General features: G+C 63.5%; 52 protein-coding genes (2 of these 52 running past the window's edge). 28 read left to right on the top strand and 24 right to left on the bottom strand.

The window, feature by feature from the left end; all coding sequences use genetic code 11:
• On the bottom strand, positions 1-88 hold the 5' portion of the coding sequence (thrS, locus tag IFT44_RS15240) for a threonine--tRNA ligase (RefSeq protein ID WP_122478723.1). 1,835 nt of this gene lie to the left of the window's left edge; the window shows 88 of its 1,923 coding nt (coding positions 1-88); the start codon lies at positions 86-88; the stop codon falls past the left edge of the window.
• Between the two features lie 342 nt (positions 89-430).
• On the opposite strand from thrS, the gene IFT44_RS15235 reads away from it, so the two are divergent.
• Entirely contained in the window at positions 431-733 is a 303-nt protein-coding gene (locus IFT44_RS15235; RefSeq protein ID WP_122478725.1) for a hypothetical protein, read from the top strand.
• Between the two features lie 303 nt (positions 734-1,036).
• Positions 1,037-1,249, top strand: coding sequence for a cold-shock protein (locus IFT44_RS15230; RefSeq protein WP_122478726.1), 213 nt, complete (start codon positions 1,037-1,039; stop codon positions 1,247-1,249).
• A gap of 76 nt (positions 1,250-1,325) precedes the next feature.
• Here IFT44_RS15230 and IFT44_RS15225 read toward each other — a convergent pair whose 3' ends face one another.
• Together IFT44_RS15225 and IFT44_RS15220 are read right to left on the bottom strand one after the other, a co-directional pair.
• Positions 1,326-1,643, bottom strand: a complete 318-nt coding sequence (locus tag IFT44_RS15225) for an I78 family peptidase inhibitor (RefSeq protein ID WP_122478728.1) — start codon at positions 1,641-1,643, stop codon at positions 1,326-1,328.
• Positions 1,644-1,787: 144 nt separating this feature from the next.
• Complete coding sequence (locus tag IFT44_RS15220; RefSeq protein ID WP_192054203.1) at positions 1,788-2,093, bottom strand: hypothetical protein; 306 nt, start codon at positions 2,091-2,093, stop codon at positions 1,788-1,790.
• A 144-nt stretch (positions 2,094-2,237) separates the two neighbouring features.
• Between IFT44_RS15220 and IFT44_RS15215 the strand changes: the two genes are divergently transcribed.
• Complete coding sequence (locus IFT44_RS15215; RefSeq protein WP_122479686.1) at positions 2,238-2,477, top strand: hypothetical protein; 240 nt, start codon at positions 2,238-2,240, stop codon at positions 2,475-2,477.
• Positions 2,478-2,504: 27 nt separating this feature from the next.
• On the opposite strand, the gene IFT44_RS15210 is transcribed toward IFT44_RS15215, so the two are convergent.
• From IFT44_RS15210 to IFT44_RS15180, 7 genes are all read right to left on the bottom strand, one after another.
• On the bottom strand, positions 2,505-3,524 hold the full coding sequence (locus IFT44_RS15210) for a nucleoside hydrolase (RefSeq protein ID WP_122478732.1): 1,020 nt from the start codon (positions 3,522-3,524) through the stop codon (positions 2,505-2,507).
• A gap of 28 nt (positions 3,525-3,552) precedes the next feature.
• The gene (gene rbsD, locus IFT44_RS15205) at positions 3,553-3,957 is read right to left on the bottom strand and encodes a D-ribose pyranase (RefSeq protein ID WP_192054199.1); all 405 of its coding nucleotides are present in this window, start codon (positions 3,955-3,957) and stop codon (positions 3,553-3,555) included.
• Positions 3,954-4,871, bottom strand: coding sequence for a ribokinase (gene rbsK / locus IFT44_RS15200; protein WP_192176183.1), 918 nt, complete (start codon positions 4,869-4,871; stop codon positions 3,954-3,956). The genes rbsD and rbsK overlap by 4 nt, the downstream gene beginning before the upstream one ends.
• A gap of 12 nt (positions 4,872-4,883) precedes the next feature.
• Positions 4,884-5,906, bottom strand: coding sequence for a LacI family DNA-binding transcriptional regulator (locus tag IFT44_RS15195; RefSeq protein WP_122478736.1), 1,023 nt, complete (start codon positions 5,904-5,906; stop codon positions 4,884-4,886).
• Position 5,907: 1 nt separating this feature from the next.
• The gene (locus tag IFT44_RS15190) at positions 5,908-6,900 is read right to left on the bottom strand and encodes an ABC transporter permease (protein ID WP_122478738.1); all 993 of its coding nucleotides are present in this window, start codon (positions 6,898-6,900) and stop codon (positions 5,908-5,910) included.
• Positions 6,897-8,441 (bottom strand): sugar ABC transporter ATP-binding protein, encoded by a 1,545-nt coding sequence (locus IFT44_RS15185; RefSeq protein ID WP_192054195.1) that lies wholly within the window; start codon positions 8,439-8,441, stop codon positions 6,897-6,899. The genes IFT44_RS15190 and IFT44_RS15185 overlap by 4 nt, the downstream gene beginning before the upstream one ends.
• 68 nt (positions 8,442-8,509) lie before the next feature.
• A complete protein-coding gene (locus IFT44_RS15180) occupies positions 8,510-9,466 on the bottom strand; it encodes a sugar ABC transporter substrate-binding protein (protein ID WP_192176164.1) in 957 nt (318 codons plus the stop codon).
• A 214-nt stretch (positions 9,467-9,680) separates the two neighbouring features.
• Here IFT44_RS15180 and IFT44_RS15175 point away from each other — a divergent pair, with 214 nt between their 5' ends.
• The 4 genes from IFT44_RS15175 (at position 9,681) to IFT44_RS15160 (ending at position 16,005) form a co-directional block, all read left to right on the top strand.
• Positions 9,681-12,467, top strand: coding sequence for an RHS repeat domain-containing protein (locus IFT44_RS15175; protein WP_192176163.1), 2,787 nt, complete (start codon positions 9,681-9,683; stop codon positions 12,465-12,467).
• A gap of 133 nt (positions 12,468-12,600) precedes the next feature.
• Positions 12,601-13,941 (top strand): cation:proton antiporter, encoded by a 1,341-nt coding sequence (locus IFT44_RS15170; RefSeq protein ID WP_185793694.1) that lies wholly within the window; start codon positions 12,601-12,603, stop codon positions 13,939-13,941.
• Positions 13,942-14,169: 228 nt separating this feature from the next.
• On the top strand, positions 14,170-15,615 hold the full coding sequence (locus IFT44_RS15165; protein WP_192176182.1) for an ATPase domain-containing protein: 1,446 nt from the start codon (positions 14,170-14,172) through the stop codon (positions 15,613-15,615).
• A gap of 21 nt (positions 15,616-15,636) precedes the next feature.
• The gene (locus IFT44_RS15160; RefSeq protein WP_192176162.1) at positions 15,637-16,005 is read left to right on the top strand and encodes a response regulator transcription factor; all 369 of its coding nucleotides are present in this window, start codon (positions 15,637-15,639) and stop codon (positions 16,003-16,005) included.
• A 23-nt stretch (positions 16,006-16,028) separates the two neighbouring features.
• On the opposite strand, the gene map is transcribed toward IFT44_RS15160, so the two are convergent.
• Complete coding sequence (map, locus tag IFT44_RS15155; protein WP_192057383.1) at positions 16,029-16,787, bottom strand: type I methionyl aminopeptidase; 759 nt, start codon at positions 16,785-16,787, stop codon at positions 16,029-16,031.
• Between the two features lie 392 nt (positions 16,788-17,179).
• Here map and IFT44_RS15150 point away from each other — a divergent pair, with 392 nt between their 5' ends.
• The 7 genes from IFT44_RS15150 to tcuC all read left to right on the top strand — a co-directional run bounded on the left by IFT44_RS15150 (position 17,180) and on the right by tcuC (position 23,746).
• On the top strand, positions 17,180-18,640 hold the full coding sequence (locus IFT44_RS15150) for a sugar porter family MFS transporter (protein WP_274598223.1): 1,461 nt from the start codon (positions 17,180-17,182) through the stop codon (positions 18,638-18,640).
• 100 nt (positions 18,641-18,740) lie between these two features.
• On the top strand, positions 18,741-19,016 hold the full coding sequence (locus IFT44_RS15145; RefSeq protein ID WP_122478754.1) for a DUF3253 domain-containing protein: 276 nt from the start codon (positions 18,741-18,743) through the stop codon (positions 19,014-19,016).
• Positions 19,017-19,104: 88 nt separating this feature from the next.
• A complete protein-coding gene (locus IFT44_RS15140; RefSeq protein WP_192176161.1) occupies positions 19,105-20,337 on the top strand; it encodes an MFS transporter in 1,233 nt (410 codons plus the stop codon).
• 47 nt (positions 20,338-20,384) lie between these two features.
• Positions 20,385-20,534: a hypothetical protein gene (locus IFT44_RS15135; protein WP_192176160.1), complete on the top strand. Its 150-nt coding sequence runs from the start codon at positions 20,385-20,387 to the stop codon at positions 20,532-20,534.
• A gap of 106 nt (positions 20,535-20,640) precedes the next feature.
• A complete protein-coding gene (locus IFT44_RS15130) occupies positions 20,641-21,891 on the top strand; it encodes a D-mannose isomerase (protein ID WP_192176159.1) in 1,251 nt (416 codons plus the stop codon).
• 145 nt (positions 21,892-22,036) lie between these two features.
• Positions 22,037-22,261 (top strand): DUF6555 family protein, encoded by a 225-nt coding sequence (locus IFT44_RS15125; RefSeq protein WP_185793697.1) that lies wholly within the window; start codon positions 22,037-22,039, stop codon positions 22,259-22,261.
• A gap of 195 nt (positions 22,262-22,456) precedes the next feature.
• The gene (tcuC, locus tag IFT44_RS15120; RefSeq protein WP_185793698.1) at positions 22,457-23,746 is read left to right on the top strand and encodes an MFS transporter; all 1,290 of its coding nucleotides are present in this window, start codon (positions 22,457-22,459) and stop codon (positions 23,744-23,746) included.
• 137 nt (positions 23,747-23,883) lie between these two features.
• On the opposite strand, the gene IFT44_RS15115 is transcribed toward tcuC, so the two are convergent.
• Positions 23,884-25,347: a glyceraldehyde-3-phosphate dehydrogenase gene (locus IFT44_RS15115; protein ID WP_192103611.1), complete on the bottom strand. Its 1,464-nt coding sequence runs from the start codon at positions 25,345-25,347 to the stop codon at positions 23,884-23,886.
• 336 nt (positions 25,348-25,683) lie between these two features.
• On the opposite strand from IFT44_RS15115, the gene mfd reads away from it, so the two are divergent.
• The gene (mfd, locus tag IFT44_RS15110) at positions 25,684-29,133 is read left to right on the top strand and encodes a transcription-repair coupling factor (RefSeq protein ID WP_192176158.1); all 3,450 of its coding nucleotides are present in this window, start codon (positions 25,684-25,686) and stop codon (positions 29,131-29,133) included.
• A 1-nt stretch (position 29,134) separates the two neighbouring features.
• A complete protein-coding gene (locus tag IFT44_RS15105; RefSeq protein WP_192176157.1) occupies positions 29,135-31,459 on the top strand; it encodes a DEAD/DEAH box helicase in 2,325 nt (774 codons plus the stop codon).
• Between the two features lie 8 nt (positions 31,460-31,467).
• Here IFT44_RS15105 and IFT44_RS15100 read toward each other — a convergent pair whose 3' ends face one another.
• Complete coding sequence (locus IFT44_RS15100) at positions 31,468-32,394, bottom strand: Gfo/Idh/MocA family protein (RefSeq protein WP_192054179.1); 927 nt, start codon at positions 32,392-32,394, stop codon at positions 31,468-31,470.
• A gap of 176 nt (positions 32,395-32,570) precedes the next feature.
• Between IFT44_RS15100 and IFT44_RS15095 the strand changes: the two genes are divergently transcribed.
• The 6 genes from IFT44_RS15095 (at position 32,571) to IFT44_RS15070 (ending at position 39,751) form a co-directional block, all read left to right on the top strand.
• Complete coding sequence (locus tag IFT44_RS15095) at positions 32,571-33,827, top strand: nitrate regulatory protein (RefSeq protein WP_185793701.1); 1,257 nt, start codon at positions 32,571-32,573, stop codon at positions 33,825-33,827.
• A gap of 274 nt (positions 33,828-34,101) precedes the next feature.
• Positions 34,102-35,436: a CmpA/NrtA family ABC transporter substrate-binding protein gene (locus tag IFT44_RS15090; RefSeq protein ID WP_192176156.1), complete on the top strand. Its 1,335-nt coding sequence runs from the start codon at positions 34,102-34,104 to the stop codon at positions 35,434-35,436.
• A gap of 27 nt (positions 35,437-35,463) precedes the next feature.
• Complete coding sequence (gene ntrB / locus IFT44_RS15085; RefSeq protein WP_122478773.1) at positions 35,464-36,339, top strand: nitrate ABC transporter permease; 876 nt, start codon at positions 35,464-35,466, stop codon at positions 36,337-36,339.
• Between the two features lie 9 nt (positions 36,340-36,348).
• Positions 36,349-37,149 carry an ABC transporter ATP-binding protein gene (locus IFT44_RS15080; protein WP_122712958.1) on the top strand — a complete coding sequence of 267 codons (801 nt, stop codon included), beginning with the start codon at positions 36,349-36,351 and terminating at the stop codon, positions 37,147-37,149.
• Between the two features lie 344 nt (positions 37,150-37,493).
• Entirely contained in the window at positions 37,494-38,585 is a 1,092-nt protein-coding gene (locus IFT44_RS15075; protein WP_192176155.1) for an enoyl-CoA hydratase/isomerase family protein, read from the top strand.
• A gap of 14 nt (positions 38,586-38,599) precedes the next feature.
• On the top strand, positions 38,600-39,751 hold the full coding sequence (locus tag IFT44_RS15070) for an acyl-CoA dehydrogenase family protein (RefSeq protein WP_192176154.1): 1,152 nt from the start codon (positions 38,600-38,602) through the stop codon (positions 39,749-39,751).
• Positions 39,752-39,810: 59 nt separating this feature from the next.
• On the opposite strand, the gene IFT44_RS15065 is transcribed toward IFT44_RS15070, so the two are convergent.
• Positions 39,811-40,584, bottom strand: coding sequence for an enoyl-CoA hydratase (locus IFT44_RS15065; protein WP_122712961.1), 774 nt, complete (start codon positions 40,582-40,584; stop codon positions 39,811-39,813).
• A 243-nt stretch (positions 40,585-40,827) separates the two neighbouring features.
• Here IFT44_RS15065 and IFT44_RS15060 point away from each other — a divergent pair, with 243 nt between their 5' ends.
• Positions 40,828-41,844 (top strand): alpha/beta fold hydrolase, encoded by a 1,017-nt coding sequence (locus tag IFT44_RS15060; protein WP_192176153.1) that lies wholly within the window; start codon positions 40,828-40,830, stop codon positions 41,842-41,844.
• A gap of 16 nt (positions 41,845-41,860) precedes the next feature.
• Positions 41,861-42,811: a D-2-hydroxyacid dehydrogenase family protein gene (locus IFT44_RS15055; RefSeq protein WP_192176152.1), complete on the top strand. Its 951-nt coding sequence runs from the start codon at positions 41,861-41,863 to the stop codon at positions 42,809-42,811.
• A gap of 9 nt (positions 42,812-42,820) precedes the next feature.
• Here IFT44_RS15055 and nagZ read toward each other — a convergent pair whose 3' ends face one another.
• Positions 42,821-43,831, bottom strand: coding sequence for a beta-N-acetylhexosaminidase (gene nagZ / locus IFT44_RS15050; RefSeq protein ID WP_192176151.1), 1,011 nt, complete (start codon positions 43,829-43,831; stop codon positions 42,821-42,823).
• A 45-nt stretch (positions 43,832-43,876) separates the two neighbouring features.
• The gene (locus IFT44_RS15045) at positions 43,877-44,584 is read right to left on the bottom strand and encodes a TetR/AcrR family transcriptional regulator (RefSeq protein WP_122478788.1); all 708 of its coding nucleotides are present in this window, start codon (positions 44,582-44,584) and stop codon (positions 43,877-43,879) included.
• A 229-nt stretch (positions 44,585-44,813) separates the two neighbouring features.
• Between IFT44_RS15045 and lexA the strand changes: the two genes are divergently transcribed.
• Both lexA and sulA read left to right on the top strand, forming a co-directional pair.
• Complete coding sequence (gene lexA, locus IFT44_RS15040) at positions 44,814-45,422, top strand: transcriptional repressor LexA (RefSeq protein WP_043188277.1); 609 nt, start codon at positions 44,814-44,816, stop codon at positions 45,420-45,422.
• A gap of 9 nt (positions 45,423-45,431) precedes the next feature.
• Positions 45,432-45,908: an SOS-induced cell division inhibitor SulA gene (gene sulA / locus IFT44_RS15035; protein WP_122478790.1), complete on the top strand. Its 477-nt coding sequence runs from the start codon at positions 45,432-45,434 to the stop codon at positions 45,906-45,908.
• A gap of 62 nt (positions 45,909-45,970) precedes the next feature.
• On the opposite strand, the gene IFT44_RS15030 is transcribed toward sulA, so the two are convergent.
• The 7 genes from IFT44_RS15030 to IFT44_RS15000 all read right to left on the bottom strand — a co-directional run bounded on the left by IFT44_RS15030 (position 45,971) and on the right by IFT44_RS15000 (position 54,069).
• Positions 45,971-46,204, bottom strand: coding sequence for a hypothetical protein (locus IFT44_RS15030; protein ID WP_163007598.1), 234 nt, complete (start codon positions 46,202-46,204; stop codon positions 45,971-45,973).
• Positions 46,205-46,254: 50 nt separating this feature from the next.
• The gene (locus IFT44_RS15025; protein ID WP_185793708.1) at positions 46,255-46,776 is read right to left on the bottom strand and encodes a DUF6586 family protein; all 522 of its coding nucleotides are present in this window, start codon (positions 46,774-46,776) and stop codon (positions 46,255-46,257) included.
• Positions 46,777-46,900: 124 nt separating this feature from the next.
• Entirely contained in the window at positions 46,901-49,513 is a 2,613-nt protein-coding gene (gene topA / locus IFT44_RS15020) for a type I DNA topoisomerase (RefSeq protein WP_192176150.1), read from the bottom strand.
• Between the two features lie 99 nt (positions 49,514-49,612).
• Positions 49,613-49,864: a DUF1653 domain-containing protein gene (locus IFT44_RS15015; protein WP_122478796.1), complete on the bottom strand. Its 252-nt coding sequence runs from the start codon at positions 49,862-49,864 to the stop codon at positions 49,613-49,615.
• Positions 49,865-49,956: 92 nt separating this feature from the next.
• A complete protein-coding gene (fadA, locus tag IFT44_RS15010; protein ID WP_043188265.1) occupies positions 49,957-51,132 on the bottom strand; it encodes an acetyl-CoA C-acyltransferase FadA in 1,176 nt (391 codons plus the stop codon).
• Between the two features lie 3 nt (positions 51,133-51,135).
• Positions 51,136-53,313 carry a fatty acid oxidation complex subunit alpha FadB gene (gene fadB / locus IFT44_RS15005; protein ID WP_122478798.1) on the bottom strand — a complete coding sequence of 726 codons (2,178 nt, stop codon included), beginning with the start codon at positions 53,311-53,313 and terminating at the stop codon, positions 51,136-51,138.
• 318 nt (positions 53,314-53,631) lie between these two features.
• Positions 53,632-54,069, bottom strand: a complete 438-nt coding sequence (locus IFT44_RS15000; protein WP_192176149.1) for a hypothetical protein — start codon at positions 54,067-54,069, stop codon at positions 53,632-53,634.
• 109 nt (positions 54,070-54,178) lie between these two features.
• Between IFT44_RS15000 and IFT44_RS14995 the strand changes: the two genes are divergently transcribed.
• Positions 54,179-54,622: a universal stress protein gene (locus IFT44_RS14995; protein WP_043188257.1), complete on the top strand. Its 444-nt coding sequence runs from the start codon at positions 54,179-54,181 to the stop codon at positions 54,620-54,622.
• Positions 54,623-54,682: 60 nt separating this feature from the next.
• Here IFT44_RS14995 and IFT44_RS14990 read toward each other — a convergent pair whose 3' ends face one another.
• Positions 54,683-56,596 carry an ATP-binding cassette domain-containing protein gene (locus IFT44_RS14990; protein ID WP_122478802.1) on the bottom strand — a complete coding sequence of 638 codons (1,914 nt, stop codon included), beginning with the start codon at positions 56,594-56,596 and terminating at the stop codon, positions 54,683-54,685.
• Between the two features lie 180 nt (positions 56,597-56,776).
• On the opposite strand from IFT44_RS14990, the gene IFT44_RS14985 reads away from it, so the two are divergent.
• Positions 56,777-56,994: the beginning of a transglycosylase SLT domain-containing protein gene (locus IFT44_RS14985; protein ID WP_192176148.1), read on the top strand. It continues 1,714 nt past the right edge of the window; only the first 218 of its 1,932 coding nucleotides appear in the window; its start codon is at positions 56,777-56,779; the stop codon falls past the right edge of the window.

The following is a 56,994-nucleotide window of genomic DNA, read 5'->3' as shown; positions in this document are numbered from 1 at the left end:
CGGCGCCGATGGACGCGGCGACCTCGGCGACGGAAACCGGGTGATCGAACGAACGCTGACTGCCGTCGGGAAGAGTAATGGTGGGCATGGCGCCTCCTCTCCTAGTGGTGACCCCTACCAAAGGTCACATGGGTTGGGATGAGCCAGTACGCGATTCGCCCGGTATGCCCGCCTTACGTTGGCAGGAGCCTTGCGGCCGACCGGAACACGAACCAGAGTGACTGGAGCAATCGAAAAAGGTGAATCCCGCGCCTCGGCGCCGACTCAAGGCAGCGCCGAACGCAGGGCCGAACATCCTAGCACAGAAGATGCGTCGACTTGCTGCGTCATATGCACGATACGGCAACTGGGCCCGTGGCTGAACTTGCTGCCCTCTTCACCCCTCAGATGACATGAGTCAAAACCGCCTGAGAACAAGGAGCTATTCATTATGGGTCTCAAACGACTTCTTCCCCTGAGTGCCTGCCTGGCCCTGGTGCTTCCATTCGCGGCCCAGGCTGCCGCGCTGTCCGCCGATGCCAAGGCCGAATATACCGCGCAGTGCCAGGCCGCAGCCGTGCAGCAAGGCGTGGACGCCGCCAAGGCGCAGGCACACTGCAGCTGTGGCGCGAAAGTGATCGAGGAGAAATTCAGCAAGGCCGAGATCGACCAGCTCACCAACAAGCAGGTCGAACCGCCAATGGCGCTGCGCCAGAAGCTGATGAAGGAAGTGCTGGTTTGCAATAACCAGTAGCGCTTTCAGCAGCACCGCAGGACGGCCCCGAGAGACGCCAACGGCGCTACTGGGGGTCGACGGCTGCGGTCAATCGAATCAAGTGCGACTTGATGCGGTTTTTTTTTAAAACATTTTTCAGCTGCAAACCTCAATGAAATAAGGGGCTTAGCAGTTTTGGACAGGCCAATTTGCGACAACTTTGGTTCTTGCGCCAATCAAAGGGGGTTCACAGTCCAGCTTTTGGACTATGATAGGCCCCGTGTGCCCAGTTGGCCTGAGCAGCACAGCACTACTGAATATTATGTTTCTTGGAGATTCACCATGTCTAATCGCCAGACCGGCACCGTAAAATGGTTCAACGATGAGAAAGGCTTCGGCTTCATCACTCCTTCAGGTGGCGGTGACGACCTGTTCGTACACTTCAAAGCTATCGAATCCGACGGTTTCAAAAGCCTGAAAGAAGGCCAGACCGTTTCGTTCGTGGCTGAGAAAGGCCAAAAGGGCATGCAAGCTGCTCAAGTTCGCCCAGAGTAATCTCGGCAACTGAAAAAAACCCGTCCATGTGACGGGTTTTTTTTCGCCTGCGATTCGTGTCGAGTGCGACGATTACTCAGCCACAGTTGACACGGGTGATCTGGCCGCTGTCATCGGCGTTGAGGTTGAGACGGTCGGAACGGTATTCCAGGGTCACCATGTCGTGCGGGCGCAGGACGCGGGCGACCTGTGCGCCTGCCTTGACCCTCGCCTGCTCGAGCAGGTCTGCGGAAACCGGCTTGCCAACGGTGTAGCGTGCGCCGTCGGCGTTGCAGCGCCCATCGAATGCAGGGGCGGCAGCGGCAGACTGTCCGGTCGAGGTTCCGGATGTAGAACAGCCAGTTACAGCCAGGGCTGCCATCAGGATCAACAAGGTCTTGCGCGGGAAAGGCATGCAGCCTCCTCTTTTGAGTGGGTTTTTCTGGTAGGTAAGGTTGTGCGACCGCCTCTGGCCGATTTGGTTGCACATTGGCCTAGTCTGCCCGAGCGCATCGTTACGCGGTGTCAGAGAAATCGTCACTGGATGTGTGTCTGCGGATCAGTACAAGTCAATGTAGTCGGATAGGGGCATGGGCCAGTGTGTCTGCAGGGCCGTGTGGATCTGCTTCACCCAGGTGGCGTCGGATGCCGCAGCAGCGCCAACGTAACCGGATCCGGCGGCCCAGGTTTCCAGACGGAAGCACAGGCCCTGGATATCCGTGCCGCCGACCGCCTCGGTGGAGAGGAAGGCGATGCCGTCGCGGGTCACGCGCAGCTGGGTGTGGATGGCCGGATTGCCCGAGGCGATCAGCGCACGGACCGCATCCAGGGTGAGTGAGTCGCTTTGCTTGAGGTCGATGTGCACATGAGCCTCCATGCCGAAGATTTGACCGAAGTTTGACACGCGCCCTGCCATCTGCCCAAGGGCCGGTGTAAAGCGTTGGCGAAAATGCTTTACTTGGCCACGTGGAGCGAACGTCGTTCGCTCGTGACCGTTGGCGAGAGCAACATGGCAAACGTATCAATCAAGGCGGACATCAAGGTCCAGTGGCCTCAGGGCCAGAGCTCCTTCAGCCCCGGTACGCCCGAGGAGCTGGCGATCATCGGCGTCGACGTGCTGGTCAAGGCACTGGGCACCGATGCCGCGCGCAGCTTCGTCATGCAGGTGTTCGAGCGTTACGCCCACGAACACGTGGCAGCGACGGGCAATACCGTGGCGCATCCCTTGAAGAACGTGCCCACGCCATAGCCCGTGACGCACCGGCGCTTCGGCCGGTCAGGGCAGACGCTGCAGGCGTTGGGTCAGCAGATCGAAAAAGCCCTGTGCATTCCCCTCGTTCACCCAGAACACGTTGGCCGGCTGCTCGAGCGTACCGTACCAGTCGGCCACGGTCTGGCCGAAGCTCGGGCCTTCCCGGCTGTCGATGGTCAGGTTGACCTTGCGCCCGCTGAACAGCTCCGGCGCCAGCAGATAGGCAATCACGCTGGCATCGTGAACCGGGCCACCGGGCAGTCCGTAGTGCTCCATGTCGGCCTTGACGTACGCCTGCAGGATATCCACCACCCGCGGCCCGGCCTTGTTCTGCAAGGCAGCCAACTGCTGCAGGCGCGCCGGGCTGGTCAGAACCTTGTGAGTGACATCCAGTGGCACGTAGGTGAGCTTGACGCCGCTGGCCAGTACCACCTGGGCGGCGTGAGGGTCTGCGAACAGGTTGAACTCGGCCACCGGGGTGATATTGCCGCCATTGAAATGCGCGCCCCCCATGACGATCACTTCCTTGATGCCCTGGGTGATGCCGGGCGCCTGGATCAGTGCCAGCGCCAGGTTGGTCTGTGGCCCCAACATTGCCAGGGTGATGCTGTGGGGTTCGGCATTGCTCAGGGTGTCGATCAAATACTGCACCGCGTTGCCCTGGGCCAGCCCTTTGCTCGGCTCATGCACGGCGATACCAGGCACGCCCTCCTCGCCATGCACGTTGGCGGCATAGATCGGCTCGCGGACCAGCGGCTTGGGGGCACCGGCATAGACCGGCACATCTTCGCGACCCGCCCACTCACGGGCCAGGCGTGCGTTTCGCGAGGTCTTGTCGAGGCGCACGTTGCCGGCCACGGTCGTGAGGGCGCGGACGTTGATCTCCTCGGGCGAAGCCAGGGCCAGCAGCAAGGCGACGACATCGTCGGCGCCGGGGTCGGTGTCGATGATCAGATCGATCTTGTCGGCCGCCGTGGCGGCAGCGCTGGTCAGCAGGGCCATCAATGAAAATCCTCGAAGCAGGGTCAGCAGGGAACGTTGCATGTTGCACTCCTTGTGCTCAGTGGTAAGTCTAGAAAGTGACGCCCGCCAACAGGGCGATATTGCTGTAGGGCTGGCATTCGCCAGTGCGCACGATGGCGCGAGCGTTCCGCGACAGCTCCTTGAACCGCGCATGGCTGACCGACTGGCGCACACCGAGGGCGCCCTGCTCGTGCAACTGCTGGATTCGCGCCGACGCCGGCGGCAGCACCTGCAGCATCTCCTCGGCGATCACGTGGCTTTCCACCTGCATTTCGCTGAGCAGCACGTCCAGCGTGCTGATGAAGCTGGGAATGCCTGGCGTCAAGGCCAGATCGATCAAGGGCACGCCCGGGGGTACCGGCAAACCGGCATCGCCGATCACGACGATATCGCCATGGCCAAGGGACGCAACCAGTTGCGAAAGCGATATGTTCAACAATGCGGTCTTTTTCACGATGCAACCTGCTCCACTTGCGCCAGGGTCGGGATGGAAGGCTGGGCGCCGGCGCGGGTGACCGACAGTGCAGCGGCGGCCTGGCCGAACGCAATGGCCTGTGACTCGTCCAGGCCTCTGGCCAGCGCCGCGGCAAAGCCACCGACGAACGTATCGCCAGCCGCCGTGGTATCCACCGCCTGCACCTTGCGTCCAGGATAATGCCGGGGCTGCGCGCCGTCGGCAAACAGCAGGCCCTGCTCACCCAGGGTGATGAGCACCTTGCCGGCGCCGGCCTGGCGCAGAAGACTGGCCGCCTGCTCGGCCTCGGCCACCGAGCTGACGCTCAGGCCGGTGAGCGCCTGAGTTTCGGTTTCGTTGGGGATCAAATAATCGACCCAGCCCAGCCATTGCTGCGGTAACGGCCCGCTGACCGGCGCCGGATTGAGAATGACCGTCTTGCCAGCCTGGTGAGCGCGCTGTAAGGCGAAAGCCACTACCGCATGAGGAGTTTCCAACTGGCACACCACCACATCGGCGGCCAGCAGCAGGCGGTCGAAACGCTCGATGTCGGCGCATTCGAGCTGGCCATTGCCGCCCGCCACGATGACGATCGCATTCTGGCTGTTGGCATCGACCACGATCATCGCGATCCCGGTCGCTACCGCTTCAGCCACCCGTACGCCCTGGCAGTCGATGCCTTCATCGGCCAACGCCTGGCGCAGCGCCTGGCCATAGGCGTCGGCGCCGACGCAGCCGATCATCGCCACTTGCCCGCCCAGCCGCGCGGCAGCGACCGCCTGGTTGGCGCCCTTGCCGCCCGGCACGGTCGCGAAGGACTGGCCCAGCAGGGTTTCTCCCGCCTGCGGCAAACGCTCGGCCTGTGCCACCAGGTCCATGTTCAGACTGCCTATTACCAATACGTTTGCTTGCATCATCTACCACTCTCAGCGCAATTCATGGGAAAGACCGGCGTATCGCGCCGTGGACTCGCGCACCACGATCTGTGGCGCGATGACGTGTTGCGTCGCAGCCGCACCGGCCGCTCCGGCGATGCGCGCCAGAAGCCGCTCGGCAGCCACTTCACCCAATTCGCCGATGCGCTGGCCGACGGTGGTCAGGGCCGGGTACACATAGCGACTGAGCTGGATATCGTCGAAACCGATGACCGACAGCTGTTCGGGCACGCGGACGCCGCGCTCGGCGGCCGCGCGCAGCACGCCCAGGCCGATCATGTCGTTGGCCGCAAAGATCGCCGTGGGCACCGGCCCCGCGAGCAGCTCGACTGCCGCACGGTAGCCACCCGGACTGGTGAAATCGCTGTGCAGGACATGCTCGGGCGCGGGCTGCACGGCGTACTCGGCGAGCGCACGACGATAGCCGTCCAGGCGCAGCTGCGCCACGTGGGTATGTTGCGGGCCACTGATGCAGGCGATGGCGCGATGGCCCAGTTCGAGCAGATGCCGGGTAGCCAGGTAGCCACCTTGTTCGTGATCGATGCACACCAGGTCGGCTGCCACCTGCTGCAGGCCGCGGTCGACGATGACCATGGGCGTGCGCACCGCCGCGAGCATGTCGGTCAGCGCGGCATCGCCACCCACCGAGGCGAATACGATACCGTCGACGCGCTTCTCCAGCAGCACGCGCAGGTAGTTGCGCTGCTTCTGCGGGTCGTCGTCGCAGTTGCAGAGGATCACGCAGTAGCCGTTGCGCTCGCAGCAGTCTTCGATACCACGCGCCAGCTCGGCGAAATACGGGTTGACGCTGTTGGGCACCAACAAGCCGATGGTCGCTGTGCTGCGCGCTTTCAAGGAGCGCGCCACCGCACTGGGAACGTAGTTGAGCTCGGCGATCGCCGACTCGACCTTGCGCCGCACGTGCGCGCTGACCGGCCGGCTGTTGTTCACGACGTGCGAGACAGTGGTGTAGGAGATACCGGCTCGCGCCGCCACGTCCTTGATGGTCGCCATGCTAGCCCCGCTTGCGTGCGCGTTGGCTGCGGTAGGTGTCGAGCACCACGGCGATGACGATCACCGCGCCGGTGATGATGCGCTTGGTCGGCTCGGTCGCGCCGATCTGCGCCAGGCCGGCCGCCAGCACGGAAATGATCAGCACGCCAAAGAAGGTGCTGATGACCGAGCCGCGCCCGCCCATCAGGCTGGTGCCGCCGATCACCACGGCGGCGATCACCTGCAGTTCCAGGCCAGCACCGGCATTCGGGTCGGCCGCCTCCAGCCGGGATATCTGGAACAGCGCGGCCACGCCCGCCAGCAGGCCCATGAGGGAGAACACCAGCACCTTGTAGGGCTTGGGGTTGATGCCGGCCAGGCGCACGGCTTCTTCGTTGGTACCGATGCCGATCAGGTAGCGGCCAAACACGGTGCGAGTCAGGGTCAGGTGGGCAATGGCGATGACGCCGAGGGCGATCAGGAACGAGGGCGCTATGCCGAACGCTACCGGGTCGGACAGCCAGGCGAAGGCATCGCCGATATAGGCGGTGCGCGAATCGGTCATCTGGTAGGCAACCCCGCGGGCCATTTCCAGCACACCCAGGGAGACGATGAACGAAGGAATCCGCCAGGCCACGGTGATCGAGCCGGTGATGGTGCCGGCGAGCGCTGCGCAACCCATGCCGAGCAGGGCTGCGGGCAATACGCTCCAGCCCCAGCCGAGGATCGCCACACTGACCGCCGAGGCAGCCAGCGCCAGCACCGAACCCACCGACAGGTCGATGCCGCCGATGATCAGCACGAAGGTCATGCCGACGGCCAGCACCATGAGGTCGGGGATCTGGTTGGCGATGGTGCTGAACGTGCTGTACGAAAGGAAATGGCTGCTGAGCAGGGAGAACAGGACGATCATGGCCAGCAATGCGCCAGCCAGACCCAGATAGGTGCCGAGGCCCAGGTAAGTGCCGCCGGCTTTTGCGCCGGCAGTGTCTTTGGGCAGTGTCGAAGTTTTCATGCAGGGGTCCTTGCTGCAGGCTCGGCCAGCAGCGCATCGCGTTTTTGATAACCGGCGAACGCGGCTGCCAGCAGTTCATCCTGGCTCCAGTGTTCGCGCTCGAAGGTGTCGATCAGGCGGCCGGCCGAGAGCACCGCGATGCGATCGCAGATCAGCATCAGCTCGCGCAGGTCGCTGGACACCACCACCAGTGCCTTGCCCTGACGGGTGAGCTCGCCCAGCAGGGCATAGATGTCGAATTTGGCGCCCACGTCGATGCCACGGGTGGGCTCGTCGAACAGCAGCACGTTGCAGTCACGCTCCAGCCAGCGGCCGATCACCACCTTCTGCTGATTGCCGCCGGAAAGCTCGGCCACCGTCTGCGCCGGGCTGGAACTGCGGATGCGCATGGCCTCGATCTGGCGCTGGGCCAGGCCTCGCTCGGCCTTGTTGTCGACGATACCGGCCGCGGAAATGGCCGGCATGTTGCCCAGGGCGATATTGGCGCTGATCGACTGCGACAGCAGCAGGCCTTCGCCCTTGCGGTCTTCGGTGATCAGGGCGATACCATGAGCAACGGCGTCGGCCGGGCTGCGAATGCTCACCGGTTTGGGTGGTTGGCCTATCGCAACGGTACCGGCATCGCTGGCATCGGCGCCGAAGATCAGCCGCAGCAGCTCGGTACGCCCAGCCCCGATCAATCCGGAAATACCGAAGATTTCACCCTGGCGCACCTCGAAGGACACGTCCTTGACCTTGTCGCCACGGGTCATGCCCTGCACCTTGAACATCGGCGCGCCGATGCGTCGCTCGCCCAGGTCGATACGCTCGCCCAGTTCGCGCCCGACCATGAGGTTCACCAGTTGCTCGCTGTCGTAGCGCGCCATCGGTTCGACGCACACCAGGCGTCCGTCGCGCAGCACGGCGATGCGTTGCGCGACCTGCGCCAGTTCTTCCAGCCGGTGGGAAATGTAGATGATCGACACCCCGCGTTCGCGCAGCCGCAGGATCTGCGCGAACAGCATGTCGACCTCGCGTGCGGTGAGCATGGCGGTAGGTTCGTCGAGCACCAGCACCTGACAGTCGCCGATCAGGTTGCGGGCGATTTCGACCATCTGCTGATGGCCGATGCCAAGGTCGCTGACCAGGGTGTCCGGGTCGATGGCATCCAGGCCCACCTGCGCCATGGCCTGGCGGGCCTGTTCGCGCAGGCGGCGACGGTCGATCCAGCCAGCACGGCTGGGCAGATCATGGAGGAACAGGTTTTCCGCGACGGTCAGGGTAGGCAACAGGTTTAGTTCCTGCATGACCATGCGCACCCCGCCGCGCTCGGCTGCGGTGCGACTGCCCGGCAGCCATGGCTGGCCCTGGAACTGCATCTGGCCGGTGGTGGGTGCTTCCAGGCCACCGATTATCTTCGACAGCGTGCTTTTGCCCGCGCCGTTCTCGCCGGTCAAGGCCAGCACTTCGCCGCGGTGCAGCTCAAGGTCGATGTCCCACAGCACCGGCTGGGCATAGGTCTTGCCGATGCCACTTACCGACAGCACAACGTTGGATGTCATAGGTTTCTCCAGGCACACCTGCAGGCGACAGGCCGGCACTGGCCAGACCTGCCGCGAGGTGCACTGCATCAAGGCTTGGTGACGAGCTCGACCGGGGTCTGGATGACACCGTTGGCGTCGACGTCGAGCTTGTCGCCCTTGACCAGGGCCAAGGCGTTCTGGATGCCGAACACTGCCTGGCGGGCGGCGAACTGGTCGGCCGTGGCCAGTATGCGGCCGTCTTTCAGCATCGGCTTGATGGCATTGATGTTGTCGTAGCCGACCACCTGGACCTTGCCCGCCTTGCCGGCGGCGCGCACTGCAGACACTGCGCCCAGCGCCATGCTGTCGTTGCCGGCCAGCAGCGCCTTGAGGTCCGGGTACTCGTTGAGCATGGCCGAAGCGACGGCATTGCCCTTGTCGATTTCCCAGTTACCCGACTGCACCGAGACGATGTTCATCTGCGGCGCTTGCATGGCGTCCTTGAAACCGGCGGTGCGCATCTGCGCGTTGGTGGTGGTCGGTACGCCTTCGATGATGCCGACCTGGTCGCCGGCGCTCAGGCGCGTAGCCAGGTAGTCACCCACCAGCTTGGCGCCCTTGCGGTTGTCGGGGCCCACGAACGGCACCTGGATGCCTTTGCTCTTAAGCACCCCGGCATCGAGCTGGTTGTCGATATTGACGACCTTGATGCCTGCATCCATGGCTTTCTTGATGATGGGTACCAGTGCCTTGGAGTCCGCCGGAGCAATGACCAGCGCGTCGACCTTGGCGACGATCATCTGCTCGACGATACGGATCTGGTTGGCAGTGTCGGACTCGTCCTTGATGCCGTTGGATACCAGTTCGAAATCGGCAGCGTGCTCTTTCTGGTAACTTTTGGCGCCGTCTTCCATGGTCAGGAAGAATTCGTTGGCCAGGGACTTCATGACCAGCGCGACCTTGGGCTTCTGGGTATCGGCGAAAGAGGATTGCAACGGGGCGATGGCGCCGATGGCAGCCATCAGGGAGACAGCGAGCAGGCGTCCGGCGAAGGGCAGCTTCATGGGTTTACTCCGATCTTATGATTGTTATCGAGCGCAGCTTGCGGAAACCCGCAAACGTTTGCGTGACAGGAACTATGGTCAGGGATCGGAGAATTGTCAATCGGTGCCGAGGGCTGTAGCACGGGTCATCACAGCGCCCACTCGAGGCGGGCCGAAACACGGCAGGTTACAACAGCGGGAAACCTATCCCTGATTCCTGTTTATCGGTACTGCCATGACTGACGCTGCTGCTCACACCATCCATGCTGCAACCCCTGCCCTGCGCTGCTTCGACGGCCGGGCGCGGGTGCTGCGCGAGATTGCCTACCACCGCGACCAATCGGGTCCTGCGCAGGCCCGCATCACCCGCTACGGCCATGACGCCAGCGGGCAATTGATCAGCAGTATCGATCCGCGCCTTCACGCCGCCCAGGCCGAGCGTCCCGAAGTGGCCGCCAACCTGGTACAGGTGCGCAGCTTGAGCGGTCGATGCCTGTACACCCGCAGTGTCGATGCCGGCAACACGCGAACGCTGTACGACGCCTGTGGCCGCGAGGCGATGACATGGCTGGCGAACGGTGTCGAGCAGACGCGCTGCTACGAACCTGCGGCGCTGCCCGGCCGGCTGCTGTCGATCCGGGAACGCTCTGCCCAACGTGCCTTTCGCACCGCCGAGCGCTGGCAATGGGCGGGCGTTGACGCAGAGGCCAAGGCGTTCAACCTGGCCGGCCATTGCCAGACACGTTTCGACAGCGCCGGCAGACACGTCGTGCAAGCGCGCAGCCTGCTCGGTGCAATCGCAGGCGAGACCCTGCAACTGCTAGCTGGCCACACCGAATGCGACTGGGCGCAGGACGATGCCCAAGGCGAGGCGCGGTGCCTGGAACCGCAAAGCCTGACCAGTACGGTGAGCTTCGATGCCTGCGGCGCAATCATCGCCAGCGAGGATGCCAGGGGCCATCGGCAACGCCACGGCCATGACCGTTGCGGGCAGTACCGGGCCAGTTGGGTCACTCGCAATGGCGGCTTGGAGACGCCGGTGGTGCTGGACGTGACCTACACAGCCGGGGGGCAGAAAGAAGTCGAGCGGCATGCCAACGGTGTCGTCATCACCCATACCTATGCAGCCGACACCCAACGCCTGGTCGGCATGCGTACCCAGCGCGCCAGCGACCGCCAGACCTTGCAGGACCTGCGCTACCGCTATGACCCCACCGGCCGGGTGACCCAGGTGCGCAACCAAGCGGAGCAGACACGCTTCTGGCGCAATCAGAAAATCGATCCGCAGCAGGACTACCGTTACGACTCGCTGTCGCAGTTGATCCTGGCCAGCGGTCGGCAGATGGCTGCACTCGGCCAGATGAGCAGCAGCCTGCCATCTGCACTCCCCATCGATACCCACGCCCATGCGCTGTACCAGCGTCGCTACGCGTACGACGAGGCCGGCAACCTGCAGAGCATTCGGCACACCGTGCCAGCCACCGATTCCGGCTACACGGTCAGGCTGACGACCTCGGCGTGCAGCAACCGGGCCGTGTTGAGCAGCGTGTGCGATGACCCTGCACTGGTCGACAGCCAGTTCGATGCCGCCGGGCAACAACGCGGGCTGGACGGCTCCCAATCTGTTGCCTGGAACAGTCGCATGCAGCTGGCCAGCGTGACGCGCGCCGAAGCCGGCACCGAGCACTACCTCTACGGCCAGCAGCACCAGCGACTGCGCAAGACCCACGCGCAGGGAAGCACTTGCTACCTGCCGGGGCTGGAGTTGCGCCAGCATGACGGCCAGACCCTGCATTGCCTCAAGGTAGCCGAACATATTCGCCTGTTGCACTGGCCAGACGGCTGTCCCGAGGGCCTGGCCAACGATCAGTTGCGCTACAGCTACACCGACCTGCTGGGCAGTCATGGCCTGGAACTCGACGGCGACGGTCAAGTCATCAGCCGCGAGGAATTCTTTCCGTTCGGCGCCACCTCGGTCTGGGCCTGCCGCCACCAGGTCGAGGCGAGCTACAAGACCGTCCGTTACTCGGGCAAGGAACGCGACGACACCGGGCTCTACTACTATGGCTACCGCTACTATCAGCCCTGGGCCGGACGCTGGCTGAGCGCCGATCCGGCGGGGACGGTGGATGGGCTCAATCTGTATGCCATGGTGCGCAACTCGCCGTCGTCTGCAGTGGATGACGATGGCCGGATGATGCGTGCCTTGTTCAAGGGCGGCGTCGGCGCAGCGGGTATCGGCTACGAGGCGTACAAGTACCACGAACGTCAGTCGCAAGCGCCAGCGCAGCCAGCTGCTGCTCCAACCAGCACCTCGATGGGCGACCAGCGGGCGGACAACGCCATGGGCAAGGTTCAGCGCATGAAGGACCAATTCAGCCCGGGGCAGCAGATTCTGAACAGCGCCAAGGGCCGTGCGCAGACGGCAGATCACCTCGCGCATGGGCAAGTGCCGGGCGTCGGTGCAGTGCTCAAGGGCGCTGAAAGCGTTGGCACCGTGGTCGAGTTCAGCCAGACCGGCGACCTCTCGCAGATCAACAAAGCACCTCTGGCGGGGGCTATTGCCACGGATGCGGTGAACGGCGTTGCGCACAGCATCAAGGCCACTATCAAAAACACCCAGAAAGCCGTGCAAGGCACTGCCGAGCTGGCAACCCTGTCCGAAACCAAGGCCGAGGAACTGCAAGCGTCACTGCACGACCTGCAGGAGCTGACGCAAGACAAGCTGATCACCGGGCTGTCGTTCGGCGCTACGGTCAAGGCAGGCCTGGACGGCGCTGCTGCGGTGGTGCCGCATCCAGTAGCGAAGTTCGGACTCAAGGTGTTGTCGACGGCGTGGACCGTGACCGGTGTGGTGCATGGCGCGGAGGAGCTTGGAGAAATTGCCAAGACTCATGAGGATCTGCTTGCGAGCAAGACCGGTGAAAACCTCATGGGGCAGATGAAGACAGTCAATGCGTCGAATCGCACGGGCATCATGGACCGCGTCAAGCAGAGCTATGGTCTCTCGGGCAATCCATAACGCCAGCTCGCCGCCTGTGCCAGTAGCCACTGGCCGCGACGTTTTGCCACTCAACTAACGCTCTCCCTGGCAGTCACAGCTGAAGCGGTTACATTTTGTAGCCATTTCATGGGCGCAAGCCCGGCGAGGCCTGATGAGCTTTATTTTGTGGATGGCCGTTCTTGGCGTCCTGCTGTTGATGCTGGCGCTGACGGCGTCTTACTTGCGCTGGCTGCCGGTGACGACCTCTGCGGTGTGCCTGGCATTCGGCGTGGCCATCGGTCCCATGGGGCTGGGTCTGTTCACCACCGATTTCAAGGACACCGCCTCGTGGCTCGAGCGCCTGGCGGAGGCTGCCGTGCTGTTCTCGCTGTTCAGCACCGGGATCAAGCTGCGACTTGGCCTGGGGCGCAGCGCGTGGCGAGCGGCCTATATGCTGTCGGGTCCGGTCATGCTGGTGTCGATTCTGGGCGTGTGCCTGGTGGCGCACTACGGCCTGGGCTTGTCCTGGGGCGTGAGTACCTTGCTGGGGGCCATGCTGGCGCCGACCGATCCGGTGCTGGCATCCATGGTCCAGGTGAATAGCGCGCAGGACTTCGACCGTGTGCGCTTCGGGCTGTCGGGTGAGGCCGGGCTCAACGACGGTACGGCCTTTCCCTTCGTGATCCTCAGCCTGCTGATGCTGCACCATGGCAGCCTGGACAGCCACTGGCTGGGCCAGTGGGCCTTGGAGAATCTGCTGTGGGGCGTGCCGGTCGGGCTCTTGGTCGGTTACGGGATGGGCCGGGCCATCGGTCACCTGATGATCTACCTGCGCGTGCGCAATGCCGACAGTACCAACTCGCCCAACGACTTTCTGGCGTTGGCGCTGATTGCCCTGTCGTACTTTGGCGCCGCATCCCTGGGCGCTTTCGGATTTCTCGCAGTGTTCGCGGCCGGCCTGGGGCTGCGTCAGGCAGAAGTGCGTACGTCGAGATCCGAGGTGCCTTCGGAGCATCTGGCCAAGCCGGTCGTGGGGCACCGCGACCTGGCGCCCGAGGAAGGTACCGTCACCCATCCCAAGGATCTGGAGGACGGGCAATTGGCCGCTGGGGTGATGATGGGTGACATCCTGGTGTTCGGCAATCTGGTGGAACGATCCATGGAAGTGCTGCTGATCACCATTCTGGGGGCAACGCTTTCTGCCTACTGGGACTGGCGTGCGGTCGGCCTGGCGGCGGCACTGTTCTGCGTGATCCGCCCGCTGAGCGTATGGCTGCTGGTCAGCCGCCGCCTGCTCGATGGCCATCAGCGAGCATTGCTGGGCTGGTTCGGCATCCGCGGGATCGGCTCCATCTACTACCTGTGCTACGCACTGGCCCACGAACTGCCTGAGTCGGTCGAGCAGGTGTGTATCAGCCTGACGTTGTCGGTGGTGGCCTTGAGCATTCTGGTGCATGGCATCAGCACCCAGCCGTTGCTGGAGCATTACGAACGTCGGCGGAAATCCGTCTAGCGGTGGTTGAGGTGGATCAGGGGCTCCGCGGTGCTGCCGGACGCGGCTTGCGCCGCTGCTACAGGGAGTGCGAACACCTGCCATACCGTTGGCGCAAGCCGCTGCTACAGGGGCATGGGTTTGGATGCACTGGCTTGGTCAAAAAGGTATAGAATCCCCAGCATTTGATGGATCGGTCACCGTCGTGCAGACATGGCCGATCGCGTACAACCCATACAGGCAGATCGGATATTGGAACAGCTAAAGCGCCTCGCAAGCGGGATTGAAGGGCTCGATTTGTTGCTCAAGGGTGGGCTGGTGGCCGGTGCGTCATACATCGTGCAGGGCCGTCCGGGTTCGGGCAAGACCATCCTGGCCAACCAGTTGGGCTTCAATCACGTGAGCCAGGGTGGCCGCGTACTGGTCGCCACCCTGCTTGCGGAATCCCATGAGCGGCTGTTCCAGTACCTGTCCACGCTGAGCTTTTTCGATGCCTCGAAAATCGGCAACGAGATCCAGTTCGTCAGCGCATTCGACACCCTGGAAAACGAAGGCCTGGACGAAGTGGTCAAGCTGCTGCGCCGCGAAATCAGTCGGCAGAAAGCGACGGTATTGATCGTTGATGGCGTGCTCAATGCCCGCTCCAAGGCCGACTCGCAGATCGACACCAAGAAATTCATCTCCGAGCTGCAGGGCCATGCGGCGTTCGCCGGGTGTACGGTGCTGTTCCTGACCAGCTCGCGACTGGACGACGGCAGCCCAGAGCACACCATGGTCGATGGCGTGATCGAACTGGGCGAGGAGCTGTTCAACACCCGTTCGGTGCGCCGCATCCAACTGCGCAAGACCCGTGGCAGCGGCGCGCTGTCAGGGTTGCACGAATGCGAGATCACCGACGATGGGCTGGTGGTGTACCCGCGCCTGGAAAGCCTGTACAGCCACCCCTCCTGCCCTGACCCCACCGATCTTACCCGCATACCCAGCGGCATTCCTGCGCTGGACAACCTGATTGGCGGCGGTCTGCCGCGTTCCTCGGTGACGCTGGTAATGGGCCCGTCGGGCATCGGCAAGACCAGCATGGGAATCAGCTTCCTGTCGGCGTCCACGCCCGAACAGCCGGGCATGCTGTTTGGCATGTACGAGTCCGAGCGCCGCCTGCAGATCAAGGCGCGATCGCTTGGCCATGATTTCGAGGCGCTGCAAGCCAGCGGCGCTTTGCACGTGTGTTGGCAGCCAACCACCGAAGGGCTGCTCGACGGTCTGGGGGCAAGGCTGCTGCGCCATGTCGAGGTCCATGGCATCAAGCGCCTGCTCATCGACAGCCTGGGCGGCATGGCCCGCACGGCGACCAGCACCGTACGCCTGACCGAGTTCTTCAGTACCCTGATGAGCGAGCTGCGCGCCCGTGGCGTCACGGTGTTCGCCACGTGGGAGGTCCGCGGCCTGTTCGGTCCGGAGATCACCTCGCCGGCGCCAGACCTCTCCAGCATCGTCGACAACATCCTGCTGACGCGATTCGTCGAACATGAGTCTGAACTAAAGCGCCTGCTTTCCATTCTTAAAATCAGAGACAGTTATTATGATCCGTCGCTATTGGAGCTGGTCATTCATGGTCATGGAATCGACCTGAGAAAGGCGTTCACAAATGCAGAGGCAGTGTTATCGGGTAGTGCCTCCACGATTTCGAATCCGTGATGTTGCCGGGGTCGAACTGACATGCCCACTATCCTGATCGTCGACGATGAGTATCTCATCGCCGACATTCTCGGTTACGCGTTGGAGGACGAAGGCTACAAGGCTTTCACCGCCAGCAATGGCAAACGCGCGCTCGAGATTTTCGATAGCGAGTCGCCGGCGCTTGTCATAACCGACTTCATGATGCCTGGCATGAACGGCCTCGAGCTGGCGCAAAAAATTCGCAGCCACGCTTCGCTCGGATCCGTGCCCATTCTTTTGATGAGTGGCGCCCAGGGCGGCGTCGGTCGGGCAACGCCCGAGCTGTTCAACGCCGTGTACGACAAACCCTTCGATATCAACAAAGTGGTTGCGCGTATTCGTGAACTGGTGCCCCTGGATCAGGATTAGCAGCAGGCGCCTGTGCTCGTCCGTTACAGCGTGAGAATCTCGTAGCCATCGGCAGTCACTGCCACCATATGCTCCCATTGCGCGGACAGTGACCGGTCGCGGGTCACCACGGTCCAGCCATCGGCCAACTGGCGGGTTCCAGCCTTGCCGGCGTTGATCATCGGCTCGATGGTGAAAATCATGCCCTGGCTCAAACGCATCCCCTCGCCCTTGCGGCCGTAGTGCAACACTTGCGGATCGTCGTGGTAGATCTGCCCGATGCCATGCCCACAGTATTCGCGTACAACGCTGAACCCTTCGCGGTGCGCCACGCTCTGGATGGCGTGGCCGATATCGCCCAAGGTCGCACCCGGCTTGACCACTTCGATACCGGCCAGCATCGCCTCGTGGGTGGTGTCCACCAGTCGCTTTGCCAGCGCGCTCGGCTCACCGACGTAGTACATGCGGCTGGTGTCGCCGAACCAGCCGTCTTTTATGACGGCCACATCGATGTTGACGATGTCGCCGTCGGCCAGCACCACTTCGTTGCTGGGCACACCGTGGCAAACCACTTCGTTGACCGATATGCACACCGTCTTGGTAAACCCGTGATAGCCAACGTTGGCCGGGATTACTTTCAATTCGTTCACGATGTAGGCATTGCACAGCTCGTCCAGGTACTGGGTGGTGACGCCGGCCTGTACGTGCGGTGCAATCATGCGCAGTACGTCAGCGGCAAGCGCCCCTGCACGGCGGGCCAAGGCGACTTGCTCGGGGGTGCGGTTCAGATTCTTGCGGCTCACGGGTTTCTCCTGGGATTCAAGCCTCTATGCTAGCAGAGCGCCGCTGCCGTGCCTGGGCGGCGCACGCCGACATCATTTAATTTCAAACGATACAAAACTTTTTGTAACCACTTCGTTCATAAGACTCACAGCCCAGCGCCATACCGGCAGATGGTCGCGAAAAGCGCACAGGCAGTGTCTTCGGCAGCATGATCGAATGCGGCCCGAAGACTTCAACATTCAAGCAGTTCGACATAATCATAATATCCGCTGGAGCCGACGGCCTTAGGGAGTGTTCCCTTCCCGGGCCGGCATCGCAACACCGAACGCTGATACCTGCCTTGCCCCTTTCGTGCGCGATCCTGCGTGGCGCATCACGACGCATTGCCTGCGCGCAATGAAAGGAATGAGCCTTGTCCAGTTCCAACACCACAACACCCGACACTTCGCCTGCAGGCGAGGAAAACGACGCCACACGCACCTCTCCCGGCCAGATAGTGGTGCGTGTGGCGATCATCGCCACCATGGGCGCGCTGGCTTTCGGCTACGACACGGGGGTGATTTCCGGCGCCCTGCCCTTCATGACCCAGGGGCCGGACCAAGGTGGCCTGGGCCTCACTCCGTTCACCGAGGGCCTGGTGGCTTCCTCGCTGATTCTGGGTGCCGCCTTCGGCTCATTGTTCGCCGGCCATCTGGCTGACAAATACGGACGCCTGACGGCGCTCAAAGGCCTGGCCATCCTGTTCATGATCGGCGCCCTGGGTTCCGCCCTCGCGCCGACGGTGGCGATCATGATCGCCACTCGCTTCGTGCTGGGGTTGGCAGTCGGTGGGGCATCGGCGATCGTGCCGATGTTCATTGCCGAAATCGCCGGCCCCAACAAGCGGGCGCGGCTGGTGAGCCAGAATGAGTTGATGATCGTCACCGGGCAGTTGGTGGCCTATGTCTCCAACGCCCTGCTCGCGCATTTTGCCCACACCCCCGATGTATGGCGCTGGATGCTCGCCATCGCGGTGATTCCGGCTGCGCTGCTGTGGATTGGCATGCACTTCGTGCCCACCTCACCGCGCTGGCTCGCCAGCAAGGGCCGCATGGACGAGGCACGCGAAGTGCTGGAAAGGCTGCGTTCGAGCAAGAAGCAGGTCGACAAGGAAATGAAGGAGATCATTGCCCAGAACGAAGAGCAGCGCGCCGATGTCAGTTGGTCCTCGATCTGGGCCGAGCCCTGGCTGCGTCGCCTGCTGCTGGTGGGCATGGGGCTGGGCTTCGTGGCTCAGCTGACGGGGGTGAATGCGTTCATGTATTTCACGCCGGTCATCCTCAAGTCCACCGGGCTGGGTACCAACGCGGCACTCACCGCCACCATCGGCAACGGCGTGGCTTCGGTGATCGCCACCCTGATCGGCATCTGGCTGGTCGGGCGCCATGGCCGTCGGCCGATGCTGATGACCGGCCTGTGCTTCGTGATCCTCGCGCAGGTGCTGCTCTGCTGCGTGCTGACCATGCTGCCCGCCTCGCTGCTGCAGAGCTACCTGGCACTGGCCTGCATCCTGATGTTCCTGCTGTTCATGCAGACCTTCATCGCTCCGGTCTACTGGCTGCTGATGTCCGAGCTGTTTCCCTCGCACCTGCGTGGCCTGATGACCGGCACTGCGGTGTGCTTCCAGTGGCTGTGCAATGCGTCGGTGGCGTTCATGTTCCCGATCGCCCTGGCCGGCTTCGGCCCTTATACCTTCATGTTGTTCGCGGTGATCAACGTCATGTCGCTGATCTTCGTGATGACTTGCGTGCCGGAAACCCGGGGCAAGTCGCTGGAGCAGATCGAACGGCACATGGAGAAGGAATTCACTCCGGACGAGGCCGCCAGCGCCTGAGCCGGCAACGGGTCGATATGTCCAGTGCGAGACGTTGCAGGTAACATGGCTGAAGTTGTTTTCATATTCGCCATGTTGCCTGCAAGGACGAACGCCCTCCATGACCCATCCCGACGACGTCATCGCCAGCCGCGTCCTGCAACTGCTGGAACAGCGCGCTCCCGGCGCTTCGATCTGCCCCTCCGAGGTGGCTCGCTCGCTGGAGCAGGATGAACCGCAGTGGCGCGCGCTGATGCCCGAGGTTCGCCGGGTGGCCAGGGCCCTGGCCGCCGCTCGCATCATCGACGTGACTCAAGGCGATGTGCGGCTCGACCCGGACACTGAGGCCGAAGGGCCGATCCGGCTGCGCCGCGGCGCGCACTTCAAGCACCCGTGATGCATGGCCGGCCGCCGCTGCTGACGGGCGTCCGGCCAAATGCCACCGACGGGTACTCCGACTGCCTTCTCCGATCTGGCTGAAACCGATGACTCGAACACCTGCGCAAGACCCTGGCGTCACCGACGACACCTGCAACGACCGGCGTGCCCGGACTCGCTTCTGGCTGATCGCCCTGGCGTTTCTGATCACCATGATCGGCACCACCCTGCCAACACCGCTGTATGCCTTGTATCAACAGCACCTGGGTTTCGGTCCGACCTGGGTGACCTTGATTTTCGCCATCTATGCCGCCGGCGTGATCTTTGCGTTGCTGGCGGTCGGCAGCTGGTCCGATCAACTGGGCCGGCGACCGATGCTGCTGGCCGGCCTGGCCATGGGCGCGCTCAGTGCGCTGATCTTCCTCTGCACCGACTCCATCGGCGGGCTGCTGGTCGGTCGGCTGATCTCGGGCTTCTCGGCCGGCATCATGACCGGTACCGGCACGGTGGCGGTGATCGAGGCGGCGCCCAAGCGCTGGCAGGGCAATGCAACCTTGGTCGCCACCGCAGCCAACATGCTCGGCTTGGGCCTGGGGCCACTGCTGGCCGGGCTGACTTCGCAATTCCTGCCGTGGCCGGTACACCTGGCGTTCGTCGTCCACCTGGTGCTGCTGTTGGCGGCTACCGCAGCCATTCTGTCTGTCGGTGAAACCGTCCGACGCCCAGCCAAGCCGCGGCTTGCCTTCCAGCGTCCCAGCCTGCCAGCGGCGGTGCGCGGGCCGTTCATTCCTGCGGCCATTGCCGGCCTCGCCGGTTTCAGCGTGACGGGGCTGTTCACCTCGCTGGTGCCGTCGATCATGCGCCAAGTCATGGGTCACGACGGCGGGGTCGTGATCGGCGCGGTGATCTTCGTGCTGTTCGCAGGCTCGGTCGTCGGCCAGGCCTGGGTCCGGCGGATCCGCGACAGTGCGCAGATGAGCATCGGTTGCAGCGTGCTGATCGTGGGCGTTGCCTGCCTGGGCATGAGTATCGCCAGCGCGCAGCTGTGGCTACTGGTGCTGGGCGGCGCCTTGAGCGGCATCGGCCAGGGCCTGACCTTCCGCGCCGGCATGGGCGCGGTGACCAACGCCGCGCCGGCCGGCCAGAAAGCCGGGGTGACCTCGGCGCTGTTCATCGTCTACTACATGTCCATGTCGGTGCCGGTGATTGCGGTCGGCGTGAGCATTCCACAGTTCGGCCTGCATCATTCGGCGGAGTTTTTCAGCGTGCTGGTTGCCTTGGTTGCGGTGGTGGCCATGGTCAGCATGAACGTCGTGCGTGCCCGAGCGTCCAACGTCTGAGGCGACCCGCGCAGGTCGCGACGTATTTCTTCTACAGGAGAATGACCATGACACCGGAAACCGAAGGTACGGAAGAGAAAGGCCCGAACGGCGTGCCTTTCATCAACGACCCAGGCAACGAAGACCCCGGATCGGGCACGAGCAATGCCCCCGTGCCGCTTGACGACGAAGATGATCAAGATGACGCCTATGAATAGGTCGAATCGGCCACAAGCATGACTGTAAGGGCCAGTGCTCCCCACGACGGAACACTGGCCGCTATGCTGGATGCCTCCTGCATCCCCTAGCGAGGCATTGGTACAGATGGAGCCCCTTACTCCCGCTGCAAACAGCTGGTTGACCCTTCCCGCCCACCGGCACTGGCTGGCCCTGCAGGGGCAGCGATTGCTGGAGTTTGCCAAGGCCGCGCGGATCGAGAACGGTTTCGCCGACCTCGACCACCGTGGCCGACCGCTGCTGTCCAGTGGCGCATTGACCATTCAGACCGCGCGCATGACCCACAGCTTCGCCCTCGCCTGTCTCCAGGGGATACCGGGCAGCGCAGCCATGGTCGACCACGGCATTCGCACGCTGCAAGGCCCACTGCGTGATGCACGAAATGGCGGCTGGCATGCCAGCGAGAAACCCGTGGCTGCAGAGCGCAAGCAAGCCTACCTGCATGCCTTCGTCGCCCTGGCGGCGAGCTCGGCGGTTGCCGCCGGACGGCCCGGCGCGACAGCGTTGCTGGCGGATGCGGTCGATGTGCTGGAACGACGCTTCTGGTGCGAGGAGGAGCAGGCACTCCTGGAGTCCTTCGCCCAGGACTGGAGCGATCCGGAAAGCTACCGCGGTGGCAACAGCAACATGCACGGCGTGGAAGCGTGCCTGGCGCTGGCCGACGTCTGCAACGACGACAAATGGCTGGATCGCGCGCTGGCAATCAGTGAACGGCTGATTCACCACCACGCGGCTGCGGCCAGCTACCTGCCGGTCGAACATTTCGACGCCTGCTGGCAACCCCTGGCGGACTACAACCACGAGCGCCCCGCCGACGAATTTCGCCCATACGGGCAAACCCCAGGGCACGCATTCGAGTGGGCGCGATTGCTGCTGCACCTGGAGGCCGCCAGGCACCGCATCGGCCTGACCAACCCAAGCTGGCTGGCCGACGACGCCCAGCGTCTGTTCGCCGCAGCCTGCGACCTGGGCTGGGCTGTGGACGGGCAGCCCGGAATCGTCTACACCATCGACTGGCAGCACCGTCCAGTGGTCGCGCAGCGCCTGCATTGGACGCTGGCCGAGGCAGTGGCCGCCGCCGCGGCGTTGCACCAGCGCACCGCGGATGCCGCTTACGAGCGCTGGTATCGCGAGTTCTGGGACTACATCGACCTCTACCTGATCGACCGCGAGCACGGCAGCTGGCACCACGAACTCGACGCTCGCAATCGACCGGCAGGGACCATCTGGCCGGGCAAGCCTGATCTCTACCATGCCTACCAGGCAACTTTGTTGCCGACCTTGCCGCTGGCTCCGAGCCTGGCAACCGCGCTGGCCCGCCAGGCCGGCCTGGGCTGAGCTGAGCTGAGCTGAGCTGAGCGAGCGAGCGAGCTACCAGGCAATCTGCGGATTGGCGCGAGCGCGCCAATCCAACGGAATTTTTCTGGCGGGCCATACTCCGACGCACATCACGCCGCTCATCACAAGGAAGAACCTCGGCCCCATGAACAACGCGAAACTGTTCGTCATCGACTATACCCTTCACGGCGATCCCAAATCCTTCGTCATCAGAGCCGAGAAAATGGACAACAGCGAAGCCTGGCATTGGGCGAGCTGCGATGCTGGCGTTGGCCGCATCGGTCGATTCGGCCGCGAGCATGTGACCAAGACCAGCCAGCCCTCGGCCGAGAAATTCGGCATTCACGCGGTGAGCTGGCGCCCTGCCTGAGCAGGCTCGGCGCTCGGATTACCCGCGCGGCAACGTGGCTGGAAAAACTTAGCTAGCGAACGAATTCACTTTACCTGAGGTTGATCTGGAACATATTGTTACAAGATATGTTCCCGGAGTCGGACAGCTGTGCCCGATTGGCCAGGTGTTCGAATCCATGGGTCATCAACAAGATCAAGTAGAGTGAGCACGGCCATGACGTCTGAGGTGGGTAAAGGCAAGGCGATCTTTCGCGTTGTCAGCGGCAATTTTCTCGAAATGTTCGATTTCATGGTCTATGGCTTCTATGCCACGGCAATCGCCAAGACTTTCTTTCCGACCGACAGCGCCTTCGCTTCATTGATGCTATCGCTGGCCACCTTCGGTGCCGGTTTTCTCATGCGCCCGCTCGGGGCAATCTTTCTGGGTGCCTACATCGACCGGCACGGGCGCCGCAAAGGGCTGATCGTGACCCTGGCGTTGATGGCCATGGGCACGGTGTTGATTGCCTGCGTACCAGGTTATGCAACCCTGGGCGTCGCGGCGCCTTTACTGGTGTTGCTCGGCCGGCTGCTGCAGGGCTTTTCCGCAGGCGTCGAACTGGGCGGGGTGTCGGTGTATCTGGCGGAAATCGCCACACCAGGGCGCAAGGGCTTTTTCGTCAGTTGGCAGTCTGCCAGCCAGCAGGTCGCCGTGGTCTTCGCCGGCCTGCTGGGGGTATTGCTCAACCACTTCCTGGATGCACGACAGATGGGCGAATGGGGCTGGCGGGTGCCGTTCCTGGTGGGTTGCATGATCGTACCCGTGATCTTTTTCATCCGCCGTTCGCTGGAGGAGACGCCGGAGTTCGAGGCTCGCACCCACCGCCCAACCCTCAAGCAGGTGGTGCACTCGGTGGCGCAGAATTTCCGTCTGGTGCTGGCGGGCATGGCGCTGGTCGTGATGACCACCGTGTCGTTCTACCTGATTACTGCCTACACGCCGACGTTCGGCAAGAACGAGCTGCACCTGTCGGACATGGATGCGTTGCTGGTGACCATGGCGGTGGGCATTTCCAACTTCATCTGGTTGCCGATCATGGGCGCGCTGTCGGACCGGATCGGGCGCAAACCGTTGCTGCTTGCGGCCACGGTGCTGGCGATTCTGACGGCCTATCCGACCTTGTCATGGCTGGTGGCTGACCCCAGCTTCGCGCGTCTGCTGACGGTCGAGTTGTGGCTGTCGTTCCTGTATGGCTCGTACAACGGTGCCATGGTTGTGGCGTTGACCGAGATCATGCCGCTGGACGTGCGCACCACCGGGTTTTCCCTGGCCTACAGCCTGGCCACGGCGACGTTTGGCGGGTTCACCCCGGTCGCCTGCACCTACCTGATTCATGCCCTGGACAACAAGGCGGCACCGGGCATCTGGCTCAGTGGCGCGGCGGTGTTGGGGTTGGTGGCGACTTTGGTGCTGTTTCGTGGCGACCGCCATGCGCAGCGGACTGCGTTGGCGGCGCAGGCGTGAAACGGTGGCGCGGCCTTCGCGGGCAGAGACCCGCTCCCACAAAAGCACGCGGGCTCTGCCCGTGACGGGGTCCTGACTGACACCCACACACAAAAACGCCCCGAACCAGTCGGGGCGTTTTCATTCAGCGGTCAGGCTCAGTGAGGGAAAGCTGGAGGGTTGACGCCCGCCATGTCTTCCATCACGCGCACTACCTGGCAGCTGTAGCCGAACTCGTTGTCGTACCAGACGTACAACACGACGCGGTTGTCGTTGCAGATGGTGGCTTCGGCATCGACCACACCGGCGTAGCGCGAGCCGACGAAGTCGGTCGATACCACTTCCTGCGAGTTGACGAAGTCGATCTGCCGGGACAGGTCCGAATGCAGCGCCATGTAGCGCAGGTACTCGTTCATTTCTTCGCGAGTGCTGGCCTTTTCCAGGTTCAGGTTGAGGATGGCCATGGAGACGTTCGGCGTCGGCACGCGGATCGCGTTGCCGGTCAGCTTGCCAGCCAGTTCAGGCAGAGCCTTGGCGGCAGCGGTGGCGGCGCCGGTCTCGGTGATGACCATGTTCAACGCCGCGGAACGGCCGCGACGGTCGCCCTTGTGGAAGTTGTCGATGAGGTTCTGGTCGTTGGTGTACGAGTGAACGGTTTCGACGTGGCCGTTGATGATGCCGAACTTGTCGTTGACCGCCTTGAGCACCGGCACGATGGCATTGGTGGTGCAGGACGCCGCCGAAACGATCTTGTCGTCTGCGGTGATCTGGCCGTGGTTGATGCCGTGCACGATGTTCTTCAGCTTGCCCTTGCCCGGTGCGGTCAGCACCACGCGGTCGATGCCGGGGCAGGCCAGGTGCTGGCCGAGGCCGTCGGCATCGCGCCACACGCCGGTGTTGTCGACCAGCAGGGCATTCTTGATGCCGTACTGGGTGTAGTCGACTTCGCTGGGGTTCTTGGCGTAGATGACCTGGATCAGGTTGCCGTTGACCGTCAGGGTGCTGTTGGCTTCGTCGACATGGATGATGCCGTCGAACGAACCGTGTACCGAGTCGCGACGCAGCAGGCTGGCGCGCTTGACCAGATCGTTGTCGGCGCCCTTGCGCACGACGATCGCCCGCAGACGCAGGCCATCGCCGGCACCTGCCTTCTCCACCAGGATGCGCGCCAGGAGGCGACCGATGCGGCCAAAACCGTACAGCACCACGTCGGTACCGGTACGCTCGCCTTCGTTCTGCTTGCCGACCACGTCTGCCAGTTCTTCACGCACGAACTGTTCGGCAGTGCGCCCGCTCCCGCTTTCCTTGAACTTGACCGCGAGTTTGCCCAGATCGACGGAGGCGGCGCCCAGCTTGAGTTCGCTCATCGCCTTGATCAGCGGGAACGTCTCGTGCACCGACAGCTCCGAGGAATCGGACTGGCGGTGGCGAGCGAAGCGGTGCGCCTTGAGCAGTTCGATCACCGAACGGTTGATCAGGCTGCGGCCGTAGATGGAGGTGACTACGTTGTTATTGCGGTAGAGCTGGCCGATCAACGGAATCATCGCTTCGGCGAGTGCTTCACGATCGATCCATTCACCAAGACACTGGTCGGGCTTCTGAGTCACGGTAACCTTCCACATGTAGGGGCTGAGAAAACGGGCTACATTATGACTTCGCCGCGCGGCGGGAGCAATCCGCGCTTATCGGCGTCGTGAAGTTTGGCGAATCGGGCCGTCAAAAAAACCGAGGTGTACCAATGAGGTAGGCGACACCCGGCGGTTTTATGGCGAGGGACCATGGCGCGCCCTCTGCGGGCCGATTCCTCCGCGATCGAACAAGAAAATCAATGCCCGGATCCTTCAGGGTCTGCTTGTAGAAGCCGCACAATGGCACAACCCCATCACAGCACCTGACAGCCCCCCGCCGCCCCGGTACAATCCCGGTTTTCCGCCGCAACGCTTGGAGCTCAACCTCCCGTGCCTGTTCTGCGCCTTCCGCAACTCCCTGCCTCGGCAGGCAAACATGCCTGGGGCAACCTGCCCGGGGCCGCCCTGAGCCTGGCGATCGCCGAAGCGGCCAATGCCGCCAAGCGCTTCACCCTGCTGCTGACCGCCGACAGCCAGAGCGCCGATCGGCTGGAACAGGAACTGCGCTTTTTCGCCCCGCAGTTGCCGGTGCTGCATTTCCCCGACTGGGAAACCCTGCCCTACGACCTGTTCTCGCCGCACCAGGACATCATCTCGCAGCGCATCGCCGCCCTCTACCGCCTGCCCGAGCTGGCACACGGGGTTTTGGTAGTGCCCATCACCACTGCCCTACACAGGCTGGCACCGACCCAGTTTCTGCTCGGCAGCAGCCTGGTGCTGGATGTTGGTCAGCGCCTGGACGTGGAGCAGATGCGCACGCGCCTGGAAGCCAGCGGCTACCGCTATGTCGACACCGTCTATGAACACGGCGAGTTCGCCGTGCGCGGCGCCCTGATCGACCTGTTCCCCATGGGCAGCAAACTGCCCTACCGGATCGACCTGTTCGACGACGAGATCGAGACCCTGCGCACCTTCGATCCGGAGACCCAGCGTTCCATCGACAAGGTCGAATCGATCCGCCTGCTGCCGGCACGTGAGTTCCCCTTGCAGAAGGAGGCGGTAACCCGCTTCAAGGCGCGCTTTCGCGAACGCTTCGACGTCGACTTCCGGCGCTGCCCGATCTTCCAGGACCTGAGCAGCGGCATCACGCCTGCTGGCATCGAGTACTACCTGCCGCTGTTCTTCGAAGAAACCTCGACCCTGTTCGACTACCTGCCCCAGGACACCCAGGTGTTTTCGCTGCCCGGCATCGAACAGGCCGCCGAGCATTTCTGGAGCGATGTGCGCAACCGCTATGAAGAGCGCCGGGTCGATCCCGCGCGGCCCCTGCTGCCGCCCGCAGAGCTGTTCATGCCGGTGGAAGACTGCTTCGCCCAACTCAAGACCTGGCCGCGCGTCATCGTTAGCCAGGACGATCTGGAACCGGGGCCGGGCCGCGAGCGCTTTGCCGCAGCCAAACTGCCGGACCTGGCCATCGAGGCCAAGGCCAGCCAGCCCCTCGCCGCGCTGGCCGGATTCCTCGACCAGTTCCCCGGGCGGGTACTGTTCACCGCCGAATCGGCTGGCCGTCGCGAAGTGCTGCTGGAGTTGCTCGAGCGGCTCAAGGTCCGCCCGAGGACCGTGGACGGCTGGGAAGAGTTCGCCCAGGGCAAGGAGCGCCTGGCGATCACCATCGCGCCACTGGACGAGGGCCTGCAGATTCTCGACCCGGCCCTGGCCCTGATCGCCGAAAGCCCGCTGTTCGGCCAGCGCGTCATGCAGCGCCGGCGCCGTGACAAGCGTGCCGACGCCGCCAACGACAACGTCATCAAGAACCTCACCGAATTGCGTGAAGGCGCGCCAGTGGTGCACATCGACCACGGTGTGGGCCGCTACCTGGGTCTGGCGACGCTGGAGATCGACAATCAGGTTGCCGAGTTCCTGACCCTGGCCTACGCCGAGAACGCCAAGCTGTACGTGCCGGTGGCCAACCTGCACCTGATCGCCCGCTACACCGGTAGCGACGATGCACTGGCGCCGCTGCACCGGCTTGGTTCGGAAACCTGGCAGAAGGCCAAGCGCAAGGCGGCCGAGCAGGTCCGCGACGTGGCCGCCGAGTTGCTCGACATCTATGCGCGCCGTGCTGCCCGCAAAGGCTATGCCTTCGCCGACCCGGCGCTGGACTACGCCACGTTCAGTGCCGGCTTCGCCTTTGAGGAAACCCCGGACCAGCAATCGGCCATCGACGCGGTGCGCCACGACATGCTGGCGCCCAAGCCGATGGACCGCCTGGTGTGCGGCGACGTTGGCTTCGGCAAGACCGAAGTGGCCATGCGTGCCGCGTTCATCGCCGTGCACGGTGGTCGCCAGGTGGCCATTCTGGTGCCGACCACGCTGCTCGCCCAGCAGCACTACAACAGCTTTCGTGACCGCTTCGCCGACTGGCCGGTCAGCGTCGAGGTGATGAGCCGCTTCAAGTCGACCAAAGAGGTCAACAGCGCGGTGGCGCAACTGGCCGAGGGCAAGATCGACATCGTCATCGGCACCCACAAGCTGCTCCAGGACGACGTCAAGATCAAGAACCTGGGCCTGGTGATCATCGACGAGGAGCACCGCTTCGGGGTGCGCCAGAAAGAAGCGCTCAAGGCGCTGCGCAGCGAAGTCGACATCCTGACCCTGACTGCCACGCCGATCCCGCGTACCCTGAACATGGCCGTGGCCGGCATGCGTGACCTGTCGATCATCGCCACGCCGCCGGCACGGCGGCTGTCGGTGCGCACCTTCGTCATGGAGCAGAACAAGAGCACCGTGAAGGAAGCACTGCTGCGCGAGCTGTTGCGCGGTGGCCAGGTGTACTACCTGCACAACGATGTGAAGACCATCGAGAAATGCGCTGCCGACCTCGCCGAACTGGTGCCCGAGGCACGCATCGGCATCGGCCACGGGCAGATGCGCGAGCGCGAGCTCGAACAGGTGATGAGCGACTTCTACCACAAGCGCTTCAACGTGCTGATTGCCTCGACCATCATCGAGACCGGCATCGACGTGCCCAGCGCCAACACCATCATCATCGAGCGTGCCGACAAGTTCGGCCTGGCCCAGCTGCACCAGCTGCGCGGCCGCGTGGGGCGCAGTCACCACCAGGCCTACGCCTACCTGCTGACCCCGCCGCGCCAGCAGATCACCCCGGACGCGGAAAAGCGCCTGGAAGCCATCGCCAACACCCAGGACCTGGGGGCGGGTTTCGTTCTGGCTACCAACGACCTGGAGATCCGCGGCGCCGGCGAGCTGCTCGGCGAAGGCCAGAGCGGGCAGATCCAGGCAGTCGGCTTTACCCTGTACATGGAAATGCTCGAACGCGCGGTGAAGTCGATCCGCAAGGGCGAGCAGCCCAACCTCGACCAGCCGCTGGGAGGCGGCCCGGAAATCAACCTGCGTCTGCCGGCACTGATTCCCGCGGACTACCTGCCCGACGTGCACGCCCGGCTGATTCTCTACAAGCGCATCGCCTCGGCGGTGGACGAGGACGGCCTCAAGGACCTGCAGGTGGAGATGATCGACCGCTTCGGCCTGCTGCCGGAGCCGACCAAGAACCTGGTGCGCCTGACGCTGCTCAAGCTTCAAGCCGAGCAACTGGGCATAACCAAGGTCGATGGCGGCCCGCAGGGTGGACGCATCGAATTCGGCCCGAGCACGCCGGTCGATCCGCTGACCCTGATCAAGCTGATCCAGAGCCAGCCCAAGCGCTACAAGTTCGAAGGCGCCACGCTGTTCAAGTTCATGGTGCCGATGGAGCGCGCCGAGGAGCGTTTCAACGTCATCGAGGCGCTGTTCGAACGCCTCACGCCGAAAGCCGGTTGATATGCCCGATGAGCGCTTGATCGATACCCTGCAACCGCGCCCTCGGTTGTGGCTGGGCAGTGTCGAGTTCAGCGCTTTCGAACCGCGCAACGGCAAGATGCAGCGCTACGTGCAGCACCGCGCAGCGCTGGCCTACGGCTACGCGGGCGAGTATGTCAGCGGCCCGCGGCCTACTGCCGTGGCACGCCAGTGGAACAACCAGAGCGCCCGGATCCAGCGTCAGCCAGCCGCCGAACGGGCCCTGCGCGAGCAGCTGCAGGGCATCGGTTTCAAACTCGCCACCCGTCAGAGCAAGGCTCTGCCCGAAAGCGCCGGCGAAATCTTCGAGCTGCCCAGCGATGCCGCCTGGCTGCGTTTCATCCTCAACGAACTGCCGGGGTTGCGCGAGCAAGGCTGGGAAATCGAATACGCCGAGGATTTCGCGTTCGACCTGACGCCGGTAGAGCGCTGGTACGCCGCAATCGAAGAAGGGCCGGAACGCGACTGGTTCGATCTGGAGCTGGGCATCGTGGTCGACGGCGAGCCGCTGAGCCTGCTGCCGATCCTGCTCAACCTGCTGCGCAGCCACCCCGAGTTGCTCAACCCGGCGCACCTGGCGCGACGGCGCGACGACGAGCAGATTCTGGTGCCCATCCACACCTCCCACCTCGGCTTCCAGCGAACCCTGCAGGTCGCCCTGCCCTATGGGCGGCTGAAGCCGGTGCTGGCCACCCTGGGCGACTTCTACCTGCGCGAGCCTGGGGAAACCTCGATCCGCCTGGCCACAGCCGATGCCACGCGCCTGGAAGGGCTGCAGGCATTGTCCCTGGACTGGCAAGGCGGCGAGCAGGTACGCCATTTCGCCGAACGGCTGCGTGACATTCGCCATTGCCCGGTGGCAGCGCCCGAGGGCCTGAATGCAACCTTGCGCCCCTACCAGCTGGAGGGCGTGAGTTGGATGCAGGCCTTGCGGCAGCTGGAAGTGGGCGGCATCCTGGCCGACGACATGGGCCTGGGCAAGACCCTGCAGACCCTCGCCCACCTGCTGATCGAGAAACAGGCGGGGCGCCTGGATCGCCCGGCCATGGTGGTGATGCCCACCAGCCTGGTGCCGAACTGGCAGGACGAGGCCGCCCGCTTCGCGCCGACCCTCAAGGTCCTCGCGCTGCACGGTGCCGCGCGCAAGAAACACTTCGCCCATCTGGCCGACTACGACGTATTGCTGACCACCTATGCCCTGCTGCCCAAGGACATCGAGGTGCTCGAGCGGGTGCCGCTGCACGTATTGGTCCTCGACGAAGCTCAGTACATCAAGACCCCTGGCAGCAAGGCCGCGCAGACGGCGCGCCAGCTCAACGCGCGGCAACGCCTGTGCCTGAGCGGCACGCCCCTGGAAAACCATCTGGGCGAACTGTGGTCGCTGTTCCATTTCCTCATGCCCGGCTGGCTGGGTGACAGCAAACAGTTCAGCCGCAACTACCGCGTGCCGATCGAAAGGCAGGGCGACGAGGCACGCTTGCAGCATCTGAACGCGCGCATCAAGCCGTTTCTGTTGCGTCGGACCAAGGAGCAGGTGGCCACCGAGCTGCCGGCCAAGAGCGAGATCGTCCACTGGGTCGAACTCAATGACGCACAGCGCGACGTGTACGAGACGGTACGCCTGGCCATGGACAAGAAGGTCCGGGCCGAGATCGACCGCAAGGGCCTGGCACGCAGCCAGATCATCATTCTCGAAGCGTTGCTCAAGCTGCGCCAGGTCTGCTGCGACCTGCGTCTGGTCAACAGCGTTGCGCCGCCTGCACCAGGGCACAGCTCGGGCAAGCTGACCAGTCTGCTGCAATTGCTCGACGAACTGCTGGGCAACGGTCGACGCATTCTGCTGTTTTCCCAGTTCACCTCGATGCTGGGACTGATCGAACAGGAGCTGCACAAGCGCGGCGTGCCCTATGCGCTGCTCACCGGTACCACCCGCGACCGTCGGGCACCGGTCAAGGACTTCCAGGACGGCAAGCTGCGGATCTTCCTGATCAGCCTCAAAGCCGGCGGGGTGGGCCTGAATCTGACGGCGGCGGACACGGTCATTCACTATGACCCGTGGTGGAACCCCGCAGCCGAGCACCAGGCCACCGACCGCGCCTACCGAATCAGCCAGGAGAAACCGGTGTTCGTCTACAAGCTGATCACCCGTGGCACGGTAGAGGAAAAGATCCAGCGCCTGCAGCAGGAAAAGTCGGCCCTGGCGGCGGGCGTTCTCGATGCCCGCGAAGGCAGCGACTGGCGCCTGCAGGGCGACGATATCGACGCCCTGCTCGCACCGCTGCCCAGCCCTCCCTCCCAGCGCCGCTGAACGCAGGTTCAGTCGAGGAAATCGGCGACCGTTTCGCGCTGCCCCAGCAGGAACCCATCGGCCACCAGGCGCAGAGGCTGCAAGTCGGTATCGCTTCGACCGGCCTCGATCAACTGCGCGAAATAGTGGTAGAGCAATGGGTATTCGCCTGTCGTGGCGAGCGTCTGTGGCACGTCGTCGATCAGCAGGTGTGCACCGCCATGGGTCAGGCGCAGGCAGCCTTCGGCGCAGCGCACCTCGATCTGCCAGAGTTCGTCGTGGCCGTGGTCCCAGTCGAACGCGGCGCTGACCGTCAGGCCGGTGGCGTCACTCATGGTCAGGTCGGCCGCAATCGGCGCCTGCCGGTTGCCGGGAAAGCGCAGGCTGGCGTGGGTGACGAACAGCGGTTCGGGCAACACGTGGCTGATGATCGACAGGGCGTTGATACCCGGATCGAACACACCCAGCCCCCCGGCCTGCCAGATCCACTGCTGGCCCGGGTGCCACTTGCGCACGTCCTCCTTCCACTGGACCGTGACCGCCTGCAGCTGCTTGCCCACCAGCCAGGCCCGCGCGGCCTCGACGCCTGCGGCGAAGCGCGAGTGCCAGGCGAACAGGCACGTCACGCCCTTCTCGGCGGCCAGTTCGACCAATGCCATGGCCTCACCGAGGCTGGCGCAGGGTGGTTTTTCCACCAGCACATGCTTGCCGGCCTCCAGGGCTTCACGCACTTGTGCATAACGGCCCTGGGGCGGCGTGCAGAAGGCCAGCGCCTGGATGTCCGGGCCGTTATCGAGTAGCTCGCGCAGGCTGCCGAAGTGCGCGACACCGGGGCAAGGTGCCCCCAGCGTGGCCACTGCGGCCAGCTCGAAGGCCGGGTTGTCGCGCAGGGCGGGCACATGCTGATCCTGGGCGATCTTGCCGTAGCCGACCACGCCGAGACAAATGGGGGACATCGTGAACTCCTTTTTTATTGTTTGGCTGGGGCGTTATAGCAGTTACGCGGCTGCCGGCATACGCAGCGGCGTACAAGCGGCCAACGGGGATCGGACCGGGACTTGCATGCAGTCGGGCTGTCCATCATCGAAGTTGCGAGCCCGCCATGCCCGACCGCGCCCTGCCAGACCGCCCCATGCCCCCTGCCCTGCGCTTCATGCTGGCCGCCCGCCGCAGCGAGCTGGAAGGTCTGCGCGGACTTGCCGACACCTGCGAACTGGTGACCTTGATCAGCCGCCTGGTCCACGCGCTGCAGCGCGAGCGGGGCTACACCAACGTCTACCTGGGCAGCCAGGTCGAAACCTACCGCAGCCAACTCGACCTGCATACGGAACAGGCGCGGGCACTCGAACAGGACGTGCTGCAGCGGTTGCAGGCCATGGACCTGAACGCGGCCAGCGCTGCCGACCGTGCCCGCCTGTTCAATCGTGTGGCCTACGTGCTGCACGGCTTCGACGAACTGCCCGGCCTGCGCCGTCGCATCCGCGAACGTCTGCTGAGCCCCAGCGTCGCCACGGCGGCCCTGACCCGCCTGGTGGGTGGGCTCATGGCCGTGGTGTTCGAAGCGGCCGACACCGCCATTGATCCGAGTATCACCCGAGTGCTGGTGGCGCTGTTCAATTTCATGCAGGGCAAGGAGCTGGCCGGCCAGGAACGCGCCACCGGCGTGGCGGGCTTCTCGGCAGGCTTCTTCGATGCCGGTGTGCAGGAGCGCATCCTGCACCTGACGCAAAGCCAGCAGCGCTGCTTCCAGACCTTCGGCGAGTTCGCCGACCCAGTGGCCGGGCAGCGCTGGGCCGACCTGCAGCACAGCGAGATCACCGCACAATTGCTACGCCTGCGCGAAGTGGGTATGCGCACCTCGGCGCAACACCCCGTGGACCCCGGCCTGTCGCAGCTGTGGTTCGAGCTGCACAGCCAGCGCATCGACCAGATGCACGAGGTAGAGACACACCTGGCCGAACAACTGCTCGCCAGCTGCCAGAGCAGCATCAAGCTGGCCAATGCCGACCTGGACAACCACCGCGTGCTGCTGCAACGCCTGGCCAGCCTGGAAACCATGGGCTGTGGCGATGCCCGCCTGTTCAGCGTGCAGGCCAGCGATCTCGACAGCCCGGCGCCCGACGGCCACGGCCCGCAGATGGGCCGCTCGTTACTGGACCTGCTGCAGGCCCAGACCCATCGCCTGCAGGACGCCAACCTGCAACTGGACGAGGCGCGCCAGGCGCTCAACGAACGCAAGCTGGTGGAACGCGCCAAGCAGTTGTTGATGAATGAATACGCGTTGAGCGAGAGCGAAGCCTACACCCGACTGCGGCAATCGGCGATGTCGCGCGGGCTGCGCATGGTCGACATGGCGCAGAACGTACTGGCCGTGGCCGGCAAGGGTTGAGGCCGACACTGCGCCCTATTTGCGCACCCTGCACGCGGCGTGCTCCGCATCCGTGCACGGCGGCGCGGCCGAGCGCTGACAAACAGCCACAGCACGTGGCTGCAGCCGCCTTGGCACGCAATCTGCTTTGAGACCTGCAGGACCGCAGCCACCTGCGGTCGACATTTCGAATCCTGGACAACGGTGTCCACGCGTTCCCGGCAGCACTGCCAGGAACGGGTGAACACCGTTTTTTTTTGCATTTTTTTGGCCGCCACCAGCAGGGGAATCAGCGATGGATGACAAGCCTTTCAAAGGACACCCGGAAAGCGCACACGACGCCAAGCGTCGGCACTTTCTCAAGCAGTCGTTGACCGTCGCCGGTGCCGGCGCCGCCCTCGGCCTGCTGCCACCGGGGCTGTCTTCGGCGGTGTGGGCGGCGGGGAACGACGGCCTGGAAACCACCACGGCCAAGCTGGGCTTCATCGCCCTGACCGACGCCGCGCCGCTGTTCGTCGCCGACGAGAAAGGCTTTTTCGCCAAGCATGGCATGACCGGAGTGGAAGTGCTCAAGCAGTCGTCCTGGGGTACCACACGGGACAACCTGGTGCTGGGCGCGGCCGCCAATGGCATCGACGGCGCACACATTCTCACCCCCATGCCCTACCTGATCGCGGCCGGCAAGGTCACCCCCAACAACCAGCCGGTGCCCATGTACATCGTGGCGCGCCTGAACCTGGCCGGCCAGTGCATCTCGGTGGGCAACGAACACGCAGACCTGGCACTGGGCCTGGATTCCGCGCCGTTCAAGGCCGCGCTGGCCAGCAAGCGCGCCAGTGGCAAGGCCGTCAACGCGGCGATGACCTTCCCCGGCGGCACCCATGACCTGTGGTTGCGCTACTGGCTGGCGGCAGGCGGGATCGACCCGAACAAAGACCTGTCGACCATCGTCGTGCCGCCGCCGCAGATGGTTGCCAACATGAAGGTCGGGAGCATGGACAGCTTCTGCGTGTGCGAGCCATGGAACGCCCAGCTCATCAACCAGAAGATCGGCTACACCGCCAACACCACCGGCGAGATCTGGAACAAGCACCCGGAGAAAGCCCTGGCGCTGCGCGCCGACTACGTCGACAAGAACCCCAACGCGACCAAAGCGTTGCTCAAGGCGGTGATGGAGGCGCAGATGTTCTGCGAGCAGCCGCAGAACAAAGAAGAAGTGGCGCAGATCTGCGCCAAGCGGCGCTGGATCAACGCGCCTGTCGCCGACATCACCGAGCGCATGAAAGGCAACTTCGATTACGGCAACGGCAAAGTGGTCAACGACAGTCCGCACATCATGCGCTACTGGGACGACTTCGCCTCCTACCCGTTCAAGAGCCACGACCTGTGGTTCCTCACCGAGAACAAGCGCTGGGGCTACCTGCCCAAGGACTTCGACAGCCAGGCCCTGGTCGCCAGGGTCAATCGCTCCGACCTGTGGCGCCAGGCCGCTGCGGAACTGAACGTGCCCGCTGCGCAGATTCCCGATTCCGACTCGCGCGGTATCGAAACCTTTTTCGACGGCAAGACCTTCGATCCCCAGAACCCCCAGGCCTATCTCGACAGCCTGTCCATCAAGGCCCTGGCCTGATGTTTCCCGCACGCACCGGAGGTCATCATGAATGCTGAAGTGAAGAAGCTGCACAGCGCCGCGCAAGCGGTCGCCAAGGCTCAGGTCAAGCCGCCGGTACTGGCGGGCCTGCTGAAGAACACCCGGCGCTTCGTGCTTCAGCAGTGTCTGCCGCCGGTGGTGATCGGTGCCCTGCTGTTGCTGGTCTGGCAATTGGTCTGCAGTGGCAAGGGCGCAGCGCTGCCGCCGCCTACCCAGGTGATCACCGACACCTGGGAGCTGATCGTCGATCCGTTCTACGACAACGGTGGCAATGACAAGGGCATGGCCTGGCAGTTGCTGGCGAGCCTGTCGCGGGTCGCCTATGGCTACGCCCTGGCCGTGGTGGTGGGGATCAGCCTGGGCGTACTGGTGGGGCAATCGACCTGGGCCATGCGCGGGCTCGATCCACTGTTCCAGATCCTGCGCACCGTGCCACCCCTGGCCTGGCTGCCGCTGTCGCTGGCCGGCTTCAAGGACAGCTATCCTTCGGCGATCTTCGTGATCTTCATCACCGCCATCTGGCCGATCATCATCAACACCTCGGTCGGCGTGCGCAACATCCCCGAGGACTACCGCAACGTGGCCAAGGTGCTGCGCCTCAATGGCGCGGAATACTTCAGCAAGATCATGCTGCCGGCGGCCGCGCCCTACATCTTCTCCGGCCTGCGCATCGGCGTCGGCCTGTCGTGGCTGGCGATCATCGCTGCCGAGATGCTGATCGGCGGCGTCGGCATCGGCTTCTTCATCTGGGACGCCTGGAACGCTTCGCGCATCAGCGACATCATCCTCGCCCTGGCCTACGTGGGGGTGGTCGGCTTCTGCCTCGACCGCCTGGTGGCGATGGTCGGACGCCTGGTCACCCGCGGCACTTCGCAAAGCTGAGGAGGCAACATGAGCCATTACTTGAGTATCGAAAACGTCGACAAGCACTTCGAGCGCGATGGCGTTACCAGCCAGGTGCTGCGCGGCATCAACCTCAACGTCGCGCGCGGTGAGTACATCTCCATCATCGGCCATTCAGGCTGCGGCAAGTCGACAGTGCTGAACATCGTCGCCGGGCTCATCGAGTCGAGCAATGGCGCGGTGATCCTCGACGGCAAGGAAGTGCGCCAGCCGGGACCCGATCGCAGCCTGGTGTTCCAGAACCACTCGCTGCTGCCCTGGCTGACCGTCTATGAAAACGTCGCGCTGGGGGTGGACAAGGTCTTCAAGCGCAGCAAGAGCAAAAGCGAGCGCCACGCCTGGACCCTGCACAACCTGGAAATGGTCAACATGACCCACGCCCTGCACAAGCGTCCGAGCGAGATATCCGGTGGCATGAAGCAGCGCGTCGGCATCGCCCGCGCGCTGGCGATGCAGCCCAAGGTGCTGTTGCTCGACGAGCCGTTCGGCGCCCTCGATGCTCTGACTCGGGCGCACCTTCAGGATGAGGTGATGCGCATCCAGAGCGAGCTGCACAACACGGTGATGATGATTACCCACGATGTCGACGAGGCGGTGCTGCTGTCAGATCGCATTGTGATGATGACCAACGGCCCGGCGGCGACCATCGGCGAAATCCTCACCATCGACCTGCCGCGTCCGCGCAGCCGACTGGCCCTGGCCGACGACCCGAGGTACAACCAGTACCGCCTGGCGGTGCTCAGCTTCCTCTACGAGAAGCAAGGCAAAGTCATCGAAGCGGTGGCCTGATCCACCGCATTGATCGCCGACGCGGCTCGCGCCGCTGCTACAGGGGAATGCAACCCTCCTGTAGGAGCGGTCCGTGGCCGCGAAACGGATGCCGCGGCGCATCTGTCAATCCGCGGTGCCCCTTTCGCGGCCGATGACCGCTCCTACGGGGTACTTGCCGCAGGGCGCGGGCGAACGAACGCTGGTTGGGGTCGGTCTACTGAATGCCGACCAGCGCGTGCAACCCGTGCAAATTTGCAGGCAACGCCTGCATTAATCTGCATTGAAAGCTGCAAACTTGCCTGTCACGATCGCCTGGTCCGCTTATTTATCTCAGGAAATCAATAACAAGCAGGGATTCAGCGATGACAGCTCAGGTCTTTCCCCCGCCCCAGCGCTCTTCCCTGGGGCTCGACGATCAAGTACTCGGCGAAGTCCGCAACCATATCGGTCACTTGACCCTCAACCGGCCAGCCGGTCTGAATGCACTCACCCTCGACATGATCCGTACCGTGCGCGGCTACCTGGATGCCTGGGCGCTGGACCCGCACATCCATGCCGTTGTAATGCGCGGCGCCGGCGACCGTGGCTTCTGCGCCGGTGGCGACATCCGCAGCCTCTACCACAGCCATCTCAACCAGGACGCCCTGCGCGAAGTGTTCTTCAACGAAGAATATGCGCTGGACCAATGCCTGCATCTGTACCGCAAGCCAGTCATGGCGCTGCTGGACGGCTATACCCTGGGCGGTGGCATGGGCCTGGCGCAGGCAGCCGAGCTGCGGGTAGTCACCGAACGCAGCAAACTGGGCATGCCCGAAGTGGCCATCGGCTATTTTCCCGATGTCGGCGCCAGCTATTTCCTCAGCCGCATCCCCGGCGAAATCGGCACTTACCTGGGGGTTACCGGCATCCAGATCGAGGCGGCCGATGCACTCTACTGCGGCTTGGCCGACTGGTACGTGGAAAGCGACCGCCTGGGCCTGCTGGACGAGCGCCTGGACAGACTGCAATGGAGCGACAACGCCCTCAAGGACCTGCAGGGTGTACTTGCCCGCCTCGGTGTGCAAACGCTCGCGGACGCCCCGCTGCACCGCTTGCGACCGGCCATCGACCACTTTTTCGGCCAGGACGACCTGACCAGCCTGGTCGAACAGCTGGAACACGTGAACGTCGCCGACAGCCAGGCGTGGGCACAGAACACCGCGCGGCTGATGCGCACCCGCTCACCGCTGGCCATGGCGGTCACCCTGGAGCTGCTGCGCCGCGGTCGCCACTGCTCCCTGGAAAAATGCTTTGCCCTGGAGCTGCATCTCAACCGCCAGTGGTTCGAACAGGGTGACCTGATCGAGGGCGTGCGTGCTTTACTGATCGACAAAGACAAGAACCCGCGTTGGAACCCACCGACGCTAGACCGGCTTACCCGCGCACGCGTCGAGCCATTCTTCCAAGGCCTCTGAGGCCGGAGTCTGCCATGCAAGACCTGGAACTGAGCGAAGAACAGATCATGATCCGCGACATGGCGCGCGACTTTGCCCGCGCCGAAGTGGCGCCCCATGCCCGTGCCTGGGAACAGGCAGGCTGGATCGACGATACCCTGGTGGCGCAGATGGGTGCCCTCGGCCTGCTGGGCATGGTGGTGCCCGAACAATGGGGTGGCAGCTACACCGATTACGTCGCCTATGCCCTGGCCGTCGAAGAGATCTCCGCTGCAGACGGCGCGCTGGGTGCATTGATGAGCGTGCACAACTCCGTAGGCTGCGGCCCGCTGCTCAACTACGGCAGCCCGGCGCAGCAGGACACCTGGCTGGCCGCCCTGGCCAGCGGCGAGGTCATTGGCTGTTTCTGCCTCACCGAGCCCCAGGCCGGTTCCGAAGCCAACAACCTGCGCACCCGCGCCGTGCTCGACGGCGAGCATTGGGTGATCGACGGCGCCAAGCAGTTCGTCACCAATGGGCGACGGGCCAAGCTGGCCATCGTGTTTGCGGTCACCGACCCGGAGCTGGGCAAGAAAGGCCTGTCGGCCTTCCTGGTGCCCACCGACACCCCAGGTTTCAGCGTCGACCGCAGCGAGCACAAGCTCGGCATCCGTGCCTCCGACACCTGTGCAATCACCTTGAGCCAGTGTCGCGTGCCGGCCGCCAATCTGCTCGGCGAACGGGGCAAGGGCCTGAACATCGCCCTGTCCAACCTCGAAGGCGGCCGCATCGGCATCGCTGCCCAGGCGCTGGGCATCGCGCGGGCTGCCTTCGAAGCGGCGCTGGGTTACGCCCGTGAACGCGTGCAGTTCGGCAAGCCGATCATCGAACACCAGAGCGTGGCCAACCTGCTGGCCGACATGCAGGTGCAGGTCAACGCTGCACGCCTGCTGGTGCTGCACGCCGCACGCCTGCGCAGTGCCGGTATGCCCTGCCTGTCCGAAGCTTCGCAGGCAAAGCTGTTCGCCTCGGAAATGGCCGAACGGGTCTGCTCCAGCGCCGTACAGGTGCACGGGGGCTACGGTTACCTTGAAGATTACCCCGTGGAAAAGTATTACCGCGATGCACGCATCACCCAGATCTACGAAGGCTCGAGCGAGATCCAGCGCATGTTGATCGCCCGCGAGCTGCGCAACTATCTGTTGTAGTGCCGCATGCAACACGTGCCATCGAGGGGGACTGGTCGACGACCAGTCCCCCTTTTTGCTCAATGACCCTTGAACTGCGGCTCGCGCTTGGCGATGAACGCCGCCATGCCTTCTTTCTGATCTTCACTGGCAAACGCCGCGTGGAACACCCGCCGCTCGAAGCGCACGCCTTCGGACAGGCTCACTTCGAAAGCGCGGTTGACGCTCTCCTTGACCATCATGGCGATCGGTAGCGACTTGGCTGCGATCTGCTGCGCAACTTCCAACGCCTCGTCGAGCAGTCGGTCGGCGGCCACGATACGGGCAACCAGCCCTGCCCGCTCCGCTTCCTCGGCGCCCATCAAACGACCGGTCAGGCACAGCTCCATGGCCTTGGCCTTGCCCACCGCATGGGTCAGGCGCTGGGTGCCGCCCATGCCTGGCAGCACGCCCAGCTTGATCTCCGGCTGGCCGAACTTGGCATTGTCGGCGGCCAGGATGAAATCGCACATCAACGCCAGCTCGCAGCCTCCGCCCAAGGCAAAACCGGCCACGGCAGCGATCATCGGCTTGCGCCGATTGGCAACCCGGTCGCTCTCATGGAACAGATCGTCGAGGTAGATCTGCGGGTAGCGCAGCTCTGCCATTTCCTTGATATCGGCGCCGGCGGCAAACGCCTTGGCAGACCCGGTAAGGACGATGCAACCGATCTCGCGATCGCTTTCCAGGCGATCGAGCGCCTGGTTCAATTCATCGATCAGCTGGGCGTTGAGGGCATTCAACGCCTGCGGCCGATTGAGCGTGATCAGGCCCACGCGACCGCGAGTTTCCAAGAGGATGGTTTCAAAAGCCATGGCATGTCTCCAGATAGAGGCATTGTCTGCCTCGCTGATTATTGTTGTATCGACCCCTGGGCGGCGAACTGCCCGGGATCGCGTCGTGTTTGTAGCATTCTGAAACCTGATAGCGGACATTCTTTTACCGCAGCTCGGCACCACCTGGGCGTGCAAACCTCCAATGGATGCTACGGTGCAGACCTGCGACACCCTGTGCCGGCGTGTCCACGTCACTTCACAGCCCACTCCAGGAGGTCCCCCATGCGTCGCCTGTCCATGCTGGCGCTTGCCAGCGTCTTCGCCCAGCCACTGCTGGCCGCCGATTCATCGCCCACCTATGGTCCCGAACTGCAGGGCTTCGATTATCCGTACACGCTGCAACATTACGCCTTCGAGTCCCAGGGCAAAAGCCTGCAGATGGGTTATATGGACGTTGCTGCCAACGGCAAGGCCAACGGCCGCACGGTGGTACTGATGCATGGCAAGAATTTCTGCGGCGCCACCTGGGAAAGCTCGATCAAGGCGCTCAGCGATGCCGGTTACCGGGTGGTCGCGCCCGACCAGATCGGCTTCTGCACCTCCAGCAAGCCTGAGCACTATCAATACAGCTTCCAGCAGTTGGCCAACAATACCCATGACCTGCTGACCCGTATCGGGGTCAAGGAAGCGGTGATCATGGGCCACTCCACCGGTGGCATGCTCGCCACTCGCTACGCCTTGATGTTCCCCGAAGACACCGAGCGCCTGGCCATGGTCAACCCCATCGGCCTGGAAGACTGGAAAGCCATGGGCGTGCCCTATCGCAGCGTCGACCAGTGGTTCGACCGTGAAACCAAGGTCACCGCCGAAGGCATCCGCAACTACGAGCGCAGCACCTATTACGGTGGTCGCTGGAAGCCTGAGTACGACCGCTGGGTAGACATGCTTGCGGGGTTGAACAAGGGTCCGGGGCATACCTTGGTGGCATGGAATTCGGCGCTGATCTACGACATGATCTTCACCCAGCCGGTGGTCTACGAGTTCAAGGACCTGCAGGTGCCGACCCTGCTGCTGATCGGCGACGCCGACACCACCGCGATCGGCAGCGACATCGCGCCACCCCAGGTCAAGGCCACGCTGGGCAAATACACCGTGCTGGGCAAGCAGGCCAGCCAGCTGATTCCTCACAGCACACTGGTGGAGTTTGCCGGGCTTGGTCACGCCCCGCAAATGGAGGAGCCGGCGCGCTTCCACAAGGCCCTGCTCGACTGGCTGGACACTCCTCAGAAACCGCTTTGACAAGAGGCAACCCCCCATGCGAATAGCCGTCATCGACGACTGGCAATCGGTCGCTGAAAACGTGGTCGACTGGACCCCGCTGCAGGCCGTAGGCGACCTCGACTTCATTCACGACTACAGCGGCGGGAGCGCGGCGCTGGCCGAGCGCCTGGCGCCCTACGCCATCATCTGCGTGATGCGTGAACGCACGCTGTTCGACGCCGGTCTGCTGGAACGACTGCCGCAGCTCAAGCTGCTGGTGACCGGCGGCATGCGCAACGCAGCCATCGACCTGCAGGCGGCGACCCGGCTGGGCATCCAGGTGGCCGGCACGGACAGCTACAAGCACGCCGCGCCGGAACTAACCTGGGCACTGCTGATGGCGCTGACCCGTGACCTGCTCGGTGAAGCGAACTCGCTGCGCGCTGGCGGTTGGCAGATCGGCCTGGGTGGCGATCTGCACGGCAGCACACTGGGCCTGCTGGGCCTGGGCAGTATCGGTGAAAAGGTGGCGCGCTTCGGTCAGGCGTTCGGCATGCGCGTGATTGCCTGGAGTCAGAACCTGACACCCGAGCGTGCCGCGCAGGTGGGCGTCGAATACGTGAGCAAGCAGCAACTGTTCGAGCAGGCCGATGTGCTCAGCGTACACCTGGTGCTGAGCGAACGCAGCCGGGGGCTGGTCGATGCCCAGGCGCTGGGGTGGATGAAGCCGGGCGCGCGGTTGGTCAACACGTCGCGCGGCCCGATCGTCGACGAAGCAGCGTTGATTCAGTCCCTGCGTGATGGCCACCTGGGCGGCGCGGGGCTGGACGTGTTCGATCAGGAACCCCTGGCGCTGGACCATCCGTTCCGGACCCTGCCCAATGTGCTGGCAACGCCGCACATCGGCTATGTCACCAGCAACAACTATCGGATGTTCTTCAGCCAGATGATCGAAGACATACTGGCCTGGCATTCGGGCCAGCCAGTGCGCCTGCTGACCGGCTGACCGCAACCCTCAGTCGATCAGGCCGGCGCTGCGCAATGCCGCTGTCGCCTGCTGCCAACGCGGATGCCGGCGGTACTCGACGTCGGCGTGGCTCCGCCCGCGCATGGCGGCGATGCGTGGCGAGGGCTGCACGCCCATGCGCTGCGCCGCGCTCAAGGCCAGCTCGGCCGCCGCCCGGTCGTTGCACACCAGGCCCATGTCGCAACCAGCGCCAAGGGCCGCCTCGATACGGCTGGCGGCGTCGCCGACCACATGGGCGCCGGCCATCGACAAGTCGTCGCTGAAGATCACCCCTTCGAAGCCCAGCTCGCCGCGCAATATGTCCTGCAGCCAACGGCGCGAAAAGCCGGCTGGGTTGCTGTCTACCTGGGGGTAGATGACATGGGCCGGCATGACCGCCGCCAGCTTGCCCGCCAGCCGCGCGAATGGCACCAGATCGCAGGCGCGAATCTGCTCGAGGCTGCGCTCGTCGGTGGGAATTGCCACGTGAGAATCGGCTTCCGCCCAGCCGTGACCGGGAAAATGCTTGCCGCATGCCGCCATGCCTGCCGCATTCATGCCACGGATGAACGCGCCCGCCAGCAGCGTGGCCCGCTCGGGATCGCCTTCGAACGCGCGGGTGCCGACCACGGCGCTGTGCCCGTGATCCAGGTCCAGCACCGGCGCAAAACTGAGGTCCAGCCCAGCCGCCAGTACTTCGGCGGCCATCAACCAGCCGCAGTGCTCGGCCAGGACGGCCGCATCCGCGTGGTAGGCCAGCTCGCGCATGGCCGGCAGACGCACGAAGCCCTGGCGTAGCCGTTGCACGCGTCCACCCTCCTGGTCCACCGCCAGGATCAGGTCGGGCCGCACCGCGCGGATGGCGGCGGTCAACTCGCGTACCTGACGCGGATGCTCGATGTTGCGCGCGAAAATGATCAACCCGGCCACTTCGGGCTGGCGCAGCAGATGGCGGTCCTCTGCGCTGAGCCAGGTACCGGCGACGTCGACCATCAGGGAGCCTTGCAGACGAGCGCTCATGGATTTTCCTTGTAGAGAGGGATCTGGAGGGCGACCGGGCACACGTCAGGCCTTGGCAACCGCCGGGGCGCTCTTGCTGCGTGGCCGCAATTGAGCGGCGGCCATGGCCTGGTCGGTCACCGCACTCTGCGCGCGCATGCCTGCAGCGAGGAACGGCACCATCAAGCGCATTACCTGTTCGATCGAGGTATCGACGCCGAAGTCGGTTTCCGCGATGGCACGCAGTGCCTTGATCCCGGACATGCTGAAGGCGGCAGCGCCCAGCATGAAATGCACGCGCCAGAACAACTCGAGGGGGGGGATGCGCGGTGCGGCTTCGTTGACCAGCAGCATGTAGCGACGAAAGACCTTGCCGTACATGTCCTCCAGGTAACGGCGCAAGTGACCCTGGCTCTGGCTGAAGGCCAGGCCCAGCAAACGCATGAAGATGGAGAGATCGTTGCCGCTGCGCGGCTGGACCACGAGCGCCTGCTCTACCAGGATTTCCAGCAGCTCTTCGAGGCTGGCCTTGGGCATCGCGCTGGTCTGCCGCCGTTCCAGCTCACGGTCGAGGCTGGCACAGAAAGGCCCGAGAAATCTGGAGAATACCGCCTGGATGAGCGCTTTCTTCGAACCGAAGTGGTAGTTCACCGCCGCCAGATTGACCCCGGCCTTGCTGGTGATCAGGCGCAGCGAGGTTTCCGCGAAGCCTTTCTCTGCAAAAAGCTGTTCGGCGGCATCGAGGATGCGTTCAACGGTTTCCGACTGGGCCATGGCAACTCCGCCTGACAAACACTTGTTTGAAACATACGTTTCAAAGTGCGTGACTGTCAAGTCCATACAGGCTTTTCGTGGCCATGCGGTCACGTATTAAAGCATACAAATTCATCGCCTTAGCGCAGCATGCGAACTTCGGCAGGCGACGCGCCCGGAAAACGGTATTGCCAAGGGCCATCTACTGTATATAATCCCAGTCACTGTACAAAAAGACAGAGCCATCGACATGTTGAAATTGACGCCACGCCAAGCTGAAATTCTGGCCTTCATCAAGCGCTGCCTTGACGACAATGGCTTTCCACCTACCCGTGCGGAAATTGCTCAGGAACTGGGGTTCAAGTCACCCAACGCGGCCGAGGAACACCTCAAGGCACTGGCGCGAAAAGGCGCCATCGAGATGACCCCGGGCGCCTCGCGCGGCATCCGCATCCCCGGCTCCGAAGCCCGCAACGACGACGCCAGCCTGCCAGTCGTCGGGCGCGTTGCTGCAGGTGCGCCGATTCTGGCGCAGGAACACATCGAAGAGTCCTGCAAGATCAACCCGGGCTTCTTCCATCCTCGCGCCGACTACCTCCTGCGCGTACAGGGCATGAGCATGCGTGACGTCGGCATTCTCGACGGTGACCTGCTGGCCGTGCACACCTGCCGCGAAGTCCGCAACGGGCAGATCGTGGTGGCGCGCATCGGCGACGAAGTCACCGTGAAACGGTTCCAGCGCGAAGGCAACAAGGTTTTCCTGGTTGCGGAAAACCCCGACTTCGCACCCATTGAAGTCGACCTCAAGGATCAGGATCTGGTCATTGAAGGTCTGAGCGTCGGCGTCATTCGTCGATAAGGAGGCATCATGCAGTTTCCCCTGTCACCCCAACAAGCACAAATGTCGCTGTTCGAAGCATTCATGGCTGCACCGGTAACGCCGCTGTTCAAGGAGGCCGTAGAATCGCCCTGGACTGTCGCCGACCCGGATGTATTCAGCGAGATGTCTCTGCGTGGTGCCGCGGGGAACTGCCTGAACCTGCTGGCACCCATGCTGCGGGAATTGAGCGAAGAGCAGGACGCGCGCTGGTTGACGCTGATCGCTCCGCCGGCAAGCCTGACGCAGGCCTGGCTGCGCGATGCAGGGCTCAATCGCGAACGCATATTGCTGCTGCAGCCGCGCGGTATGCAAAGCGCCCAGCAGTTGGCGTGCGAGGCGCTGCGCCTGGGGCGCAGCCATACCGTGGTGAGCTGGCTCAACCCACTGCCGTCCGTGGCGAGGCAGCAATTGATGGCAGCGGCGCGCCAGGGCAGCGCACAGAGCCTGAACATCCGTTTGGGGTGATACCTGCGGTCAAACGATACTGCCCGCCAAGGCCAGCGCAAGGCGCTCGCTGCGTGGCAGGATCAGTGCAGGACGTGCGGCCCGTCGTCCTTGTCGATTTCGCCTTCCACCAGCTTGCCGGCCATCTGCACACCGACACTGAGCATGGCCTTGGCCACTTCCACGTGCTGGCCCTGCAGGAATGCCTTGGCATCTTCGGAAAAATTCAGCGTCACCAGCGAACCTTCGTCCTCGGCACGACGCAACTCGATGCGGCCGTCAGGCAGCTCGACAATCTCAAGAAAGGACGTTGGCATAAGGACATGTTCTCCACGAAAGGCGGGCATTGTAGCAGTGCCAGTGCAAATCAGCACTCACTCAGCCCTTCGCGGAAACGAACGGTCAGGCCCTTGAGCTGCTGACGCCAGCTTTCGAGCACCTCGCGGCTGAGTTCCGGCTCTTCCACTTCATCCAGATTGACTGCCTGGATGAGTGGCTGGGTCACATCGCCCTTGGGCTTTTTGGGCGCCTTGGGCGGCACGAACAGCGCGCTGTGCGCCGCAAGCAGTTGCGCGAGCCAGGTATGCGAATGCTGGGCCAGCTCCACCAACTCCGCCAGCTCGGGAATGGACGTGCCGTCGAGCGCTTGCGGGGTCAGCAGGTTTTCCGCACGGGCAGTGCCGGCCTGAGGCAGGCGGTAATAACCAGCGATCTCGTGACACAGCCCCAACAATGCACCGTACAGGTGGAACAGCGCGGATTCGCGCTGCGCCTGCAGCTGAGCCTGCGCATTGATGGCCTGGCCCAGTTCGGCCTTGCCCATGGCTTCCAGCGCCAGCCCGGCGAAATAGATTTTCTGGTTGGTACGGGTATAGAGCTCATAGGCCATGCTGGCGATCTCCGCAGTGAACACTCGACTGCCACAGTGTCGGGAACCTGCCCAGCCAGTGCAAGCCACAAATGAAAAGGCCGCACAGCCCTGGGGACGGTGCGGCCTTGGTGCCGACAGCGCTTCAGCGCTTGTCTTCGACCTTCCACGTCTTGCCGTCGTAGAACGCCTTCCAACCGGTCGGTTTGCCCTCGACCTCGCTCTGCACGTACTGCTCCTTGGTCTTGCGGCTGTAGCGAATCACGGTCGGACGGCCGTCCGGGTCCTTGATCGGCGCGTCGAACAGGAAGCTGTACTTGGGATCGATCTCATCCTTGTGCGGGATGATCTCGAGCACCAGGGGGGCGCGAGTCTCGCGGTTCTTCGGAAACTGGCTGGCCGCCAGGAACAGACCGGATGCGCCATCGCGCAGCACGTAGGTATCGTTGACCTTCTCGCACTTGAGTTCGGGCATCTTCACCGCGTCCATCTTGGGCGGCGCCGCCTCGCCACTCTTGAGCAGCTTGCGGGTGTTCTTGCACTCCGGATTGGTGCAGCCGAAGAACTTGCCGAAACGGCCGGTTTTCAACTGCATCTCGCTGCCGCACTTGTCGCACTCCAGGCTCGGCCCTTCGTAGCCCTTGATGCGGTAGTTGCCCTCTTCGATCTCGTAGCCCGGGCAGTCGGGGTTGTTCCCGCAGATGTGCAGCTTGCGCTTCTCATCCAGCAGATACGCGTCCATGGCGGTCGCACAGACCGGGCAGCGATGCTTGCCGCGCAGAATCTGCGACTCGGACTCGCCCTCGTCGTCGGCCGCTATCTCATCACCTGGAATCAGGTTGATGGTGGCCTTGCAGCGCTCCTTGGGTGGCAGCGCATAGCCCGAACAGCCCAGGAACACCCCGGTGGATGCGGTGCGGATCATCATCGGCCGACCGCATTCGCGGCAGGCGATGTTGGTCAGGGTCGGCAGGTTGGCGCGCATGCCGCTGTCGGCTGCACCCGCAACGTCCAGTTTGCCCTTGAAGTCACCGTAGAACTCGTCAAGAACGTTCTTCCAGTCGCGCTCGCCGTGCGCCACGTCATCGAGGTTCTCTTCCATGCCGGCGGTAAAGCCGTAGTCCATGAGGTTGGAGAAGCTTTCGGACAGCCGCTCGGTGACGATGTCGCCCATCTTTTCCGAGTAGAAGCGACGGTTGTGCAGCGCCACGTAGCCACGGTCCTGGATGGTCGAGATGATCGCCGCGTAGGTGGACGGACGACCGATGCCGCGTTTTTCCATTTCCTTGACCAGGCTGGCTTCGGAATAGCGCGCAGGCGGCTTGGTGAAGTGCTGGGTAGGGTCCAGCTGCAGCAGCTTGAGTTGCTCACCCTGGTTCATTTCCGGCAGCACGTCGTCGTCGCCCGGCTTGCTCATCTGTGGCAGCACACGCGTGTAGCCGTCGAACTTGAGGATACGCCCCTTGGCGCGCAGCTCGAAATCAGCGGCAGCCACGGTAACGGTGGTCGACAGGTACTGGGCAGGCGGCATCTGGCAGGCGAGGAACTGGCGCCAGATCAATTCGTAAAGGCGCTCGGCATCGCGCTCCATGCCGTTCAGCTTGCTCGGATGAGTGTTCACGTCCGATGGGCGAATGGCCTCGTGCGCTTCCTGGGCGCCCTGCTTGCTGCCGTAGACCATCGGCGATTCCGGCAGGTACTTCTTGCCGAACTCGCTCTCAATGTAGGCCCGAGCCATCTCCACGGCGTCGACCGACAGGTTGGTGGAGTCGGTACGCATGTAGGTGATATAGCCAGCTTCGTACAAGCGCTGCGCCATCATCATGGTCTTCTTCACGCCGTAGCCCAGGCGGTTGCTCGCGGCCTGCTGCAGCGTGGAAGTAATGAACGGGGCCGACGGCTTGCTGCTGGTCGGCTTGTCTTCGCGCTTGACGATGCTGTAGCTGGCATCCTTGAGCTTGGCCAGCGCGGCCATGGCGTGGGCTTCGTTCAGGGGCTTGAAGGCTTCGCCGTTCTCGCGAGCCACTTCGAAACGCACCTTGGCGGCCTTGGCCGACGCCAGGTCGGCATGCACTTCCCAGTATTCCTCGGGGTTGAACGCGCGAATCTCGCGTTCACGCTCGACCACCAGTTTCACTGCCACGGACTGCACACGACCAGCGGACAACCCGCGGGCGATCTTCTGCCAGAGCAGCGGCGACACCATGTAGCCAACCACGCGGTCGAGGAAACGCCGCGCCTGCTGGGCGTTGACACGGTCGATGTCCAGCTCGCCGGGGCGAGAGAAAGCTTCCTGGATGGCCTTCTTGGTGATCTCGTTGAACACCACACGCTTGTAGCGGCTGTCATCGCCACCGATGGCTTCGCGCAGGTGCCAGGCAATGGCTTCCCCCTCGCGGTCCAAGTCCGTCGCCAGATAGATGGTGTCGGCGTCCTTGGCCAGCCGGCGCAGTTCCTCGATGACCTTTTCCTTGCCGGGAAGGATCTCGTACTTGGCCTTCCAGCCCTGGTCTGGATCGACGCCCATGCGTGCCACCAACTGCTTGCGGGCCTTTTCCTTGGGCGACAGCGCCGGCGCGTCGGCAGCCGCAGCCTTGCCGCGCTTGGCGGCCGGCTCCTTGCTGGCGCTCGCCGAACCGCTGGTGGGCAAGTCTCGGATATGGCCGATACTCGACTTCACCACGTACTGGTCACCCAGATACTTGTTGATGGTCTTGGCCTTAGCCGGGGATTCCACAATGACCAGCGATTTGCCCATGGATCGGAAAATTCCTGAATACTTGAAATGAAAGGCATGCGGCGCCTTGCGAGGCCCCGCTATATATAGTGGTGAGAACGTGAGGTCAAGCGCCGAGGTTCAAGCGGTCGGCGCCTGCGGAACGGAAAACAGGCTGGGTTCGGCCTTCACCAAAGCAAAGCGCGGGACGCTCTCGCCGTCAACCTCGACCGACTCCAGGAACATGCTCAGCGGGCGCACCCAGAGGCCGAATTCACCGTACAGCGCCTGGTAGAACACCACTTCCTGTTCGTCCTCGGAACTGCGCGCGACGCCGTAGACACGATACTCGGGGCCTTTGTAATGACGATAGAGCCCTGGTTGTATATGCATGTTGCGCCTCGCTTGAAATACTTTTTCGAATGAACCGGGAAAAAACAAAACCGGGACACTGGGCCCCGGTTCGTTCGACTCGCTCGTCAGGACTAGACGCGCTCGAAGACCGTGGTGATGCCCTGCCCCAGGCCTACACACATGGTGGACAGGCCGAAAGTGCCGCCATTCTGCTTCATGACATTGAGCAAAGTGCCGGAAATTCGTGCGCCTGAACAGCCAAAAGGATGCCCCAGGGCGATCGCGCCGCCATGCAGGTTAACCTTCTCGTTCATCTTGTCGAGCACTTTCAGATCCTTCAGCACAGGCAGGGCCTGTGCGGCGAAGGCTTCGTTGAGTTCGATGAAGTCGATGTCGGCAATGCCCAGACCTGCGCGCTTGAGCGCTTTCTGGGTGGCCGGAACCGGCCCGTAGCCCATGATCGCGGGGTCGACGCCGGCCACTGCCATGGAGCGGATTACCGCCAATGGCGTGATGCCCAGGTCCTGGGCGCGCTGCGCCGACATCACGATCATGCACGAGGCACCGTCGGTGATCTGTGACGAAGTACCGGCCGTGACCGTACCGCCCTTCGGGTTGAAGGCAGGCTTGAGCGCCGCAAGGCTTTCCAGGGTAGTGTCGGGGCGAATGGTTTCATCGTAGTCGAAGACCTTGATGAAGCCGTTCTCGTCGCACCCCTGCATCGGGATGATCTCGTCCTTGAACTTGCCCTGGACCGTAGCCTGGTGCGCCAGCTGGTGCGAACGCACGCCGAAGGCATCCTGCTGTTCGCGGGTGATGCCGTGCATTTTACCGAGCATCTCGGCGGTAAGCCCCATCATGCCCGACGCTTTCGCGGCGTACAGCGACATGTGCGGGTTCGGATCCACGCCGTGCATCATGCCGACGTGGCCCATGTGCTCGACGCCACCGACCACGAACACATCGCCGTTGCCGGTCATGATCGCCTGGGCGGCAGTGTGCAGCGCGCTCATGGACGAGCCGCACAACCGGCTGACGGTCTGGCCGGCCGCAGTGTGCGGGATCTGCGTCATCAGCGAAGCCATGCGGGCGATGTTCCAGCCCTGTTCCAGGGTCTGGTTGACGCAGCCCCAGATCACGTCCTCGACTTCGGCCGGATCGACCTTGGCATTGCGCTCCAGCAGCTTGCTGATCAGGTGCGCCGACATGTCCTCGGCGCGCGTGTTGCGGTGCATGCCGCCTTTGGAACGGCCCATGGGGGTGCGACCGAAGTCGACGATCACCACGTCTCTAGGATTCAAGCTCATCAGTCATTCACCCTTGTTCTGTACGTTGGCCGCTTGCCCGAAGAAGGTCTGGCCAGCACGCGCCATTTCACGAAGCTTCTGCGTAGGCTGGTACAGCGGACCCAGTTCGGCGTAGCGGTCGGCCAGTTCGACGAACTGGGCCACGCCCAGCGAATCGATGTAGCGCAGCGCCCCGCCGCGGAACGGAGGGAAACCGATGCCATAGACCAGGCCCATGTCGGCCTCGGCCGCGGTTTCGACGATGCCGTCTTCCAGGCAGCGTACGGTTTCCAGGCACAGCGGGATCATCATCCAGTTGACGATGTCCTCGTCGGAGACCTCGCGCTGTTCGTAGATCACCGGCTTGAGCACGTCCAGCGCCGCAGGATCGGCCACCTTCTTCGGCTTGCCGCGCTTGTCGGTTTCGTAGGCATAGAAGCCCTTGCCGTTCTTCTGCCCCAGGCGGTTGGCCTCGTACAGCGCGTCGATGGCGGAGCGACGCTCGTCTTTCATGCGATCCGGAAAGCCTTCGGCCATCACATCACGGCCATGATGGCCGGTGTCGATGCCGACCACGTCCATCAGGTAGGCCGGGCCCATGGGCCAGCCGAATTTCTCCATGACCTTGTCGATGCGCACGAAATCGACACCGGCGCTGACCAGCCGGGCGAAACCGCCGAAGTACGGGAACAGTACGCGGTTCACCAGAAAGCCAGGGCAATCGTTGACCACGATGGGGTTCTTGCCCATCTTGCGGGCATAGGCCACGGTGGTCGCCACGGCAACCTCACTGGACTTCTCGCCACGGATCACTTCGACCAGCGGCATCATGTGCACCGGGTTGAAGAAGTGCATGCCGACGAAGTTTTCCGGACGCTTGAGTGCCTGCGCCAGCAGGTTGATGGAAATGGTCGAGGTGTTGGACGCCAGGATGGTGTCGTCCTTGACCTGCGCCTCGACCTCGGCCAGCACTGCCTGCTTGACCTTGGGGTTTTCCACCACCGCTTCGACGACGATGTCGACATGGCCGAAATCGCCGTAGGACAGCGTCGGACGAATGTCGTTGAGCGCTTCGGCCATCTTCGCCGGGGTCAGGCGACCTTTTTCGACGCGCGCGCCGAGCAGCTTGGACGCCTCGGCCAGGCCCTGTTCGATGCCCTTCTCGTTGATGTCCTTCATCAGGATCGGCGTGCCCTTGAGCGCCGACTGATAGGCGATGCCACCGCCCATGATGCCAGCGCCCAGCACGGCCGCCTGACTCACATCGCGTGCCACCTTGTCGTAGCCACGGGCCTTGCGCTTGAGCTCCTGATCGTTGAGGAACAGGCCGATGAGGCTTTGCGCAGCCGAGGTCTTGGCCATCTTGGCGAAGCCGGCGGCTTCGATTTCGAGGGCTTTCTCGCGACCGAAACTGGCTGCTTTCTGGATGGTCTTGATGGCCTCGACCGGCGCCGGATAGTTGGGCCCGGCCTGGCCGGCGACGAAGCCCTTGGCGGTTTCGAACGCCATCATCTGTTCGATAGCGTTGAGCTTGAGCTTGACCAACTTGGGCTGGCGCTTGGCCTTGTGATCGAACTCGCCGCTGATGGCGCGCTTGACCAGGTCTAAAGCAGCAGCTTCCAGCTTGTCCGGCGCCACCACCGCATCGACCGCACCCACCTTGAGCGCATCGTCGGCGCCGTTTTCCTTGCCCGACGCAATCCACTCGATGGCATTGTCGGCGCCGATGATGCGCGGCAGGCGCACCGTGCCGCCGAAACCTGGGTAGATGCCCAGCTTGACCTCGGGCAGGCCGATCTTCGCTTCGCTGGACATGACCCGGTAGTCGGCAGCCAGGCACATTTCCAGGCCGCCGCCCAGGGCGATGCCGTTGATGGCGGCGACCGTCGGCACTTCGAGGTCCTCGAAGTCGCTGAAGATGCGATTGGCCTGCAGGTTGCCCGCGACCAGCTCGGCTTCGGGCAACTTGAAATTCTCGACGAATTCGGTGATGTCCGCACCGACGATGAAGACGTCCTTGCCACTGGCGACGATCACGCCCTTGATCGAAGCGTCGGCCTTGATTGCCGCGATCGCTTCGCGCAGCTCTTCGAGCGTGAGCCGGTTGAATTTGTTGACGGACTCGCCCTTGAGGTCGAACCGAAGTTCGACGATGCCGCTTTCAAGAGCCTTCACCGTGATGGCTTTACCTTCGTAAATCATCCACTGATCTCCACGATATGGAAGCTGAACAGTACACGCCTGACGCTGGATAAAAGGGGGCGATACATGGCCGCCGCTCTCTGTAGCCAGGCATACCCGTCAGCGCGGTAGTCGGGATAGTGCTGGAGCGTGACTGAAAAACGCTCGATTCATACGCCCGTTTGATTGGGCTGCGTGTACATTCACGGAATTGCGGGCGATTGTCAAATGCCGCGCCAGCCGCGAAAAAACGCGACTTTGCGGTCATTTCTGGAATGCGCAGAAACGCGCACCTGCGACAGCCTGCCGCAGGCATATGACGATAGCTCGAGACAACGATCAAGCCAGTGCTCGCAGGACCTTTGCAATATCCTGAAGCACCTTTTCGTCACCCTTTTCGCCCCAGTACAACGCGAGCATCTGCGACCCCGCTTCGAGCTTGTAGACGTCGGCGGGCAACGTGGCCAGGTGAGGCAGCAGCAGCGGATCGATACAGGCTTCGCGCCACTGGTTGCACCAGACCCCCGGCTCGATCTGCCAGTAGCTCCAGCTGTCGACCCTGCCCTTGCGGCGTGGCCGATGGTATTGCGCGCAGGGGTCGGGTGGCTCGACGCTGAGCCAGTGCGGCCACTGCTGGGGAGCCAACTGCATGGCCAGGCCCATCCGCCGCGCCTGCAGGCGCACGGCCATGCGGCCGCTCTGGCTGCGCGACGGCCGCAGCCATACCATGGGGCTGAGAATCAGCGCAAGGATTGACACGACTATCCACACCGTCATAAAGAGTACACCCGCTAAGCGTTTCAAATAGATCGGCGAGGGTTGTTCATGTTGCGCCCCGCCTAAACAGTCCATACTCAAGCTATCGCAATCGTCAGGAGTGCTTCTCATGCCCTACCAACACATTCTGGTCGCCGTCGACCTCACCGAGGAGTGTGACCCGGTCATCAAGCGGGCCCGGGAGCTGGCGGTCAGCAACGGCGCCAAGCTCTCGCTGGTGCACATCGTCGAACCCATGGCCATGGCTTTCGGCGGGGACGTGCCGATGGACCTCTCGCAGTTGCAGCAGCAGCAGTTCGATCAGGCCAAGGAGCGCCTGGAAACGCTGAAGGTCAAGTACCCGGACCTGGTCGTCGGCGATTGCCACCTGACCTACGGCCAGCCGCGTCAGGAGATTCACAACCTGGCGAAGAAATCGGAATGCGACCTGGTGGTGGTCGGCAGTCATGGCCGTCATGGCCTGGCATTGCTGCTTGGTTCGACGGCCAACGACGTGTTGCACGGAGCGCCGTGCGACGTTTTGGCGGTGCGCCTGGTCAAGCGCGCCGAATAAGGATCATCAGCGGGGCCGAGCAGCAGCTGCGGCCTCGCTGATGATTCCAGGGTCGAGAGCTCAGGCGTCGAGTTCGGCCCAGCGCTCGACCATGACTTCCAGCTCGGCCTGCGAGGCTTCCAGCTTCGCCATCACTTCCGCCGTCTGCGCGGCAGGCCGCTGATAGAACCCGGCATCGGCCATCTCGGCTTCCAGCGCAGCGATTTCCTGCTCCTTGGCTTCGATCTGGCCCGGCAGGGCTTCCAGCTCGCGCTGCAGCTTGTAGCTGAGCTTCTTCTTGGCGGGCGCCGGTGCTTCCACAGGTGCAGGCTCTGCGGCCTTGACCACGGCGCTGTTGAGCTCGGCCTTGCCTGACTTGTTCTCGGTCACGCCGAGCAGCTTGGGCGAGCCGCCCTGGCGGATCCAGTCCTGGTAGCCACCGACGTATTCGCGAACCTTGCCCTCGCCTTCGAACACCAGCGTGCTGGTGACCACGTTGTCGAGGAAGGCCCGGTCGTGGCTGACCATCAACACGGTACCCTTGAAAGCGGACAGCACTTCTTCGAGCAGTTCGAGGGTCTCGACGTCGAGGTCGTTGGTCGGTTCGTCCAGCACCAGCAGGTTGGCCGGCTTGCTGAACAGCTTGGCCAGCAACAGGCGCGCACGCTCACCGCCCGACAGGGCCTTGACCGGCGTGCGTGCACGCTGCGGGCTGAACAGGAAGTCGCCCAGGTAGCTCAACACGTGGCGGCTCTGACCGTCGATGTCGATGAAATCGCGGCCCTCGGCAACGTTGTCGATGACGGTCTTTTCCAGGTCGAGCTGGTGACGCAACTGGTCGAAGTAGGCGACGTCCAGGCGCGTGCCGACGTCGACCGAACCGTTGGTGGGCTGCAGGTTATCGAGCATCAGCTTGAGCAGCGTGGTCTTGCCGGTCCCGTTCGCCCCCAGCAAGCCGATACGGTCCTCGCGCTGCAGGACCATGGAGAAATCCTTGATCAGCATCGGCCCACCCGGATGAGCGAAGCTGACGTTGTCGAGGACCATGACCTGCTTGCCGGACTTGTCTGCGGTATCGAGCTGGATGTTGGCCTTGCCGGTGCGCTCGCGGCGTTCGCCACGCTCCACACGCAGTGCCTTGAGCGCACGCACCCGGCCTTCGTTGCGGGTGCGTCGGGCCTTGATGCCCTGGCGGATCCACACTTCTTCCTGGGCCAGGCGCTTGTCGAACAGCGCGTTGGCGGTTTCCTCGGCCGACAGCATGGCCTCTTTGTGCACCAGGAAACTGGCGTAGTCGCCGTTCCAGTCGATCAGGCCGCCGCGATCGAGCTCGAGAATGCGCGTGGCCAGATTCTGCAGGAAGGAACGGTCGTGGGTGATGAACAGCACCGCGCCCTGGAAATCCTTGAGGGCTTCTTCGAGCCAGGCGATCGCGCCGATGTCCAGGTGGTTGGTCGGTTCGTCGAGCAGCAGCAGGTCAGGTTCGGACACCAGCGCCTGGGCCAGCAGGACGCGGCGGCGCCAGCCACCGGACAACTGCTTCAAGGTCTTGTCGGCAGGCAGCTGCAGGCGGCTCAGGGTGCTGTCGACCAGTTGCTGCAGGCGCCAGCCGTCACGGGCTTCGAGATCTTGCTGGACATGCATGAGCTTGTTCAGGTCTTCGTCGGTGACGATGTTCTGGCTCAGGTGGTGGTACTCGGCCAGCAGCGCGCCGACCCCGTCCAGGCCCTCGGCAACCACGTCGAACACAGTCCGGTCGTCGGCCACCGGCAGTTCCTGCGGCAGCTCGCCGATCTTCAGCCCCGGCGCACGCCAGACGGCGCCGTCGTCGGGTTTCTGCACGCCCTTGACCAGCTTCAGCATGCTGGATTTGCCAGTGCCGTTGCGGCCGATGATGCACACCCGCTCACCACGGGCGATCTGCCAGGACACCTTGTCCAACAACGGCATCGCGCCGAATGCAAGGGACACATCGCTGAATTTGAGCAGGGTCATGAGCTTCTCCAAAAACCGGGCGCGCATTCTAACCGACTTTTGCCCTGGCAGACCGAAGGCAGCAATAAAATGAATGATCCTGAACGCTTTCATCGCGCCTGCCCTAGAGGCTAAGCTAGGCTCACTTCTTTAGTGCTGGCACTGCCGACACTTGTCACGTCTTTTCTGCCTGGAAGTCTCATGCGCAGTCGCCTGTTCAGCTTGTTGTCCTGCCTCATCCTCTCCGCATCCAGTGTCGCCAACGTCCAGGCCGCCGACCTGGCCACGCAGCGTCAATACTACGACGAGGCCAAGCGCGCCCTGGCCAAGGGCGACAGCGGCCCGTACATGCGCTACGCCGCCGAGCTTCAGGACTACCCGCTGGAGGCCTACCTGGCCTACGACGAGCTCACCCCGCG

It is taken from the genome of Pseudomonas sp. CFBP 13710 (genome assembly GCF_014842235.1).
In the GTDB taxonomy this organism is placed as follows: domain Bacteria; phylum Pseudomonadota; class Gammaproteobacteria; order Pseudomonadales; family Pseudomonadaceae; genus Aquipseudomonas; species Aquipseudomonas baltica.
Note: the sequence above shows the minus strand (reverse complement) of the source record. Positions and strands in the feature narration are given on the sequence as shown.

Bases quoted from the DNA above. Each gene is read 5' to 3' on its own strand.
- IFT44_RS15235 (WP_122478725.1), top strand. From the start codon at position 431: ATGGGTCTCAAACGACTTCTTCCCCTGAGTGCCTGCCTGGCCCTGGTG.
- IFT44_RS15230 (WP_122478726.1), top strand. From the start codon at position 1,037: ATGTCTAATCGCCAGACCGGCACCGTAAAATGGTTCAACGATGAGAAA.
- IFT44_RS15225 (WP_122478728.1), bottom strand. From the start codon at position 1,643: ATGCCTTTCCCGCGCAAGACCTTGTTGATCCTGATGGCAGCCCTGGCT.
- IFT44_RS15215 (WP_122479686.1), top strand. From the start codon at position 2,238: ATGGCAAACGTATCAATCAAGGCGGACATCAAGGTCCAGTGGCCTCAG.
- IFT44_RS15210 (WP_122478732.1), bottom strand. From the start codon at position 3,524: ATGCAACGTTCCCTGCTGACCCTGCTTCGAGGATTTTCATTGATGGCC.
- rbsK (WP_192176183.1), bottom strand. From the start codon at position 4,871: ATGCAAGCAAACGTATTGGTAATAGGCAGTCTGAACATGGACCTGGTG.
- IFT44_RS15195 (WP_122478736.1), bottom strand. From the start codon at position 5,906: ATGGCGACCATCAAGGACGTGGCGGCGCGAGCCGGTATCTCCTACACC.
- IFT44_RS15190 (WP_122478738.1), bottom strand. From the start codon at position 6,900: ATGAAAACTTCGACACTGCCCAAAGACACTGCCGGCGCAAAAGCCGGC.
- IFT44_RS15185 (WP_192054195.1), bottom strand. From the start codon at position 8,441: ATGACATCCAACGTTGTGCTGTCGGTAAGTGGCATCGGCAAGACCTAT.
- IFT44_RS15180 (WP_192176164.1), bottom strand. From the start codon at position 9,466: ATGAAGCTGCCCTTCGCCGGACGCCTGCTCGCTGTCTCCCTGATGGCT.
- IFT44_RS15175 (WP_192176163.1), top strand. From the start codon at position 9,681: ATGACTGACGCTGCTGCTCACACCATCCATGCTGCAACCCCTGCCCTG.
- IFT44_RS15170 (WP_185793694.1), top strand. From the start codon at position 12,601: ATGAGCTTTATTTTGTGGATGGCCGTTCTTGGCGTCCTGCTGTTGATG.
- IFT44_RS15160 (WP_192176162.1), top strand. From the start codon at position 15,637: ATGCCCACTATCCTGATCGTCGACGATGAGTATCTCATCGCCGACATT.
- IFT44_RS15145 (WP_122478754.1), top strand. From the start codon at position 18,741: ATGACCCATCCCGACGACGTCATCGCCAGCCGCGTCCTGCAACTGCTG.
- IFT44_RS15140 (WP_192176161.1), top strand. From the start codon at position 19,105: ATGACTCGAACACCTGCGCAAGACCCTGGCGTCACCGACGACACCTGC.
- IFT44_RS15135 (WP_192176160.1), top strand. From the start codon at position 20,385: ATGACACCGGAAACCGAAGGTACGGAAGAGAAAGGCCCGAACGGCGTG.
- IFT44_RS15130 (WP_192176159.1), top strand. From the start codon at position 20,641: ATGGAGCCCCTTACTCCCGCTGCAAACAGCTGGTTGACCCTTCCCGCC.
- IFT44_RS15125 (WP_185793697.1), top strand. From the start codon at position 22,037: ATGAACAACGCGAAACTGTTCGTCATCGACTATACCCTTCACGGCGAT.
- tcuC (WP_185793698.1), top strand. From the start codon at position 22,457: ATGACGTCTGAGGTGGGTAAAGGCAAGGCGATCTTTCGCGTTGTCAGC.
- IFT44_RS15115 (WP_192103611.1), bottom strand. From the start codon at position 25,347: ATGTGGAAGGTTACCGTGACTCAGAAGCCCGACCAGTGTCTTGGTGAA.
- IFT44_RS15105 (WP_192176157.1), top strand. From the start codon at position 29,135: ATGCCCGATGAGCGCTTGATCGATACCCTGCAACCGCGCCCTCGGTTG.
- IFT44_RS15100 (WP_192054179.1), bottom strand. From the start codon at position 32,394: ATGTCCCCCATTTGTCTCGGCGTGGTCGGCTACGGCAAGATCGCCCAG.
- IFT44_RS15095 (WP_185793701.1), top strand. From the start codon at position 32,571: ATGCCCCCTGCCCTGCGCTTCATGCTGGCCGCCCGCCGCAGCGAGCTG.
- IFT44_RS15090 (WP_192176156.1), top strand. From the start codon at position 34,102: ATGGATGACAAGCCTTTCAAAGGACACCCGGAAAGCGCACACGACGCC.
- ntrB (WP_122478773.1), top strand. From the start codon at position 35,464: ATGAATGCTGAAGTGAAGAAGCTGCACAGCGCCGCGCAAGCGGTCGCC.
- IFT44_RS15080 (WP_122712958.1), top strand. From the start codon at position 36,349: ATGAGCCATTACTTGAGTATCGAAAACGTCGACAAGCACTTCGAGCGC.
- IFT44_RS15075 (WP_192176155.1), top strand. From the start codon at position 37,494: ATGACAGCTCAGGTCTTTCCCCCGCCCCAGCGCTCTTCCCTGGGGCTC.
- IFT44_RS15070 (WP_192176154.1), top strand. From the start codon at position 38,600: ATGCAAGACCTGGAACTGAGCGAAGAACAGATCATGATCCGCGACATG.
- IFT44_RS15065 (WP_122712961.1), bottom strand. From the start codon at position 40,584: ATGGCTTTTGAAACCATCCTCTTGGAAACTCGCGGTCGCGTGGGCCTG.
- IFT44_RS15060 (WP_192176153.1), top strand. From the start codon at position 40,828: ATGCGTCGCCTGTCCATGCTGGCGCTTGCCAGCGTCTTCGCCCAGCCA.
- IFT44_RS15055 (WP_192176152.1), top strand. From the start codon at position 41,861: ATGCGAATAGCCGTCATCGACGACTGGCAATCGGTCGCTGAAAACGTG.
- nagZ (WP_192176151.1), bottom strand. From the start codon at position 43,831: ATGAGCGCTCGTCTGCAAGGCTCCCTGATGGTCGACGTCGCCGGTACC.
- IFT44_RS15045 (WP_122478788.1), bottom strand. From the start codon at position 44,584: ATGGCCCAGTCGGAAACCGTTGAACGCATCCTCGATGCCGCCGAACAG.
- lexA (WP_043188277.1), top strand. From the start codon at position 44,814: ATGTTGAAATTGACGCCACGCCAAGCTGAAATTCTGGCCTTCATCAAG.
- sulA (WP_122478790.1), top strand. From the start codon at position 45,432: ATGCAGTTTCCCCTGTCACCCCAACAAGCACAAATGTCGCTGTTCGAA.
- IFT44_RS15030 (WP_163007598.1), bottom strand. From the start codon at position 46,204: ATGCCAACGTCCTTTCTTGAGATTGTCGAGCTGCCTGACGGCCGCATC.
- IFT44_RS15025 (WP_185793708.1), bottom strand. From the start codon at position 46,776: ATGGCCTATGAGCTCTATACCCGTACCAACCAGAAAATCTATTTCGCC.
- topA (WP_192176150.1), bottom strand. From the start codon at position 49,513: ATGGGCAAATCGCTGGTCATTGTGGAATCCCCGGCTAAGGCCAAGACC.
- IFT44_RS15015 (WP_122478796.1), bottom strand. From the start codon at position 49,864: ATGCATATACAACCAGGGCTCTATCGTCATTACAAAGGCCCCGAGTAT.
- fadA (WP_043188265.1), bottom strand. From the start codon at position 51,132: ATGAGCTTGAATCCTAGAGACGTGGTGATCGTCGACTTCGGTCGCACC.
- fadB (WP_122478798.1), bottom strand. From the start codon at position 53,313: ATGATTTACGAAGGTAAAGCCATCACGGTGAAGGCTCTTGAAAGCGGC.
- IFT44_RS15000 (WP_192176149.1), bottom strand. From the start codon at position 54,069: ATGACGGTGTGGATAGTCGTGTCAATCCTTGCGCTGATTCTCAGCCCC.
- IFT44_RS14995 (WP_043188257.1), top strand. From the start codon at position 54,179: ATGCCCTACCAACACATTCTGGTCGCCGTCGACCTCACCGAGGAGTGT.
- IFT44_RS14990 (WP_122478802.1), bottom strand. From the start codon at position 56,596: ATGACCCTGCTCAAATTCAGCGATGTGTCCCTTGCATTCGGCGCGATG.